The sequence below is a fragment of the Flavobacterium esculini genome, assembly GCF_048284325.1.
Classification (GTDB): Bacteria; Bacteroidota; Bacteroidia; order Flavobacteriales; family Flavobacteriaceae; genus Flavobacterium.
The window spans coordinates 115,343-173,013 of the sequence record NZ_JBLVPI010000008.1; the positions used below are offsets into that span (position 1 = coordinate 115,343).

Annotated in this window: 43 protein-coding genes, 1 tRNA gene and 1 pseudogene (2 of these 45 running past the window's edge); 18 read left to right on the top strand and 27 right to left on the bottom strand. The window is 33.4% G+C overall.

Translation table 11 applies throughout. The features are described from left to right. From ACNQGG_RS09045 to ACNQGG_RS09060, 4 genes are all read right to left on the bottom strand, one after another. Positions 1-1,415, bottom strand: partial view of an alpha/beta hydrolase family protein gene (locus ACNQGG_RS09045; protein WP_417963189.1) — the 5' portion only. It extends 1,225 nt beyond the left edge of the window; only the first 1,415 of its 2,640 coding nucleotides appear in the window; it begins with the start codon at positions 1,413-1,415; its stop codon lies off the left edge, out of view. A gap of 3 nt (positions 1,416-1,418) precedes the next feature. After that, positions 1,419-2,816, bottom strand: coding sequence for a RagB/SusD family nutrient uptake outer membrane protein (locus ACNQGG_RS09050; RefSeq protein ID WP_417963191.1), 1,398 nt, complete (start codon positions 2,814-2,816; stop codon positions 1,419-1,421). 16 nt (positions 2,817-2,832) lie between these two features. Beyond that, the gene (locus tag ACNQGG_RS09055) at positions 2,833-5,865 is read right to left on the bottom strand and encodes a SusC/RagA family TonB-linked outer membrane protein (RefSeq protein WP_417963194.1); all 3,033 of its coding nucleotides are present in this window, start codon (positions 5,863-5,865) and stop codon (positions 2,833-2,835) included. Between the two features lie 1,431 nt (positions 5,866-7,296). Further along, positions 7,297-9,063: an ATP-dependent nuclease gene (locus tag ACNQGG_RS09060; protein WP_417963196.1), complete on the bottom strand. Its 1,767-nt coding sequence runs from the start codon at positions 9,061-9,063 to the stop codon at positions 7,297-7,299. 578 nt (positions 9,064-9,641) lie between these two features. Here ACNQGG_RS09060 and ACNQGG_RS09065 point away from each other — a divergent pair. The 7 genes from ACNQGG_RS09065 to ACNQGG_RS09095 all read left to right on the top strand — a co-directional run bounded on the left by ACNQGG_RS09065 (position 9,642) and on the right by ACNQGG_RS09095 (position 16,575). Then, positions 9,642-10,973, top strand: a complete 1,332-nt coding sequence (locus ACNQGG_RS09065; RefSeq protein ID WP_417963198.1) for a hypothetical protein — start codon at positions 9,642-9,644, stop codon at positions 10,971-10,973. A 194-nt stretch (positions 10,974-11,167) separates the two neighbouring features. Further along, the gene (locus ACNQGG_RS09070; RefSeq protein WP_417963200.1) at positions 11,168-11,782 is read left to right on the top strand and encodes a hypothetical protein; all 615 of its coding nucleotides are present in this window, start codon (positions 11,168-11,170) and stop codon (positions 11,780-11,782) included. Positions 11,783-12,125: 343 nt separating this feature from the next. Beyond that, the gene (locus ACNQGG_RS09075) at positions 12,126-12,923 is read left to right on the top strand and encodes a hypothetical protein (protein WP_417963202.1); all 798 of its coding nucleotides are present in this window, start codon (positions 12,126-12,128) and stop codon (positions 12,921-12,923) included. Between the two features lie 158 nt (positions 12,924-13,081). After that, positions 13,082-13,903 carry a hypothetical protein gene (locus ACNQGG_RS09080; RefSeq protein WP_417963204.1) on the top strand — a complete coding sequence of 274 codons (822 nt, stop codon included), beginning with the start codon at positions 13,082-13,084 and terminating at the stop codon, positions 13,901-13,903. A 177-nt stretch (positions 13,904-14,080) separates the two neighbouring features. Next, positions 14,081-14,809 (top strand): hypothetical protein, encoded by a 729-nt coding sequence (locus tag ACNQGG_RS09085; RefSeq protein ID WP_417963206.1) that lies wholly within the window; start codon positions 14,081-14,083, stop codon positions 14,807-14,809. A gap of 169 nt (positions 14,810-14,978) precedes the next feature. Beyond that, the gene (locus ACNQGG_RS09090; protein WP_417963208.1) at positions 14,979-15,815 is read left to right on the top strand and encodes a tetratricopeptide repeat protein; all 837 of its coding nucleotides are present in this window, start codon (positions 14,979-14,981) and stop codon (positions 15,813-15,815) included. A 232-nt stretch (positions 15,816-16,047) separates the two neighbouring features. After that, positions 16,048-16,575, top strand: coding sequence for a hypothetical protein (locus ACNQGG_RS09095; protein ID WP_417963210.1), 528 nt, complete (start codon positions 16,048-16,050; stop codon positions 16,573-16,575). Between the two features lie 82 nt (positions 16,576-16,657). Here the strand turns inward: ACNQGG_RS09095 and ACNQGG_RS09100 are convergent, their stop codons facing one another. Then, positions 16,658-16,921 (bottom strand): hypothetical protein, encoded by a 264-nt coding sequence (locus tag ACNQGG_RS09100; protein WP_417963211.1) that lies wholly within the window; start codon positions 16,919-16,921, stop codon positions 16,658-16,660. Positions 16,922-17,044: 123 nt separating this feature from the next. Further along, positions 17,045-17,431 (bottom strand): annotated as a pseudogene (locus tag ACNQGG_RS09105) (site-specific integrase); the annotation flags it as partial. 741 nt (positions 17,432-18,172) lie between these two features. Here ACNQGG_RS09105 and ACNQGG_RS09110 point away from each other — a divergent pair. After that, positions 18,173-20,335: a TonB-dependent receptor gene (locus ACNQGG_RS09110; protein ID WP_417963213.1), complete on the top strand. Its 2,163-nt coding sequence runs from the start codon at positions 18,173-18,175 to the stop codon at positions 20,333-20,335. 482 nt (positions 20,336-20,817) lie between these two features. Here the strand turns inward: ACNQGG_RS09110 and ACNQGG_RS09115 are convergent, their stop codons facing one another. The 4 genes from ACNQGG_RS09115 to ACNQGG_RS09130 all read right to left on the bottom strand — a co-directional run bounded on the left by ACNQGG_RS09115 (position 20,818) and on the right by ACNQGG_RS09130 (position 24,522). Continuing rightward, entirely contained in the window at positions 20,818-21,180 is a 363-nt protein-coding gene (locus ACNQGG_RS09115; RefSeq protein WP_417963215.1) for a hypothetical protein, read from the bottom strand. 556 nt (positions 21,181-21,736) lie between these two features. Next, positions 21,737-22,255 (bottom strand): hypothetical protein, encoded by a 519-nt coding sequence (locus tag ACNQGG_RS09120; RefSeq protein ID WP_417963217.1) that lies wholly within the window; start codon positions 22,253-22,255, stop codon positions 21,737-21,739. Positions 22,256-22,628: 373 nt separating this feature from the next. Further along, positions 22,629-23,348: a hypothetical protein gene (locus ACNQGG_RS09125; RefSeq protein ID WP_417963219.1), complete on the bottom strand. Its 720-nt coding sequence runs from the start codon at positions 23,346-23,348 to the stop codon at positions 22,629-22,631. A gap of 142 nt (positions 23,349-23,490) precedes the next feature. Next, complete coding sequence (locus ACNQGG_RS09130; RefSeq protein ID WP_417963221.1) at positions 23,491-24,522, bottom strand: hypothetical protein; 1,032 nt, start codon at positions 24,520-24,522, stop codon at positions 23,491-23,493. 168 nt (positions 24,523-24,690) lie between these two features. On the opposite strand from ACNQGG_RS09130, the gene ACNQGG_RS09135 reads away from it, so the two are divergent. Genes ACNQGG_RS09135 through ACNQGG_RS09145 form a run of 3 tightly spaced genes read left to right on the top strand, consistent with a single transcriptional unit; the run spans position 24,691 to position 28,701 of the window. Beyond that, positions 24,691-25,212, top strand: a complete 522-nt coding sequence (locus tag ACNQGG_RS09135) for an RNA polymerase sigma factor (RefSeq protein WP_417963223.1) — start codon at positions 24,691-24,693, stop codon at positions 25,210-25,212. 45 nt (positions 25,213-25,257) lie between these two features. Next, the gene (locus tag ACNQGG_RS09140) at positions 25,258-26,157 is read left to right on the top strand and encodes a FecR family protein (protein ID WP_417963225.1); all 900 of its coding nucleotides are present in this window, start codon (positions 25,258-25,260) and stop codon (positions 26,155-26,157) included. 54 nt (positions 26,158-26,211) lie between these two features. Beyond that, positions 26,212-28,701, top strand: a complete 2,490-nt coding sequence (locus ACNQGG_RS09145) for a TonB-dependent receptor (protein WP_417963226.1) — start codon at positions 26,212-26,214, stop codon at positions 28,699-28,701. Positions 28,702-28,783: 82 nt separating this feature from the next. Here ACNQGG_RS09145 and ACNQGG_RS09150 read toward each other — a convergent pair whose 3' ends face one another. The 14 genes from ACNQGG_RS09150 to ACNQGG_RS09215 all read right to left on the bottom strand — a co-directional run bounded on the left by ACNQGG_RS09150 (position 28,784) and on the right by ACNQGG_RS09215 (position 43,485). After that, positions 28,784-30,046 carry a site-specific integrase gene (locus ACNQGG_RS09150; RefSeq protein ID WP_417963228.1) on the bottom strand — a complete coding sequence of 421 codons (1,263 nt, stop codon included), beginning with the start codon at positions 30,044-30,046 and terminating at the stop codon, positions 28,784-28,786. Positions 30,047-30,315: 269 nt separating this feature from the next. After that, positions 30,316-30,403, bottom strand: a tRNA-Ser gene (locus ACNQGG_RS09155). A 167-nt stretch (positions 30,404-30,570) separates the two neighbouring features. Further along, positions 30,571-31,704, bottom strand: coding sequence for a 3,4-dihydroxy-2-butanone-4-phosphate synthase (ribB, locus tag ACNQGG_RS09160; RefSeq protein ID WP_416850590.1), 1,134 nt, complete (start codon positions 31,702-31,704; stop codon positions 30,571-30,573). Between the two features lie 9 nt (positions 31,705-31,713). Beyond that, entirely contained in the window at positions 31,714-33,147 is a 1,434-nt protein-coding gene (locus ACNQGG_RS09165; protein WP_417963230.1) for an LptF/LptG family permease, read from the bottom strand. Positions 33,148-33,154: 7 nt separating this feature from the next. Further along, the gene (lolA1, locus tag ACNQGG_RS09170; protein WP_470303307.1) at positions 33,155-33,799 is read right to left on the bottom strand and encodes an outer membrane lipoprotein periplasmic chaperone LolA1; all 645 of its coding nucleotides are present in this window, start codon (positions 33,797-33,799) and stop codon (positions 33,155-33,157) included. 49 nt (positions 33,800-33,848) lie between these two features. Continuing rightward, entirely contained in the window at positions 33,849-36,299 is a 2,451-nt protein-coding gene (locus tag ACNQGG_RS09175; RefSeq protein WP_417963234.1) for a DNA translocase FtsK, read from the bottom strand. 19 nt (positions 36,300-36,318) lie between these two features. Further along, positions 36,319-36,693, bottom strand: coding sequence for a diacylglycerol kinase family protein (locus tag ACNQGG_RS09180; RefSeq protein WP_417963236.1), 375 nt, complete (start codon positions 36,691-36,693; stop codon positions 36,319-36,321). A 10-nt stretch (positions 36,694-36,703) separates the two neighbouring features. Further along, complete coding sequence (tpx, locus tag ACNQGG_RS09185; RefSeq protein ID WP_417963238.1) at positions 36,704-37,201, bottom strand: thiol peroxidase; 498 nt, start codon at positions 37,199-37,201, stop codon at positions 36,704-36,706. Positions 37,202-37,391: 190 nt separating this feature from the next. Further along, positions 37,392-37,649 carry a DUF6952 family protein gene (locus tag ACNQGG_RS09190; RefSeq protein ID WP_417963240.1) on the bottom strand — a complete coding sequence of 86 codons (258 nt, stop codon included), beginning with the start codon at positions 37,647-37,649 and terminating at the stop codon, positions 37,392-37,394. 80 nt (positions 37,650-37,729) lie between these two features. Then, the gene (locus ACNQGG_RS09195; RefSeq protein WP_417963242.1) at positions 37,730-38,038 is read right to left on the bottom strand and encodes a thioredoxin family protein; all 309 of its coding nucleotides are present in this window, start codon (positions 38,036-38,038) and stop codon (positions 37,730-37,732) included. Between the two features lie 83 nt (positions 38,039-38,121). Then, positions 38,122-38,760 (bottom strand): peroxiredoxin, encoded by a 639-nt coding sequence (locus tag ACNQGG_RS09200; protein WP_417963244.1) that lies wholly within the window; start codon positions 38,758-38,760, stop codon positions 38,122-38,124. Positions 38,761-38,901: 141 nt separating this feature from the next. Then, the gene (locus ACNQGG_RS09205; protein ID WP_417963246.1) at positions 38,902-40,512 is read right to left on the bottom strand and encodes a glycoside hydrolase family 3 protein; all 1,611 of its coding nucleotides are present in this window, start codon (positions 40,510-40,512) and stop codon (positions 38,902-38,904) included. 144 nt (positions 40,513-40,656) lie between these two features. After that, entirely contained in the window at positions 40,657-41,925 is a 1,269-nt protein-coding gene (locus ACNQGG_RS09210; protein ID WP_417963248.1) for an MFS transporter, read from the bottom strand. A gap of 27 nt (positions 41,926-41,952) precedes the next feature. Next, positions 41,953-43,485 carry a glycoside hydrolase family 10-like protein gene (locus ACNQGG_RS09215; protein WP_417963250.1) on the bottom strand — a complete coding sequence of 511 codons (1,533 nt, stop codon included), beginning with the start codon at positions 43,483-43,485 and terminating at the stop codon, positions 41,953-41,955. A gap of 231 nt (positions 43,486-43,716) precedes the next feature. Here ACNQGG_RS09215 and ACNQGG_RS09220 point away from each other — a divergent pair, with 231 nt between their 5' ends. Both ACNQGG_RS09220 and ACNQGG_RS09225 read left to right on the top strand, forming a co-directional pair. Then, complete coding sequence (locus ACNQGG_RS09220) at positions 43,717-46,626, top strand: FAD-binding and (Fe-S)-binding domain-containing protein (protein WP_417963252.1); 2,910 nt, start codon at positions 43,717-43,719, stop codon at positions 46,624-46,626. Positions 46,627-46,928: 302 nt separating this feature from the next. After that, positions 46,929-48,860, top strand: a complete 1,932-nt coding sequence (locus ACNQGG_RS09225) for an amino acid permease (protein ID WP_417963254.1) — start codon at positions 46,929-46,931, stop codon at positions 48,858-48,860. A gap of 123 nt (positions 48,861-48,983) precedes the next feature. Here the strand turns inward: ACNQGG_RS09225 and ACNQGG_RS09230 are convergent, their stop codons facing one another. Next, a complete protein-coding gene (locus ACNQGG_RS09230; protein ID WP_417963256.1) occupies positions 48,984-50,210 on the bottom strand; it encodes an aminotransferase class I/II-fold pyridoxal phosphate-dependent enzyme in 1,227 nt (408 codons plus the stop codon). A gap of 325 nt (positions 50,211-50,535) precedes the next feature. Between ACNQGG_RS09230 and ACNQGG_RS09235 the strand changes: the two genes are divergently transcribed. Both ACNQGG_RS09235 and lpdA read left to right on the top strand, forming a co-directional pair. Then, positions 50,536-50,994, top strand: a complete 459-nt coding sequence (locus ACNQGG_RS09235; protein WP_416858122.1) for an Lrp/AsnC family transcriptional regulator — start codon at positions 50,536-50,538, stop codon at positions 50,992-50,994. A gap of 152 nt (positions 50,995-51,146) precedes the next feature. Continuing rightward, positions 51,147-52,550, top strand: coding sequence for a dihydrolipoyl dehydrogenase (gene lpdA / locus ACNQGG_RS09240; protein WP_417963258.1), 1,404 nt, complete (start codon positions 51,147-51,149; stop codon positions 52,548-52,550). Between the two features lie 68 nt (positions 52,551-52,618). Here the strand turns inward: lpdA and ACNQGG_RS09245 are convergent, their stop codons facing one another. Then, a complete protein-coding gene (locus ACNQGG_RS09245; protein ID WP_417963260.1) occupies positions 52,619-52,996 on the bottom strand; it encodes a DoxX family membrane protein in 378 nt (125 codons plus the stop codon). A 385-nt stretch (positions 52,997-53,381) separates the two neighbouring features. Further along, positions 53,382-54,275 carry a DUF4349 domain-containing protein gene (locus ACNQGG_RS09250; RefSeq protein WP_417963262.1) on the bottom strand — a complete coding sequence of 298 codons (894 nt, stop codon included), beginning with the start codon at positions 54,273-54,275 and terminating at the stop codon, positions 53,382-53,384. Positions 54,276-54,495: 220 nt separating this feature from the next. On the opposite strand from ACNQGG_RS09250, the gene ACNQGG_RS09255 reads away from it, so the two are divergent. The 3 genes in view from ACNQGG_RS09255 to ACNQGG_RS09265 are tightly spaced (at most 27 nt apart) and all read left to right on the top strand, a layout consistent with a single transcriptional unit that may run on beyond the window. Next, on the top strand, positions 54,496-55,782 hold the full coding sequence (locus tag ACNQGG_RS09255; RefSeq protein ID WP_417963264.1) for an anthranilate synthase component I family protein: 1,287 nt from the start codon (positions 54,496-54,498) through the stop codon (positions 55,780-55,782). 27 nt (positions 55,783-55,809) lie between these two features. Then, positions 55,810-57,120 carry a tRNA lysidine(34) synthetase TilS gene (gene tilS, locus ACNQGG_RS09260; protein ID WP_417963266.1) on the top strand — a complete coding sequence of 437 codons (1,311 nt, stop codon included), beginning with the start codon at positions 55,810-55,812 and terminating at the stop codon, positions 57,118-57,120. Continuing rightward, a protein-coding gene (locus tag ACNQGG_RS09265; protein WP_417963268.1) for a protein-disulfide reductase DsbD family protein crosses the window boundary here: on the top strand, positions 57,120-57,671 show its beginning. 1,452 nt of this gene lie beyond the right edge of the window; only the first 552 of its 2,004 coding nucleotides appear in the window; it begins with the start codon at positions 57,120-57,122; its stop codon lies off the right edge, out of view. The genes tilS and ACNQGG_RS09265 overlap by 1 nt, the downstream gene beginning before the upstream one ends.

Sequence of the window (57,671 nt, forward strand, 5' to 3'; positions counted from 1 at the left end):
TCATACTGATCGTAAACAATCAGGTATTTTTCATCCGCTGACCATCCCGGGCTTCCATAAGGCGGGGCAGCGCCTGCGCAATCGTAATCCATTTCATATATGGGTATTCCCAAAGGCAATGTCAGGTTGATATGGCTATCCTCCTTACTATTGTAAATCCACCAATGCTGTTCTTTAAAATAGTTGATGAAATTTCCTGAGCCGGAACCCTTGATGAAATCAAATTTTCGGATTTGTTTTTCTATTATTTTTTTGCTTTTCCCCGTACTGACATCCGTTAGCACATAATCAACAGGACTGGCAATTTCATACTGTGGTTCATACTGCATCGGATTATGGTTTAAAGCATAATTTCCATCTGCCATTAATTGCGTTTTCGGAAATTCGTCGGATCCTATTTTGAAAAATTTGTTTTCATCAGGCCACCAAACCGCCATTTTAGAACTGTATTGCCATCCGTCGACACTCTTTTGATTAGGGTAGGTCCATGGTGTCGCCCCATCCCATATCTGAACAATTTCTTTGTCGTTGGTCTGTACTTTCGCAGCGGTTATATAAAAGAAAACCTTTTTACCGTCCGTTGCCATCTCCAAGGATTTTTTTGCTGGAGGCGTTACAATTCGCATCCCATTTAGGATGTCTTTATCTACCAAGGGATCCAAGTTATGCAATTTGGGAGTTGCATCCATGTGATTTAGGAAATACAGTTTGTGGTTGGTTCCTTGGTATTCATCCTGTGGGAGTTCCTGTAAAAAAGCCAGTGCATTTCCGTCTTTATTCCAGATTAAGTTTTTAAAGCGTTTCGCTGAACTCTGAATTATTTCCGAAGTGTGAAAGTTCTGGTCTAGCCAAATTAGCTTTACGGCATTTTCCTGTTTTGTTATGTATGCCCCGATTTTTCCATCCGCATTAAAACGATATTCTGAAATGTCTTTTGCGGTATAATGCATTCCTGTTTCCATATTCAGGATATCGAGTTCTTGTTCCGGTCCTGCTTTTTTAAGCAACGCCAGGTATTTTCCATTGGCAAGGAATTCATAGGAAACAACATCTGCAGTCCATTGGATTTTTCCGCTCTTTAAATTCAATATAAGAAGTCCTTTTTCCGGTTCGATTGCAGCCCACCATTTTCCATTGCGACTGAAACTTTCGTCTGCCGCTGAAGGGCAACTATATTTTTTATTACCCATGGTTTGCTGTACGAAAACGGTATCCTTACCAGAATCATAGGCAAGTTTGTAGCTTACCCATTTGCCATCAGTAGACAGTTTCTCTGCAGTTAGCGTACTCCATTGGCTATAATCTGCTGGCGTGACCTGTTTTTTTACTAGAGTCTGTCCACAAATGGATACAGACCCTAATAAAAAAAGAAATAATAGTAAACGGTCTTTTACAATTATTGTTAAGTTGCCCATAATTTAGTAGCCTGGGTTTTGAGGCTGGAGGTTGCTATTTACCAATAGTTCCGATTCTGGTAATGGTAGCAGTATATCGCTATTTTTCCATGCCGGTTTTATTGTGCTTAAAATAGCATTGGCCCTTCCAGTGCGTTTCAGGTCAAACCATCGGTGCCCGAATTCGGTGAACAATTCTATTCTTCGTTCTTGCAAGATGGCATGCAACAAACCTTCCGAAGTATTCACAATTATATTAGACAAGCCCGCTCTTTGACGGATTTTATTGATGTCGTCCCGTGCTTCGGCTAAGTTGTTTAAATGCGCCTTGGCTTCCGCCCGAATCAGGTATTGTTCCTCTAAACGGAAGATTATCGAATACTCCTGAGACGTTCCCGAATTGGTGTCCAGTTTGTATTTAAAAGGAAAGTAATAGGTGTCTGTTCCATCACTGATACTGCCCAGCCAATGATTTTTTCTTTCGTCTCCAGTTTCAAAGGCATCCAGCAGTTCCTGACTTGCCGCTTCAATGGAAGGTGGTGTACTATTAAAAATAAAGCTCCGGCCTTCGATTGTATTTAAACCCGCTACTCCTGGATGCAATTGCCAAATCGTGGCAGGACTGTCCTTTAAGAATACACGATCCAGATCTCCCTGCCATTGGTAAAGTGCAGTCTTGTTGATAACAGCACTGGCTTCCACTTCTGCTAACTGCCATTTTCCGGTATATAAATAGACCCTTGCGAGTAAGGCCACCGCCGTATATTTATTGGGCCGTATTCGTTGTGCTGAAGTATAGGTTTCAGGCAATAGGTCTTTGGCTTCCAATAAATCGGCTATTATTTTTTCATAAACGACAGTTTCAGACTGCCGTGAAACCACAGTGTTCGTTTTGTAATCCGTAGTGGCGATGTATGGAATATCCCCAAACAAATTTACCAAGTAGAAGTGTATAAAAGCACGGATAAAAAGTGCCTCTCCCTTCAGGCGGTTTCGATTATCACCTGTAATTGCTGTTGAATTCTCCACGCCTTCCACGATGGCGTTAGCGGCGTATATCTGATTGTATCCGCTATTCCATATTACGGAAACCCCACTATTGGAAGACAGCACCGTGTGGTTATAAAAATATTGTAACGGTGCATCGCTAACTCCGTAATAGGTTAATTCATCCGCATAGTTTCCCATCAGACTGGAAATTCCGTCAGAATTCCCAGTAATCATACTGTAATCCCGCATTTGGGCATAGCAGTCGGAAAGGGCTGCCGTTGCTGTTTTTACATCTTGAAAAACGGCTGTTTTTATCAGCTGTGACTTTGGAAGATCCGTTTCAGTGAAACTATCACAGCTGTTAAGCCACAAGCACATCGTTACTATAAAGAGTAAAACTATTCCTATTTTTATTTGTTTGTAGTATTTCATGTTATTCAATTTTATGTTATAAACCCAATTGTATTCCTAAGGTAATCTGGCGTAAGGGTGGTATGAAAAAGGAAGATTGATTCTCAGGATCAGCTCCTTTGTAATGGGTAAAAGTCAACAGGTTTTGCGCCTGCAAGTAGAGTCTGGCGGTGCTGATTTGCGATCCTTTTGTCGGAATCGTGTACGATATGCTGATGCTTTTCAATCGGATGTACGAAGCATCACTGATTGTTGCACTACTATTGCTGTAGCGTGACCACGCATCAAGCGCCTCCCCATTTTCTCCTGTAGTATATAGCTGTGTTTCGGAAGCTGGACCATTCACTGGCCAATGGTTCCCGATTGCTACAGGCTGATTTACAATGTCTCCCGCCCAAGAGGTATTGTACAGATAATTTCTGGCTTTTTGTTTTACAAACTGAAATAAGAAATCCATGGCCCAGTTTTTATAGCTCCATTGGTTTGCAAAACCGCCATACCATTTGGGAGCGGTGTCTTCGATCCATTGCTGGTCATTGGGGCTGCTGATTTGTCCATCACCATTGTAATCCTCAAACGTATACAGCCCTGTTTGCGGATTGATTCCGGTATAGTGGTAGACTTTCTGAATGCTTATTGATTCCCCAATCACATACCTATTGGCATAAGGAGAACCTTCCAAATTAGGGAATTCCAGCAACTTGTTTTTAGGAATTGTTACGTTAAGATTTGTTGTCCAGTTGAAATTTTTACTGCGGAACTGCACGGTTCGCAATTCCAATTCCAATCCTTTATTTTGTACTGTTGCGTCGAGATTTGCCAGCAAGGAGGAAAATCCAGTGGTGCCTGCTAACGGAATACCCACCAATTGGTTGGAAGATCGGTTGCGATAATAGGCGGCAGTCAAGAAAATACGATCATTGAGAAAACCCAGTTCTATTGCTGCTTCTAATTTCTTATTGGTTTCCCAACCAAAATCAGGGTTGAAGAGACGAGACGGTTGTATCCCAATAACACCGTTGTAGTTGTTTCCTGTAACATCATAGGTATCCAAAAACTGGTAATCACCAATCTGGTCATTGCCACTAGTTCCAAAACTTGCACGCAATTTCCCGAAACTTAGGAAGGTATTATTATTGATAAATGCTTCCTTGGAGAATACCCAAGCCGCGCCAATCGCACCGAAATTAGCAAAGCGATTTCCTGGACCGAAACGGCTGGAGCCATCGCGTCGTCCTGTTGCATTGATAATGTATTTGCTTTTCCAATTGTAATTGATCCTGCCAAAAAAAGCTTGGTATTTGTATTCTGAAAACTGATTGCTGGCTATGTTTAAGCGTGATGCTGCGGCAAGATTGTAAATCAAACCGTTGCTGGGAAAACCAACCCCTGTTTGTGCTAATTGACTTGATTTTTGGTCCTGAAAAGTTGCTCCTGCCAGCACGTTTATTTCCCCGCTGCCTACTTTTTTTTGCCAGTTCAGTTGCGGTTCAATCGTCCAAGAATGGCTTGAAGCATTGTTGACATATAGTGTTGAGCGTTCACTTCCAAAGTTAAAGGCCGGATTGTACATCGTTGAAGGATTGATACGGCTTTCCTCTACGCGGTTGTCTGTATAGCCAAGGCTCGTTTTCAATTCTAAACCTTGTAAAAGCTGATAGGATAGAACCGTATTGGCAATAAGGGTTGCAGTGTTAGCGGTATATTTTCCATTTAAAGTGGCCAGTGGATTGCTCCACGTATTATTTTCCCAATTCAGGTTTCCGTTTGCATCATACAATGCTGGTGCATTGGGAGTGAGTACCGCGGCTTTATATGTGAAGTCTGACGGCGGAAGAATATTTTTATCGGCAGTATAATTAGCAGAAAAGTTTATTTTGAAACGCTTATCCTCAGTACTATGGGTCAGGCTGGTATGTGCCGCGCCTTTGCCATAATGGGCATCTCCCGGAAAAACTGTTGTTTCCTTATGCATGGTCCCGCTTACTAAGTATTGGGTTCCGGAACTGCCGCCTGAAATTGTGGCTTGTATGTTGTTGGTTTCTGCCGTGCCACCAATCAGTTCTTTTTGCCAGTTGGTATAGCGGTTTTGATCCCATTTGCCGTTGACATCGTAGGCATTTGCAGGATATGTCGAAATCTCATCGTTGGCGAAAGCCTCGCGTCGCATGGACAAATATTGTTCTGTATTCATGAGCTCCATCGTACGGGTCAGTTTTCCCAAACCGCTGTAGGTATTCAGGTTAAACCTCGTTTTGCCCTCTTTGCCTTTTTTAGTAGTAATCAGAACCACGCCATTTGCACCACGAGAGCCATAAATAGCTGTCGCATCGGCATCTTTTAGCACTTCGATGCTCTCCAAATCGGATGGGTTTATTCCATTTAAAGGGCTTGTAGTACCTGCAAGTATGCCTGAAGAAGCAGAGCTAAAGCCGAGGGATTGGGAACTGTAAGGTACACCATCGACTACATATAGGGGAGCATTTCCTTCGGTGCGGATACTGTTCATTCCCCTGATTTGTATGTCGAATCCACCACCAGGCGTGCCTGTGGCTTGTGTGATATTGACGCCAGTCATACGACCTTGCAGGGTCGCCAAGGGATTGTTGACGGGTTGTTTTTCGAAATCCTTGGAAGTGATTTTAGAAATGCTTCCGGTACGTTCGCTTTCTTTTACGGTATAATAACCTGTGTTGACACGTACTTCCTGCAGCATGGTTGCATCTTCCTGCAATTGTATGTTAATTGTTTTCTGTCCGTTTATGGGAACTATCTCTGTTTTGAAGCCCATAAAAGAGAAAACTAAGGTATCGTCAGGTGATGCGACTATACTATAATGCCCGTTGAAATCGGATATAGTTGCTGTTGGTTTTCCTTTTATGGAAATAGTAACTCCCAGTAAGGGGCTGCTGCCATCCGTGATAGTCCCGCTTATTTGAGTTTGTTGGGGTAGAGACTGCATTTGCCTCAGTACGGTTTTTGCTGGAGCTGGGGTGTAGGATAGCGAGAACCCAAAAAGAATCAGGTACCAAAAAGCCGAACCACCCTTGTAAAATGAAAATTTATTCATAATATTGGTATAGTTAAATGAAACGTTAGTTTTGTTAGCGATGGTCCTCTATACTTGTTTGGTCACGGGTTAGAGGGCCTTTTTTTATGCGTTTTTAATAACCTGTACTGAACTTTACTAATTCAAAACAAAGAACAAGACAGCACAGGCATTAAATAGGTAGTATTTCTTTTTTTATTTCATAGGCATGCAAAAGGTTAAACGGTTAAACATTAACTGTTACTGCGAGACTATGAATAATAATGAAGTACGCTAAGAATATGAAGTTGAGTATGCCTAAATAATGGACAAAAAAATGGCATGGAACTCAGCTTATTGACTTTGAGGTACTGGTATACCGAGCAACAATAAGTGAGCCCACGCCATGGGACGTGAGCATCTTACTTATCATCTCGTTGCAAAAATTACCAGTTTTCAAAGTCGAGATTCAAAGCGAATGCTTCAAATATTTTTTATGAGAAGAATCGCAAATGTATGTAATTGGAAACAAATATAACAAAATATTTCGATATGCGCATTTTAGTACGCACTATTTTTTATTGATTGACTTTTCTTTGTTATTATGATTGAAGCAAACAATATTATTTGTAATTATATTTACAGAAGCTGGATTGAATCTTATAAATCTCAGCGTTCTTTTGCATTAGATCATAACATTGAAGAGAGTATAGTTCGAAAGATTAAAAATACTGCAATAAAAGTAGAAGGCTCAAATTATAATATACCTGTAAATACTCTTAATAAAATATGTGAGGCTAGAAATATTAAGCTTTCCGAGTTTTTTAAATTAATAGATAAATAGAAAAAGGTGCTGATAAGCATGTTTTTTATTTTGTAGGGATATCGAATACTTATCAATTCGGGATTATTACTTATCAAAAACGGAGTTTTTGATTTCAAGCTAAAAGACGAATTCCTATACTTTCTATATTTGAGGTATGGAATGGTATAAAATAATAGGATTTATTGTGGTTTGGTTTTTAGGTCTTTACCTGAGAGGTAAGATTTATGAGTTTAGGAGGGGATATAATAAAAATGGTAGTTGGAAGAGTAGGAGGAAAGAGTAGAAAGATGCTGATGAGGTGTCTTTTTTGCTTTTAGAAAAAGGACTTCAAAATTATCATCTTTTAGGATACTGGAGCGCAGATGTTGTTGAGAATAATAGGAACCAATGGAATTTAAGAATAAGTGAAATTGGAAAAGAATTAATAAAATACATAACCGAATAAAAACTACTGGCAACAGCTAAGCTTCGTTGGGCTTGTAAAGCCAATAATGAAGCACCTATGTTGAACAGAGCCGGAGGAGTTTTAATAAGCTACGGGTTTTGATACCGGAATAATACTATATAGAAAAAGATGCTGTTAGGCATCTTTTTCTGTTTGCTAGCTTTTTTTCATAAAATATTTAAGTAAGTTAATATTTTAGAATTTAATTTGGACAAACTGCCAATAAATCAGCTTCTAATTGCTCAATTGTGCTCCATTCTGAACAATTTACTGGGATAGGTTCTGAATGATCAATTAGCGATTTGAACAATTGCTCCACAATCGCAAATTTATGTTCATCTGTTGAAATAGTTTGTAATGCATTGTATGGTTTATTCAACTTGATTTCTTCTCCAAAGTATGCTTCTTCAAAATTTGGAAGAGAGGCAAGTAGTCGTACCTTAGTCCCTTCTGGGCTTTCAGCTACTGAATTTAAAATATTTGGATTGTTCCCCCATGCTGGACTTTTTTTAATTCCATCTTTTGCAAAAATCCGATCTGAATCATGTAAAACTGAATAATTTGCACCAAATTGATTTAAAATTTTTACAAGTGAAACAATTGTAGCTTTTCCTCGTGCTCGAATAATATGTACGTCTTTGTATAGCTCTGGTTTTTTATTTTTTATGTAGTTGAACGCGGTATACTCTGTATCACCTTCAACAATTATTACTTTACCACCGAAAAAGAATTCAGCAACATAAGGATCACATAGATTTAGTAATTTAAGATTTGCCATGTCATCTGCATCCAGTTTGGCCTTTTTGGGTCTAAAAACTGTAGTCCCTTTAATTTCTCCAGCAACATTCTTTTCAACACGTACGATACTTGTGTTATTACGGGAAAAATCAATAAAAACTGGAGAATGTGTCGTTATCATTACTTGCCAATTTCCGCCTGTTGGTAAACTATACAACACATTACATGCCTCACGTATGGCATTAGGATGTAAACAAATTTCAGGTTCATCCAATAATAGCAAATGAGGTCTGCTTGGTTTACCGTCTTCCCTAACTTTCTGGTTTATTTCAGAAACATATTTTAAAGCAGTCCATAATAATGTTCTTCTTGCACCGCTACCTTGTTTTTCAATCGAACTTTGAAACCCACCTTTCGGTCCCATGGTTAAATCTGCATCAGGTGATAGCATTTTTAAATCTACTTGTTCACTAACTTTTGCATCAAAATTAACTTCATAATTAGGAAACACTTCCGATATTAATTTTGACAACTCTGCATTTGCCTTGTCAATTTGTTCTCTAGATTCATCAACTATCCTACCTTGAAGCTGTCCCACCTTTTGCAATAGCTGTTGATATTCATTCTCATGTTCAGCATCAGCAGCCTGCAGGCTTTTAATTTTTTCTTGTATACCAGTTAAAATTATGCTTTTTATCACATTTGTTTGTGATTCAGGAGTATCAAATGCTTTAACAGAATGTGGCTCTGGTCTTCGTAAGTTAGCAATATTTGCAGGTCCAAAAGGGAAACTATTTTCATGCCAATCTGCAATAGTTACATCCCATCCTTGTCTATCGGGGAGGACACCGTCTTTTTTCCATGTCCATTTTTCCTTTACAAGCCACCCATCTTCAAATTCTTGAATCCATTGGGCTCCAACTCTTTCGTCATATATTACTGTGTGTAATTCAATCTGCGGAAGATTGTTTTCGTCATGTATTCTATTAGGAAAATCGTCAATGCTAAGTTTGGCAGCATTTGAACCATCAGACATTGCAATCTCATAAGCTCGGAGTAATGAGCTTTTCCCTACATTATTGGGGCCAACCAGTACAACGATTTCATCTAGATCGATTTCAACTCCCGTTGATCCAATACAACGAAAATTCTTTACAATCAATTTTGTCAGCCTTGGTCTAGGCATTGATAACATTATTTCTTCTTCTTCTCCAGTATTCTTTTTTGCCATGATAAATTATTTTAATCTAAAATACAAAAAATCTCACAAAGTTGGTTTGTGTAATCGACAATGAGTATTTAAAACTGATTAAATACATAGATGTTTGATTTTTTTGCCCATCTGGCTCGATTGCATCGAGTACCATTTTATATTAGAAAGATAAAACAGAGCGTTTATAACGCGGATATCTAAAAAAAAACTGCTCTTCAGCAAAATACAACTAAACTTCCGTTTCTACTCGCCCTTATAGTTACCACTCCCAGTGGGAGCTTATATACGAGGGAAAATATATGATTTTAGGAGGGATTATTTTTATAATGATAGCTGGAAGGATAGACACAAGAAATGAATAATTCGTTTTGAGATAAATAATTAAGGAGATGCTGTGAAATTGGCATCTTTTTTATATGCATTCTTTTTTCTGATAATCTGGAAAACTGTAAAAAAATATAGAAATGGTTTTGTATGTTTGATATAGCGCAGTAAAAAGCTATAATTTGTTACAAAGCCAATCTAATTCAGGTGGATTGTAGGCGTTTTATTGTTGGTGTAAACAAATTGCCAGTAATTTTAAAAACCGAAACCGAATGTTTGGAATTAGTACTAAAGTAAATGATCATTCACTATATATGCTTAATGATATGGTTGAAAATCAAGTTTTAAATGCAAAAAGAGAACTTTCAGAATTGCCTTTAGAAAATGAAGGAAGAAGAAACTTCTTAACTGCTCAAATAAATTACTACGAGTCTGAACTAGAAAAATTTAAAACTGACGTAGAAAATCAACTATCTGAAAAATTTCAATTTTCAGTTGAAGAACTTTATGCAATGTATGGGCAATATGAGAATAAGTACATTACAATTGAATTTCATAAATTTTCCGAATCAGCAACTAAATTTGGAAGGAATATATCTGGTGTAGCCATTTACTATAAAAAAGAACGTGAAGCATTGGAAAAAGCCATTTCAGAAGAAAATGTACCAAGAACAAACGGAATGGTAAAAATAAATTGCTCAAATGATGAAAATTTAAGCAATGGGCAAAAAGCTGACTTGATTGAAAATGGATTTAAATCGGGAGATATTTATGAAATTTTAGTTTCAAATTTACCAAGTAATAAATCTTATAATCAATTAGGAATAAAGAATATTCCAAATACCATAACTGTTAATTTTGATCCAACTGACTTTGACCCAAACAGAGCTTATTTATGGCTTTACAGTAAAAGAATAAAAAACGGGGATATTCTAATTGATGAGGAATGGGCTAAATTTTGCGGTTTATCACTTTATTTGGAGCCTGGTTCAGAGAAATTTGATTTAATACAACAACATGCTTTTACTGTAGATGGTCAAAAAAAATCTTTAGTGCGCTTTTACGAGCTTGAAGCTAAACTGTATGCAACTGATATTTCTGGAGAAGAGATTTTAGAGTTCAACAATTTTCTCAAAGAAAGAAGAATTGAAAGAACAGAAGCAATTAAAAATGAAATCAAAAGTTCAACTAATAAAAAATTAGAACAATTTGAGGAAGAATATCCTGAAATTTATTCAGAATTACAAAAGTCAATAGTTCAATTTGAAAATGAAAGTCTTGAATATCACGAAATGGCAACTCCAATTTATTGGGATTATGAAGGTTATTTGCATATTTATTTAAGACATTGTGATGAGTTAGGAATAGAAGGCCATTTTGAGAATAAAACTAAATTTCAATACAATCAGAAAGACATAAAAAGAATTTTAAAGATTGCAATTGAAAAATTAAAGCCTCAAATAAATGAAAAGCTAAAAAATAGCAAAGAATTTAGAGTTTACGGAGATAGAACATTATATTTTAATGGAAATCATTATTCTTTGCATATATTAAGTAATGGAAGAGTCTCAACATTTCATCCAATGGAGAATCCAACAGAATAAAAAACTACTGTCAACAGCTAAGGTGCTTCGTTGCATTATGCAGCACGAACAACGAAGCATCTGTGTTGAACGGAACCGGAGGTAGTTTAAAAAGAGAAATAATTATAGTTTAAATCATATATTTTTACTTTCTAATTAGTAAAAATAAAGTTCGTTTGGCGGTAATTTTGAGAAGAACTTAACATTAATCATTTATGCATAAAGCCTTAGTAATTGTTTTTGGAATTGTATTTTCTATAATATGTTCTGGTCAAGAAATTGAATCTAAAAAATATCACTTTGAAAAGTTAAATTTGGATTTGAAAAAAGATTATAATAACGCTAAATTCATTCTTGATTATTATTTTACTGATGGTATTTCTATTGGTGATAGATATTTTTATGAAATAATAGTTACTGATTCTATAATTACTTTAACTTTCGATTCTCCTGATTTTGGAAGTTATGATTATGTAAAATATGTGAAGCGGATTCATTTGGAGCCTGAAGAAATTGACACCCTTAAAATGGTAGTTAAAAAAGCAAAACTTAAGCAGACACATCAGGGAATAGCACATTGGGATGGTTCAATGTACACAAGAGAATTATTAATTCTTAAATTGGACAATCTTTATATCGCGGGTGGACAAACGTATGGACCTATTGGAACTTATGCTGACGATGAACCTGAAGATAAAGTGGAAAAAGAAATTGAGAAAGATAAAAGAGATTCATCGAGCATTAGTGGTGATTATGATTCTATAATAAATCTTCTTAAAAAATATTTCACGAACATTGAGGAATTGTGTAAAGCAGCTTACAAATATTAAAACTACAGTCAACAACTAAGGCCGGACTTGCAAAGCCAAAAATGAAGCTGTGTTGAACGGAACTTGAGGTAGTTTTGAAAAGTACTGTTTTTAAGCTGCGGGATTTGAAGACTGAAATAATACTAAGTAGGAAAGGTACACCATGGTATCTTTTTTTATTTAGATTTTATTTTGTTTCTGATAATGTGGAAAACCGTAAAGTATTGTGAAAATGGTTTTGTAAGTTTGGTACAGCGCAGTGGAAAGCCATTTTTCGACATAAAGCCAATCTAATTTGGGGAGATTACAGCCACTATATGGCTAGTGGAAATAAGTTGGCGGCAATTATAAAAAAACCTACGAAATGGAAGAACTAAAAAGACCCGAAAATATAAACGTAGAAGTTTTTTTCAACGAATATGTAGAATATTTTGGGGGACAAGTAATTTCTAATAATAAACAAAATTTAGTTGACAGACCAAATGCAGATTATTTATTTAAAAATGAAAATGTTATTGCGGAATTAAAATGTTTTCAAAAAGATTTATTCCATAATGAAGAAGACATTCCAAGAATTTTCAATTTTTTAGATAAATGGGAAGAAAAAAAACTAATAAAACAAGGAGATAAAATTAAAATCTTACTTGGTTCAAAGCAACTTCCAAAAGAATGCTATAATGATTTACTTATTGCTTGTTCAAAAACTATTGACAGAGTTTTACACAAAGCAAATAAACAAATTCAAGAATCAAAAAGAACATTTTCAATTCCCAATGCAAAAGGATTAGTACTGTTGTGTAATGACGGAAACTATTTTGTTGAAAACAACGTGTTTCTTGGGCTCATTGCAAATCTGATGGGAAGAAAATATATGGAATCTGGCATTGATGGTTTCGTTTATTTCACACTTAATCAAGTTTCAAGAATCCCTAATAGCGAATTGGATTGGCACATATGGACACCTTTATACAGAGTTGAAAATGATGAAGTTCTTGGGGATTTTGTCAATAAACTTGGCTTTAAATTCCAAAATGAGTTTTATACTATGAAAACAGGTATTGTACCCGTTGACAAAATAATAACTGATGACTTTGAAAAAGGAATGAATACAATTAAATCAATGAAACATATACCCAAAGATATCATATTCAAGAAGAAATAGCAGCCACCAACACACGTCTTTATCCATTTGCAAATTTAGTGGAATTACCGTTTTTAATCGTATTTTCGTTTAGTCGAAAATACTCGTTTTTATAAGTTGTAAAACGGCTAGAGACTCCAGATCGTTATTGGTAACCAAAACAAAAATTAACTCTAAATATGTTAACTAAACTATTAGTAATACAAAAAATTGAAGAAGATGGTAGTGTAAATATCTATCAAGCATATTCTGACAATTTCCAATGGACATTTGAAACTGACAGAAAATCAACTAATGAAGATAAAGATTACTTTCCTTTTACAATCTTAGGTGATGTAAATGTTGTAAAACGAAAACCTGGTCCTGAAACGAAAACCAAAATAGATGGAAATGCAATTAGTTTTATTGATGACTATGGAATTCCTGATGGAAGCGTAATAGCAATTTTATCTCCAAGTAATTTTATCCCAGATATTATTAAATTCAAAGACAAACCTTATATTCCAACAGGATTGGTTGGACAAATTGTTTCTTCACCTCCTGGACAAATACAAATAGTATACAATCATTCAGAAAAAAAATCAGCAATAATATTACATATTCATGAAAAACAATTTTTCGGGATTAAATGTGCTTTTAAAAAAGTTTCAGATGAAGGGTTCCCAGAAAATAATGATGTTTGGCAAGATGAATTATTCGATATAAGTATTTCTAGAGAATTATTAAATATAGATTCTATTAAAACTGAAGACTTAAAAGTTTTTAATGAAACGATAAACATAGTAGACTTATCCGAAGTAAACCAAATTTTAAATGAAGTCCTTGAAGCTTTAAAAAATAACGATAAAGCAAAAGCTCAAAGTACATTATCGAAATTTGGAAGATACTTAATGACCAGTACCCAAATTGGAGGTAATGTTAGTAAAATTATGGAAAGCTTAGATAATGGAGGTGCAATAAATAACTTTATCAAACAAGTAATTAAATACACTACTACATAAAATATTGGCAGCTACTACAACGGATTTGGGCATTAGACTTAATTGAAGTGTGGTTTTGTATTTGGGATGATTTGCTTCGCCTGCTCGCTATAGCTCGGGTGGCAAATCCGAAAATAGGGATTAATTTAATACCAAAACCGCTGTAGTAGACGGACATTATGAGCTATACTTTGAAAGATGAACTACGAACATACTAGCATATCACCGCCTGAAGACACATTTTTGTGGAGATATATAACGGTACAGAAATTTGAAGATTTAATTACTTCATCTGAACTTTATCTACATAGATTAGACAAGTTTATTGACCAATATGAAGGTGTAGTTACAGAATACACAAATGAAGTTATTGAAAATCTGTTTCTAGAATTTGAAAATGCGATTGAGATGCAAAATGAATTATACTTTTTATTATCAAGTTTAAGAAAAATAACGTTTATAAATTGTTGGCATATAAATCATAATGAAAACATAGAAATGTGGAAAACCTATGCAGATTTGAACAATGGAATTTTAATAAAAACTACAGAAGATAAACTAATTAACTCACTGACAGATCCAAAACTTGGCTCTTTTCATCTTCGTCCAATTAGATACGCTAAACGAGATTCACGAGAAATAGATTTGAGTTTTCCTTTAGAATTAATAAATTTTAAAGATGAAATATATAGTTTCGAAAATGAGTATCGCTTAAGCTTACAATATTATAAAGGTGAAATTGATCCAAAAGATGCTGATATTACTATTGTAAATGCTCCTGAAAAAGGAGTTAGGATTCCGATCAACTTAAAAACGCTAATAGATGAAATATTTGTATCACCTAATTGTGATCAAGAGTTTTTTGATAGAATTCAAGGCCTAGTTGAGAAACTAAATATTAAGATACGACGTTCGACCATAAGTTAGTAAAGCTCATTACAGCAGTCACGACTCATTGCTTGATTTTCTTAACTGGAACACTTTCGTCACGAAAAAATGATATCTTAGTGGAGAAATTGCAGTTCGCTTTTCCGCAACAAGGCGTGGCTGCGAACCGTTATGTACAAGTTTAATCCAAATTAGTTTTATAAAATATATGCTAAAAAAACTAGAAAGACCAATCATAAAAAGATTTAATGAAACTGATTGGGAGTTTATCAATCCAGAATCATATGATAATGAAATTGTCGCTGACGAATTTTGGAAAGCGGTAGAAATGTTGGACTATGAGGACCAGAGAGCTGAAGATGTTTTCAAAAAATTAATCGAAAAGCATCCATTTTATATTGATGCCTATGTCCATTTAAGTATTGCTTTTAGAAACCAGAAAAAGACATTTGAAAGTTTATTGACTGCAGAAAAAGCATATACTATTTCAAGAAAATGTCTTCCTAAAGAGTTCAATTCAAAAAAACATAAAATAATATGGTCTTGGCTAGAAAACAGACCATTTTTAAGAGCATATCTGAACTACGCTTTAGAAAATATTGAACACAAAAATTATGAAATTGCAATTTCGGTATTAAAAGATATTTTGAACTTTAATGAAAATGATAATCAAGGTGCAAGATACACTCTACTTGAAACATATTTAAAATTAAAGAACTTCGATGAAGCAAAAAAAATAATAAAGAAATATAAAGACGACTTTTCTATAAAGTTCAAATTTGGAGAAGTAGCTTTAGCTGTGTTAGATGGAAATACAAAAAAAGCAGATATTCTTTTAAAGGAAGCGATACAAACGAATAAATTTTTTATAGACGAAATAAAAAAAGAAAAGCATATTAAACCAGCACCTCATCGAATTCCAGGTGAACCATTTTTTGACGCAGGAATTCCTATTGGTTCTGTCCAACAAGCATATGAATATTGGAGCAGAAACAAAGATTTGTACAAAAGCAAAAAAATAATTGAGTATTTTAAGTACAAATAAAACCCACACAACAGCTAAGTTTTCGTTGTGTGAGTAGTACTAATAATGAAACTCGTATTGAAAGGAAGCGGAGGTAGTTTTAATAAGAAAGATAATTGTAGTTTAAATCATATATTTACTTCTAAATAACAAAATAAAGTTCGTTTGGAGGTTTTTCTTCCGAAGCTTCGGCAGAGCTGGAGTTGTGCATGATTATAACTGAAACTAGAATCTAAATTGAAAATTTTATAAAATGACAAATACAATGCAAAGAATATCTTTTATGTTAATTACATCTTTTATGTTTTATGGTTGTGCAGGAACAATAAACACAGTAAAATCACCAGAGTACAACACTAAAAATTATAAAAAAGCATATATAATTTCTACAGATAATTCTCAGTACATTCAATTTAAATTTGGTATCATAACTCCTTTCGCATACATAATACCATCAGATGATCCAGCAGTACAGCATGATATAATTGGCACCACAGCTGATGTAATAAAAAACGAGCTTGAAAAGAATGGTATTATAGCTGTAATTGGAAAAAAAGAAGATACTCCTGTTGGTTTTGATTTTATAGTTCAATATTATGATACATGGAGATGGGATTTTAAAAAAATACTCGATAAACTTGAAATTGTTTTTATCACATCTGAAGGCGATAAAGTTATTGCAAAATCAACGTATAATATTTATAAAAACAAGGAAATACATAATTTTCCAACACCCGAAAAGGAAGTTCCAAAAATGATAAAAGGAATGCTGTCGAAATAAAAACTGCACAAAATAGGTAGAGTTTAGTTGCTTGCGCAGGACGAAAAATGAAATTGGTGTTGAACGGTACCGATTACAAGTCCTATTTTTGTAAGTCGATCTCTTTTATCATCCGTTCGAGTTTTTCTCGCTGTTGTTTTGCTTTTTCATCATATGCCTTTTGTCTTTTTTCGAAAATGGCTTGATTCATATGGAGTTCTTTTTCTATTCGAATAAGTTCTTTTTCAAAAGACAAAGTTTTATTATAACTATAAAGCAGGAGAGCCAATAACAATGCAATACTTAAGAAATAAAAACGATATTCCAATAGTAAATATTTTAGTGTTTCAATTGTTTTTGATAACATACTATTAAAAATTTAAGATGTTCTTGTGTAAAAATTCAGAAACTAACATAAATGTACTATAAATTACCTGATTTGAACTATTTACTCTAAACTCATTATGTGTCAAATTTAAGTAGAAATTCTCTAATTTGCATTTTTGATAGTTTTATCATTGTTCTGGTTTGACATTTTGTTTCGTAAAACCATCATATCCTCACTCACTTTTTTATCCAATATCTTAGCATAGTGTTGCGTGGTTCTTATGTTTTTATGTCCCAACATTTTGCTCACGCTTTCTATGGGAACACCATTTGTGAGTGTTACAGTGGTTGCAAAAGTATGTCGGGCAATGTGGAAGGTTAAATCTTTTTTAATACCGCAAACATCCGCTATTTCCTTTAGATAAGCATTCATTTTTTGATTGCTTAAAATGGGTAATAGTTTATCTTCATTTATGCATTGTGGGTGATTGGCATATTTCAGAATTAATTCTTCCGGAATAGGGAGGAGGGGAATGCGAGAAGCTGTTTTTTTGGCGGTGAGTAATACTTATCAATCAGGGATTAAAGCTTATCAAAAAAGGATTTTCTGATTTCGAGCTAAAAAGTAACTCTCTATATGTTCTATATTTGAGGTATGGGGATTTATTGTGGTTTGGTTTTTAGGTCTTCACTTGAAAGGGAAATTTTCTGAGCATTTGAGGAATTATAATAAAAATGATAGTTGGAAGAGTAGGAGGAAATATTGAAAGATGCTGAGAGGTGTGTTTTTGTTATGATTAGAAATCCTTTGTAATTTACAACTTAATCCTTCATTAATGAATTACAGTTAACTTGTCCACAAAACAGAATTATAGTTTGTACATTTGCGACAATGAAAGGATATATTAAAATAGTACTTCTAATTTTGATTTCGTGTTGCTATATCAATACCGTATTTGAATTTTCAGATACTGAGAAAAATTCTAATTTTGAAAATGAAAGTCACATCTACTTTCAGCAATGTGATAACCAAATCTTTGCATACAACGTAACGCAAAGCATTCCGTATTGTGACATTTATTGTGACACGCAAATTCAATTCCATTTAAGTACAATTCTACTTGCATCTAAATGCAATTCATTTTACAAAAAATCTTTCTTTCCAAAACGGGATAAGCTTTTTATTCTATATTCTTCTTTCTTGATTTGATGATTTCTGATTTAACTTTTTTGGCAATTGCTATGCAGTTGTCGGTTTCACTATTTCAGAACAATTCTATTTAAATCCAAAATGAAAAAAATAATATTCATTCTTTTGCTATTTCCATTTTTAGCAACAGCCCAAAACACTTTTAAAGCAATCATCAAAGATGAAAAAACAAAAAAAGCACTTGATAGCGTTTCTGTATTTCTAACCGGAAATCAAAACGGTTCCACTACTTCTGACGAAAAAGGATTTGTAGTAATTGAAAACATTCCCAGCGGTAAGCAAACAATTGTTTTCAGCTCTTTTGGTTACCGAAAAATGGAAAAAAATATTTTATTCCCTCAAAATGAAACTATTGAAATATTTTTAGAACCATCATCGGAAGAATTAGAAGAAGTTAAAGTTACTTCAACGAGAAGTAGTCGAACAATAAAAAACACTCCAACTCGAATCGAAGCGATTGCAGCGGGAGAATTAGAAGAAAAATCTTCAATGCAACCAGGGAATATAAAAATGTTGCTTACTGAAAGTACAGGAATTCAAACGCAACAAACTTCCCAAGTTTCGGGAAGTGCAAGCATTCGAATTCAAGGATTAGATGGGAAGTATACACAACTTTTACAAGACGGATTTCCTTTGTATTCGGGTTTCGCAAGTGGTTTGAGCATTTTACAAATTCCACCTTTGAATTTAAAACGCGTGGAAGTTATCAAAGGCTCCACTTCAACACTTTATGGAGGCGGAGCCATTGCGGGATTGATAAACTTAATTACAAAAGAACCGACCGACACAAGAGAAATTTCATTTTTGGCAAACATAAATCAAACACAAGCGTTGGATTTAAGTGGTTTTTATGCTGAAAAATACAAGAAATCAGGACTTACAATTTATGCTTCAAGTAATTCTCAAAAAGCAACCGATGTGAATAATGACGGTTTCTCGGATATACCAAAATTTGACAGATATACCATAAGCCCAAAGTTTTTTTATTATCCAAACGAGAAAACGACTTTTAGTTTTGGTGCAAACGCAGGATTTGAAAACCGAATTGGTGGGGATATGCAAGTAATAGAAAACAAATCAGATGCTACGCATATGTTCTTTGAGCGAAATAACAGTAATCGATATTCGACACAAGCAAAATTTGAAAAAACATTTGACAATAAAAATATATTGACCATTAAAAATAGCGTTGGATATTTTAACCGAAAAATAGAAAAACAAACTTATAATTTTGAAGGACAACAAATAGCCACTTTTACAGAAGCCAATTATCTAATCCCTAACGAAAAATCAGAATGGAATTTGGGAGCGAATTTAGTTTCGGACAATTTCAAACAAATGAATTTAATGGCTGACAAGTTAGATTATTACAATGCTGCCTTTGGTCTTTTTGCTCAAAACAATCTTAACATAACCGAAAAATTTATTTTAGAAAGCGGTTTGCGTTTAGACATTACAAACAGAAGCAATGTTTTCGTCTTGCCTCGTTTATCATTATTGTATAAAATCAACAAAAAATTATCTTCAAGATTTGGCGGTGGTTTAGGATACAAATCACCAACCATTTTCTCGGAAGAAACCGAAGAAAAAGCGTTTCAAAATATAAATTCACTTGATTTTTCAAAAGTTAATCCTGAAAAATCGTATGGATTAAATGCTGATGTCAATTACAAAACTACCATTTTTGAAGAGGTAAGTTTTGCCATAAATCAAATGTTTTTTTATACCATTATCAAAAACCCGTTGGTTCTTAATCCAGTCCCATCGACAGTAAATTATGCCTTTGAAAATGCCAACGGAAATATAGAAACTAAAGGATTTGAAACAAACGTAAAGCTTCGTTTTGAAGATATTTCCTGTTACATTGGTTATACCTATATTGACGCAAATAGAAATTTTAATAACACAACAACTATAAACCCTTTAACGGCAAAACATAGAATAAATGCAAACGTAATGTATGAATGGGAAGAGAAATTGAGAATCGCTTACGAAGTTTTTTATGTTGGAAACCAGTATTTGACAAACAACGAAAAAGTTAGGGATTATTGGGTTATGGGAGTTTCAGGAGAATACAAATTCAAGTATTTCAGCATATTTTTGAATCTTGAAAACTTTTTGGACAGCCGACAATCGAAATGGGAAAACATGTATTCGGGAACAATTCAAAATCCACAATTTAGAGAAGTTTACACGCCAACAGATGGATTTATATTGAATGGTGGAGTTAAAATTAGGTTGTAAAGGTTTGGATATAAGTACTACAAAACATTGGCAGCCGTTGCCGACTTCTCTAAAAATCTAAATCGACACTGAATACCATAAAAAACAACCTCGCTTAAGTCATTTTAAGCGAGGTTTGTTTTTATAAAAAAAAAATTAAACATTATGGTTGTGCTAGTTGTAATTGTTTGGCTTTTCAATGTGTTTGGACTTTTCAATAGCTTGATGGATGTACATGTATAAAAAAAAACATGTCACATTATTCAAATATCAGTTCTGAAATCGAACGGTCTTTAAAACAATAATCCTTAAAACTAACAATCATGAATTTAAAAAAGATCATTTGGAGTTTTTCAACTCGCTCAGATTTAATCCCATAAAAAAAGCGCAAAGGTTATCACCTTGCGCAGCTTATAGGGAAGTATATTTTTTGGAAAGTACAGCTTTTCAGAGTGCAGGTGAGATTCTCCAGCAAATATAATTATAAAAGGTAATTCCTTTAATTAAGGACGAATTAAAAATCGTACTGTTGTTTTATCATTAGCTTGATTATAAATATCAACTATTAGATAGGTGTTAGTAGTAACACCTGTAATCAAATACGCAAAATCATAGTCGGTTTTATTTTTTGCTGTCGTATCATCCGTTAAAAATGGAGTACTTGATCCCTCTTTTGTAATTATTACCTTAGAAAGCGCAATCTCAGATTGGATATGGCCGCTCACTGTAAATTCGCCTTGTGAATTAGCTTTACCCTCTGTTTGATTAAAAGTTATTGTTGGAAGTGCAGCATCATCCTTTGAGCATGAATTCAAAAATAATCCGCTCGCTAAAACAGATATTATAGTAATAAAAAAATATCTCATTCTCATAATTATTTGTATTTAAATTGTTGTAAATTAAGTGGCAAGGTAACTTTCTTTTCTTAAGCAATGTGTTAAAGTCTTAAAAACAATTACACAGAACGAAAATGCTTTGGGAATATACAGACAAATTTACTACCAATTGCCTCGGACTCTCTCATAAGAAAGATAAAGGAATTGAAAAAAAGTAAATATTATAAAGTGTTTCTAAACACTCTCTCGACTATTTAAAGCATTATCATAACGAAGCGAGGAACTTCTTTGCAGCAGAATTAATGATGTTAAAAGAGGTCACGGTAGAATGGCTTATTTAGAAGACTTGTGAGACACTAGCGAATAGAAGTATTTTAAAGATAGGAAAAAAGTTATTTCCAAAAAATATTTTTGAGCTTTTTAAATGAGCTCAAATATTTTTCAGAATAACTTTTCAACTTACACAGTTAGTAGGACGCTACCCTTTTTTAAATCCGTTTTAATTTAATTAGTCCTTGTCATCTAAGTCTGTTTCATTTTCAAGCAGATTCTGGTCTCCCTCTCTTTTATCATTTTTTATCAGGAATTAGTCTCTTTCATGCCCATCCCCATGTTTACTTCCATGACCCTCATCATTGTCATAATCATCATTGTCATATTCTCTTCGATCATCATATTCTCTTCGATCATCATATTCTCTTCGATTATTATTATTATTATTATTATTATAACTTATTGATCTTTGTGGTCTGCCATGATAACCTCTGTAATATCTCATTCTATCATTATCAAAATTTCTATAAGGTCTTGAACCATGATAATCATTCAAAACCACTTTGTATCCATTGTATAGATCATAATTTCTATATTCTCTAGGCAAATATCTTGATCGTATCCATCTTCCTCCACCAAAATAAATAAATTGAGTAGCTCTTATATCATAATAAGCTTCAACATCTGGCAAATAATAATAGTCTGCCTCCGCATATCCTTCAGGACCCCAAGATGGCGGTGAACCTATGTTTAAACTTACTGAAATTTGTGCATGAATTGAGTTGGATGCAAAAAGGATTATTCCTGCAGCGATTAATTTTAATGTTCTCATTTTTCAATATTTAATTTAATTATTAACTCTTTATGTAAATACTTTTTTTTTGCAAAGCCAACAACTATGCCAATGTAAATTAGTTAACATTTAATTAAGATTTTATTTAAAAAAAAAGAGAAGCCGAAGTAGGAGGGCACTGAAAAAGTCCCTATTTACAAAAATCATTAAAAAAAGCGATTAAATAAGGCTTTGATTCTATTTAATTGTCTTTTTTTAGTCAAATTCAATCTTCTTAGTTACAGGGGGGGGTATAATAACCAAAAGGAGCGAAACCATAGTTTTTTCGCTCCTTTTTAGTTATTTTCATTTTCCTTATTCGAGGGACTTTTCAGTGGCCTCCCGAAGTAGCTTCTCTTTTTTTAAATTTTAATTAATCCTTGTCATCCAAGTCACATTCATTTTCTAACAAATCTCTTATTTGCTCTCCAATGTCATGATGTCCATCATCGTTATCGGTACTAATTTCGATAACTCCATCTCCATCGGTATCTAGCAATAGGTTCTGATTAGCTAAAGTTGTTAATTTTACCATTAGAGCATCAAGTTGTATTTTAATATTAAGAGTTACGTCATTACTATTAACTGTAAAATCTTTAGTTGGATCATCAAAATCAAGTTCAAGTTCAGCATCTTTGCCACTCCAGATGATAAAGTTTTTACCGTTTATTGTCCCTTTAATTAAAAAAGTTTTACCTTCCATTTCGCCTGGCATAATACTTTTTTCAAACTTAAATTTAATTTCCTCATACTTGGCATTTGGAATATTAACAGAAGTAATAAATTGGCTCAAAGTTTTGTTTGGATCCAGGATATCTACTAAAAAGGGACCTACAAGTTTTACATCATCATCATAAATAGAATCTGTAAGATACTTGTCATCTTCTTCATCGAGTTCAAATTTTATCTTACCAATGTTTATTTTAAATTCCGTGAACACCACTGTTGATGCAGCAGTACGAGCAGTGGTAGAAGTTTTTCCTGTTGCAGAAACGGCTGAAGCTTTTAATGTCACATTTCCGCTTGTAGATGGATTATCCGTACAAGAACTTATCATAATGACAAGTAATGCTAAAATTGTTGTTTTTTTCATTTTTTCATTTTTTTAAAGGTTAAGTAAATATAATTAGGGGGTTAATAATTAATGTTCTTGGCAAACGATTTTAATAAATGCATTTATAAAAAATAGTTCTTTGAAATTTAAAGTAATTAATGGGGTTTATATTTAGTTTTAATTAGTTTTTAGTAAAATACACATAATCAGTTTCTCCATCGCTACTGCTTTTATTTTTCAGTCTAACATTCGTAGTTGTATATTCCTTAATTTTCCAATCGTCTTCCAATTCATCTAATTTACTGTCATCAAATTTTAGCAGAAATATATCTTGACCACTATTTACAAAAGTTGACCAAGTTCCGCCAATATTATTTGTTCCTTTTACAGCCACAACAGTCCCATTAGAATTGAAAGCAAAATTATAATCCTTGTAATTTGAAGTTTCATCAGTGTCGTCAAAATAGTAAGAAACATGCCATGTTCCCTCTGTCAAAATCGAAGTGAAATTCTGATTTCCTCCAGTGCCTGAATTAGTACCACAATCTTTAATCCCATCTTCAATACTGTTTTCAAAATTAGAGTTGTTTGTAATTACAACATTTTGACCATTCGGGTCTGTAATAGAAATTGGATAGCTGATAGAAATAAACACATTACTTTCTATATCTTCTAAAAAGTTATATAAATCGGTATCGTTTTGAATAGTAATAGTCTTTGCAATTTGATTATCTGCATTATAAATATTAATCTTTATTGGGTAATTTATATGTATACAGTCAATCTCATCAAACCCATCATCTTCATCACAATTATCAATAACATCATCTAATTGATCAGAATTTGTAATCAGTTGAGTTTTGAAATTTTGATATTGAATCGTTATTGGATAAACAAAGTTTACAATATCATCATCATTTGAAAAAGCATCTAATGCGTTTTGAACTGTTACATAATCATTTTGGTCAGATACTGTAATTTGTTTTCCATTTACAATAACAATAACTGGCAAATGAACATTAAAACAACTAGAATTATCCAAAACATTATCCTTAGACGTAGGGTTTTGTGACACCCTAGAAATCAAACCCGTAAGAGGAGAGACGGCCGTTAAGTTTTGAGTAGCATCTTGAATAACCAATGTTTCCTCATTTTGACAAGAAATAAATACTATTGCCGTAAAGCTCATTAATAAATATTTAATCGTTTTCATATTTGTTTTGTTTTGGAATTCATATATCTTCCTCGGTTTGTATTGAGCTTTCATTGTACTCATGTCATAAAAATTAGAGGATTTGATAATAAAACAGTTTAAATAAAGATTACCCTACCAAAATTTAAAAATAAATATACCTTTGTAAGGTAAAAATCCACGAAATAGATGGCAATAAATTCATTATCAGAAACTTGTGATAAAATTATTTTTTCTACATTTTTCAAAAGTCATGCAAAGTCGCTTCGCAATTTTCTTTTTTATAAATATGGAAATAAAGACCAAGCCGAAGATTTAGTACAAGAAGCATTTATTAAACTCTGGCAAAATTGCAGTGCAGTTCCTCTGGAAAAAGCTAAATCCTATATCTACACTATTGCCAACAATGGCTCTCTTAATGACATTGCACATCAAAAGGTGGTCTTGCAATATGAAAAGAATTTTTCTGGTTTTGATAAAACAAATGAAAATCCTGAATTCATATTGGAAGAAAAGCAATTCAAAAATAAATTATTAAAATCAATCGAAAATTTAAATGAAACACAACGAGTTGCATTTTTGATGCATCGAATTGATGGTAAGAAATATAGCGAAATTGCAGAAGAATTAAATATAAGTGTTAAAGCAGTTGAAAAGCGAATACATTTGGCTTTAGTTGAACTAAGAAAAGAAATTGATAGTATAAAGTAGGGTAAATTTGTTTTTACTTGTTTTAAACATAATAAGATTAATACAATGGAAGAGAATCACATTTTAGCAAAATGGTTAAACAACGATTTGACAGAAGCCGAATTAGCTGAATTTAAAGCTAATCCGGATTATGAAAAATATGAAAAAATTAAAAATTATACTTCTCATTTAGAAGTGCCCAATTTTAATGAAACGAAAGTTTTAGAGCATGTTATAAGTCATAAAAAAACAACACCTAAAGTTATTCCTCTATATAAAAATTGGTTATTTAAAGTGGCTGCCGTTTTAGTTATCGGGTTAGGAATTACATTTATGGTAGAAAACTTTGCCTCACAAAACCAATATGCACCTAATGGAAAAAGTGTTTCTTTTTCGTTGCCCGATAATTCCGAAGTAGTTTTGAATGCTGGTTCAGAAATTGAATATAGAAAATGGAATTGGGATAACAACAGAAACCTTGAATTACATGGTGAAGCTTATTTTAAAGTAGCAAAAGGCAAAAAATTTGTAGTTGCAACTGATCTTGGAAAGGTTGCTGTTCTTGGAACTCAATTTAATGTAAAAGTAAGAAAAAGTCGTTTTGATGTAACTTGTTTTGAAGGAAGGGTAAAAGTAAATTACAAAGAAAAAGAGGTGATTTTAACCCACGGGCAAAGTGTTACTTTTGAAAATGGAAAGCAGATAAATACAACCGTTAATGCTTCTAAACCAGAATGGCTAGAAAATACAATTGCTTTTAATAAAGAAAATTTACGCGACATATTAGATGAAATTCAAAGGCAGTACAACGTTTCTATTGAAGTAAAAGCAAAATATTCGGGTGAATTATTTACTGGTAAAATTCCTATTGACAATCTTGATGTTGCCCTTCAAATTATTGCGAAGACCTATCATTTAGAACCGAATAAAATTGCTCCAAACAAAATAATTTTTGAAGGAAAATAAATGTTTTTTAAACGTATTTATGTCTTATTTTTTTGCTGTGTTTTTGCCTTGAGTATGACAGCTCAAGACAGAAGCAAAACAATTGCATTAAAAGATATTCTGCAATCCATAGAAAAACAACATCATATTTATTTTAATTATATTGATAATGAAATAGTTGTTTTTAAAATTGTACCTCCAAAAAAATCTTTGTCCTTGAATAAGAAGATTAGTTATCTTCAAAAAAAAACCAATCTATTCTTTGAAAATATAGACAATAAATTCATTACTATTTTTAGCAATAATGCATTTGACACAAAAATTATTTGTGGATATGTATTTTCGAAAGAAGATAATTCTCCACTGGAAAATGTGAATATTAAGTTTGTAAATGGTGCCGGTACTTCAACTAATAAAAAAGGATATTTTGAACTAAAAAAAGAAAAATCAACGGATTTATTGGTTAGTTGTATTGGCTTTGCCACTAAAAAAATTTCTATGGCAGATTTACAAAATAAAAATTCCCAAAAAATTTATATTGAAGTTGAAGTTTTTGGATTAAAGAATATAATAGCGAATCATTTTTTAACTTCTGGAATTTCAAAAAAAAATGATGGAACATTTGAAATAAAGCCAAAGAAACTAGGAATCTTGCCTGGTTTAATTGAACCCGATGTTTTACAAACCATGTTGCAAATTCCCGGTATTTATAGTGCCGATGAAAGTATTGCGAGTATTAATGTGAGAGGCGGCACCCATGATCAAAATTTATTTTTGTGGAATGGAATAAAAATGTACCAAACTGGACATTTTTTTGGATTAATTTCAGCGTTCAATCCTAATTTAGCCCATACTATCTCTATAACTAAAAACGGAAGTTCTGCTTTTTTTGGAGAAGGTGTATCGAGTGTTGTTGATATTTCCTCTAACCCCAATAAAATTGAAAAAAACAGTTTTAGTGCAGGAATAAATATGATTAATGCTGATATTTATTCAAAGTTTAATATCACCAAAAAAGGTTTCTTGGAAATTGCCGGAAGAAAATCCATAACCGATTTAGTAAAAACGCCTACCTATAAAGAATATTATAATAAAGCTTTTCAAAACACAAGTATTACTAATTTTTCCAATAATCAAAATATCGATTATTCAAGTGACGAGAAATTTAATTTTTACGATATTACGGCTAAATATTCTCAAAAAATTGGACGTAAAGACCATCTCATTTTAGATTTTATAACTATAAATGATCAACTTAAAGTTTTTCAGACAACCAGAATTAATACTATAATTCAGTCGGAAAATAATATTTTATATCAAAAAAATTACGGAGGTAATCTTTCGTGGAAACGAAACTGGAATGCAAAAAATAGTAGTAATTTCAATGTTTACACTTCGTCCTACGAACTTAATGCCGAAAAAAAACAAATACAGGATAATCAAACTGTAAGACAGGAAAATAAAGTGTTAGACAATGGTTTTAAGCTTGAGAATAGTCATATAATCACTTCAAAATTTACTTTTAATAATGGATATCAATTAAGCGAAATTGGTACTATAAATTTAGATGAAGTAAATAGTCCAATATTTTACAGAAGAATTAAAGAAGTTCTGCGAACTCATGCGTTCATAGTTGAAGGAAAATATAACGATACCTTATCCAAAATATATTTTAATGTAGGATTGCGATTAAACTATATAGAACAATTTAAAAAACACCTTTTTGAACCAAGATTACAGTTTAATTATGCTATCACAAAACATTTTAATTTAGAAGTATTAGGTGAATTCAAAAGTCAAAATTGTTATCAGGTTATTGATCTACAGAAAGATTATTTTGGAATTGAAAAAAGACGGTGGATATTGGCAAACAACACGACTATTCCTATTCAAAAAAGTAAACAAGCATCAATTAGTTTTTCTTATGCCAAAAATAATTGGTTGTTTACTTTAGAAAATTTTTATAAAAAAGTAACTGGAATTAATAGCTCAAGTCAAGGATTTCAAAACCAATTAGAATTTGTAAAAATTAATGGTGATTATAGAGTCTTAGGAATTGAAATGCTAGTTCAAAAAAAAATAAATCATTTCATTACCTGGTTGAGTTATACTTATAATGAAAATAATTATCACTTTCCAAATTTAGAACAACCTGTATTTCCAAACAACTTTAAATTAGATCATATTGTCTCTTGGGCTGGGATCTATCAAAGAAAAAATCTAAAAATAGCATTGGGTTCAAAATGGTATTCTGGAAAACCCGAAACAACTCCTATAAGTTCAGCGATAAATTATAGTAATTCCTCAAATCCAAAAATTGATTACAATACCCCTAACAATAAAGTCCTAGATAACTTTTTTCAAGTTAATTTTTCGACAACATACAAATGGGAAAGCTTAGATCAAATTCAATATAAATTGGGGTTCTCTTTATTGAATGTATTGAATCGAAAAAATGAAATCAATGAATATTATAGAATAAATACAGTTACCAATTCTATTGAAGATGTAAAAACTTTTTCACTTCGACGAACTCCAAATTTAAGTTTTAGAATAACTTATTAAACCTACATTGCTTGTAAGAACATTAATCCCTACCAAATTGAAAGAAGGCGCCATTGTTAAACTTGGATTACTAGGAACTAACTTATGCATTCCATGAATTAGTTCTATCCGAGACATTTCTATCCTGTTTAAAATTGCCCAATTTGGATTTTAATAATTCCATATCCTCACTCACTTTTTTGTCCAATATTTTAGCATAGTGTTGTGTGGTTCTTATGTTTTTATGCCCCAACATTTTGCTAACGCTTTCTATGGGAACACCATTTGTGAGTGTTACTGTCGTCGCAAAAGTATGTCTTGCAATGTGGAAGGTTAAATCTTTTTTAATACCGCAAACATCCGCTATTTCCTTTAAGTAGCTATTCGTTTTTTGATTGCTCAAAATAGGTAACAGTTTATCTTCATTTATGCATTGTGGGTGATTGGCATATTTCAGGATTAATTCTTCTGGAATAGGGAGAAGGGGGATTCTTGAAGCTGTTTCAGTTTTTTGACGATGTGTAAATATCCATTTTCCGCCATCAATACCCAAGCTGATATTTGATACCGTTAAGTTTTTGACATCGATGTAAGCCAAACCTGTAAAGCAGCTGAAAATGAAAATATCTTTTACCTGGTTTAGTCTTTCGGTTGCAAATACTTTAGAATAGATGTCCTGAACTTCTTCTTGTGTCAGATAATCTCTTTCGACTTCACGAATTTTTGATTTATAGTTTGTAAATGGATCTTTATCTAACCACCCATTTGAAATACAGATTTTAATTATTTTCTTGAAGTTCTTAATGTATTTGACTGCTGTGTTGTTGGCGCATTTGCGGACACTTCTCAGATAGAATTCATATTCTGTTATGAAAGGATGGTCTATTTTATTGATTTCAATATCGGATACGTTGTATTTCCACTGCAAGAAGTCTTTGGTGTGCTTAAGTGAGGTTTTGTATCGCTCTAGTGTTCCAGGTGCGTATTCAAGCCCTATAAGCTCTTCTACTTTCCGGTTGTGTTCTTCGAAAATAGGGATGAACATATGTTGATGTTCTTTGATGCCGAGAAGTCTATTTTTAAAAACTTCAATTGTAAGGAGTTCGTTCCGGTGTATTAATTCCATTTGGATGTCGAATATTTTTGATTTCAGTAAATCAAGGTATTCATTTAATGAACGAGCATTCTCTGTATTGCCCTTCATTTTTGACAGCTCAGGTGACCATTTAGTAGAATCTATAAATTTTTTGGTACTGAACTCCATTCGATTTCCATCAACAGTTAGTCTTACATAGATAGGAAGTAGACCTGCAGCATTAGCTTTTGTACTCTTCGCATAAAAGTGCAATGTGATTTTAGTTTTCATAGTGGTGACCTTTTAATTATTATTCAATTTAGATTTCTAAAGAATATCAAACAAGATGTTTAAATAATGGACTAGTGTTAAACTAGCCATTGAACAGGTTGTTTGAAAGGTTTAAGTCGATTTAGCGAGACCTGATTTTAGAATTATAGTAGGGTCTCGATTTTATCTCGTTAAGAATGAGATTAGATGAATAATTTGAATATGTAGTAAAAGCAAAAACCCCGTAAATCATAAGATTTACGGGGTTTTGATACCATTTGTTTTTCTACTGGCGGAGAAAGAGGGATTCGAACCCCCGGACCTGTTACAGTCAACAGTTTTCAAGACTGCCGCATTCGACCGCTCTGCCATTTCTCCAGTATGTCGCTTTCATTACCTGATTGCGAGTGCAAATATAAGAACCTTTTTTGGTTATGCAAATCTATTTTTATAAAAAAAGCATCTATTTTTACTGCTAATTTTTAAATGTTTCATTTTCTATGCTTTAGACGAAACTTATTTTTGAAAAAAAATAAAATATTGGTTTAATACTTTACATATTCTGTTATTTCTAGCCCATAACCAATCATTCCAACGCGTTTAGTCCCCTCAGTATTGGATACCAATCTTATTTTTGAGATATCAATATCATGTAATATTTGAGCACCAATACCAAAATCCTTACTGTCGATAACAATTTTTGGTGCTTTCATCACCCCTTCACTTTGTAATAATTTAAGTTCGGTTATGCGACTCAGTAAATTAACCGATTGCATATCCTGATTGATGAAAATAACGGCACCTTTTCCTTGCTCATTAATTACTTTGAACATGTCATCCAGTTGTTGGTCTGCGTTATTGGTTAATGTACCTAACAAATCATTATTTACCTGTGAGGAATTGATTCTGGTTAAAATAGACTCGCCCAAATTCCACGTTCCTTTTGTTAAAGCAATATGTATTTGTTTATTGGTGGTTTGCTGGTAAGCACGTAATCTGAAAGTACCAAAACGGGTTTCTAAATCAAAATCTTCTTTTTTTACAATAAGACTGTCATGTTGCATTCTGTAAGCCACTAAATCTTCGATAGAAACTAATTTTAAATCGAACTTTTTAGCCACTTTTACCAATTGTGGTAAACGCGCCATCGAACCATCCTCGTTCATGATTTCTACAATTACTCCGGCAGATTTAAAACCAGCCAGTCGTGCAAAATCAATTGCGGCTTCTGTATGCCCTGTTCTTCTTAAAACACCTCCTTGTTTAGCAATAAGAGGAAAGATGTGTCCTGGTCGTGCTAAATCATGTGGTTTTGTTTTGGAATCAACTAAAGATAAAATAGTTTTTGCTCTATCTCCCGCGGATATTCCTGTAGTTACCCCATTTCCTCTTAAATCTACTGAGACTGTAAAAGCAGTTTCCATTGGATCCGTATTGTTACTGACCATTACATGCAGGCCTAATTCTTTACAACGGCTTTCTGTTAATGGAGCACATATTAATCCGCGACCATGAGTAGCCATGAAGTTAATCATTTCTGGTGTTACTTTTTCGGCTGCAGCCAAGAAATCACCTTCGTTTTCTCTATCTTCATCATCAACAACAATTATAATTTTTCCTTGTCGGATATCTTCAATTGCTTCTTCTATAGTGTTGAGGTGTATTTTATTTGTAACCATGATTGGTATTTAATTTGGTGTTGGAAATATTTTTTTATATATTTTTTGGAATGGTGCTAAAATAACATCCATGTTTATTAATCCAATATCGTTTGTGGCCCTGTACGTTAATAAAATAGCCAATGGAGATAAAATTATTGAAGATAACCAAGCGCCCATAAATGGTGTCAGCCCGTTTTCCTGTGAAATTCTTTTACCAAAAGTATTTATAAAATGGAACGTTATGAAAATTAAAACGGCAAAAATAATAGGAAGGCCAAGTCCGCCTTTTCTGATAATAGCCCCTAAAGGTGCTCCTATAAAAAACATCAAAAAACACGCATATGCAATTACAAATTTATCGTAAAATGCCAGTAAATGATTGTTGATATTTTTTCGTTTCGCTTTAAATTCCGTTTCACTGGCATCAATTGAATATTTTGTACTTGCCATATTGCTGATTGCAAAGTCTAAAATTTTAGATTTCTCGTCATTTTTATATAATGCCAATATGTTGTTTGGAAGAATTTTACTTTTTTTGAGTGGTTTTATTTTATTATCTCTCGGAATTGCAATTCGCTGATTCATGTTTTCTGAAAACGAAATGATATCTGTTTTTAAATTCTTATGTAGTGAATCCAGCGTATAGTTTAATTCGCTTACGGTAAGCATCGTGTTGGTATTTGCAATGCTTTGATCATTTACATCAACTTTATTCAATTTTGATAAATCGATATTGATGATGTATTTTTTGAATGAACTTTTAGCAAACGGCATTTTATTTCTGTCTTCATATTTTTTGGGAACGATATCTTCGTAATAGTACCCATTATTCAGTACTAATTGCAGAATGCTGGATTTCTCGCTGCTTATCAATTCTCCGTTTTTGGCTTTGATAACCGTTTTACTGCCGTCACCAAGATTTGATTTTTTGTGGATTGTGATTCCGGTAAGGAAATTTCCATTCTCTCCGGATTTTTTATTCACTTTGATATTATAAAAACCAACATCACTAAACTGACCTTCGGCGATAGCTAGTGCAGGTTTAGCTTGTGCGATGTTTTTTCTGAAATTGATGAATTTATATTCAGCAAAAGGAATTACATTATTAGCAAAAAGAAAGGCTACAAATCCCAAAATAACAATAAAAAAAGTTAAGCTTTTTAGGGCTCTTTTTAGAGAAACACCTGCTGATTTCATAGCAGCTAATTCATAATTTTCTGACAAATCCCCAAAAGTCATTATCGATGCCAATAATACAGACAATGGTAAAACCAAAGGAATTATTCGTGGCATTGAAAAACCCAAGAACTTGATAATCATTAGTAAATCCAAGTCTTTACCCGCTAATTCGGATATGAATAACCAAACAGTTTGAAGTATAAAAATGAAAAAGAGTATTACAAATACAGTCGTAAATGTAGTCAGGAATGTTTTTAATAAGTATTTGTCAAGAATTTTCACCTAAGAATTAATCTAATTTATTGATGTAGTAATTTGGATATTTACTTTCGGTAAAGGTAAATTGATTTTTTGACAAAGGTTGGTTGGTTTTAAAAGAATTAACGGTTAAAGTAGTTTTTGTGCCTTTTTTGCCCATTTCAATTAAGTTGTAGATGTGTTTGGTCTGTACATCAATGCCTAATAGTATTTCTTTTCTTTGATCTTTTGCATTGGTAGGAACCAATTTAATATACTGGATTTTTCGTCCTTTCACATCCTGCAAAATATCCATGTTGTATCTGTAACCAGAATTGAAAAAAGTCAATAACTTAGAAGGAGTAATGGCATTGTCGTCTTTGTCAGTTACTTTAGAAATAGTGATTTCTTCATCTTCAGGAACAATGGTGTAACTTTTTTTTCCGTCAAAAATTTTAGTGACTCCCATGAAATTCAATACAAATTGATTGCCTTTCATGATTACATTTCCTTTGCTGTCCTGATTGATATTTTCTTTGGCATTATTCAAAGAATACTTAAAATCAATAACAATATTATTATAACTTCTAACTTTTGCTGTAACTTGATCTAAAAGATCTTTCGCTTTTTTATCTTGGGCTTGTATTGAAAAACTAAAAAATAGTAAAACTGCAATTTGAAAAAATCTTTTACTCATCTCTTTTAACTTGTTTTTTTTGAATTCTTGAATCTTTGATTCCATGGTGTTAGTTGTTTTGTTCATTGTTGAAAAATTGATCAAGAGAACTCATGTCCAGAATATTTACACTGCGTGCTTTGCTTCCTTCAAATGGACCTACAATCCCGGCAGCTTCAAGTTGATCGATTAATCGACCCGCTCTGTTGTAGCCTAATTTTAGTTTTCTTTGTAACAATGAAGCCGAACCTTGTTGTGCGTTTACTATTATTTCGGCAGCTTCTCTAAACAAAGTATCTCTGTCGGAAATATCCATATCAAGATTAATGCCACTTTCCTCTCCTACAAATTCTGGGAGTAAATAAGCGGTTGCATATGCTTTTTGAGATCCAATAAATTCAGTGATTTTTTCTACTTCTGGTGTGTCAATGAAAGCACATTGTACCCGAACAACGTCATTTCCGTTGGTGTAAAGCATATCGCCTCGTCCTATTAACTGATCGGCACCTTGAGTGTCAAGAATGGTTCGGGAATCAATCTTGGAGGTAACTCTAAAAGCAATTCTCGCAGGGAAATTGGCTTTTATCAAACCTGTAATTACATTGACAGAAGGCCTTTGCGTGGCTATGATTAAGTGAATGCCAATGGCTCGTGCTAATTGTGCTAAACGCGCAATAGGAACTTCAACTTCTTTTCCTGCAGTCATGATTAAATCGGCAAACTCATCGACTACAAGAACAATATAAGGTAAAAATCGGTGTCCATTTTCTGGATTCAATTTTCTAGCCTTAAATTTATCGTTGTATTCTTTTATGTTTCGAACCATCGCGTCTTTCAATAAAGAATAACGGTTGTCCATTTCTACACAAAGTGAATTCAAAGTATTGACCACTTTTGCATTATCGGTAATAATAGCGTCATCCATATCTGGGAGTTTCGCTAAATAGTGTCTTTCAATTTTATTAAATAGTGTAAGCTCTACTTTTTTTGGATCTACCAAAACAAATTTAACTTCGGCTGGGTGTTTTTTGTACAAAAGGGAAGTCAAAACAGCATTTAATCCTACAGACTTTCCTTGGCCGGTAGCTCCCGCCATCAATAAGTGAGGCATTTTGGCTAAATCTACCACAAAAGTTTCATTCGAAATTGTTTTTCCAAGAGCGATAGGCAATTCCATTTCCGCTTCCTGAAATTTGGCTGAGCCAATAACACTTTTCATCGAAACCATCGTAGGATTCTTATTAGGAACTTCAATTCCTATAGTTCCTTTCCCAGGAATAGGGGCAATGATACGAATTCCTAATGCCGAAAGAGACAAAGCGATATCATCTTCTAAGCTTTTAATTTTTGAAATTCGAATACCCGCTTCCGGTACAATTTCATATAAAGTAACTGAGGGTCCAACAGTCGCTTTTATCTGAGCAATTTCAATTTTGTAATTGCGCAGCGTATCCACAATCCTGTTTTTATTCTCTTCTAATTCTTCCTGGTTGATAGTAATTCCACCAGTTGAATATTCTTTTAATAAGTCTATCGTAGGAAATTTATAATTGGATAAATCTAAAGTTGGATCGAATAATCCAAAATCAGCCACTAATCGCGAGGCTAAATTTTCCTCAATAATATCTTCTTCCGGAGCAGTTTCTATAACAAAAGTATCAATAGGATTCGAAATAATTTCTGGAGATACTATTGGTGTAACTTGCATAGCAAGTGGTTTTACAATGGGATCTCTGTTAATATCCGATGAATTGCTTATGGTTGGTTTCAACGCCTCTTTGTTAATTTCGAATTGAGAACCATTTGTTTTTAAATGAATTTCATCAATTTCCTCTTCTACAACAGCAAATTCTTCTAAATTATACCCGCTACTTTTTGCGCCATTTAGTGGAATAGTGGCTAAATCTGCTTTGATTTCTTTTTTTGTATTGTCAAAAAACGACTGAATGTTTTCAGGGGAGATTTTGATTTTGAAGATTATATAAAGAATTAATCCAAACAACAATAGTAGTAAAGTTCCTGTTTTTCCAATATAATCCTGCAAAAATAAATTCAATTCAAATCCAATTGTTCCTCCTAATTCAGGTACTGAAGTAGCAAAAAAACCAAATAAAATGGCTGCAATAATAATTACGAATAAATCCCAAAACCAAATACTTTTTAATTTTTTTAAGGAAATACCTAAAACCATGTACATTCCTGTCAGGAAAAACAAGCGTACAAATATAAATGCGGCTAGTCCAAAACCTCTATAAACAAGTAAATCTGATAAAAAGGCACCAAATTTTCCTAACCAATTATGAACAACTTCAGTTCTGTCAGTCAATTCACCAGCAGCACTTTGATCTTGTTGTCCATAAATATAAAAGGAAATAAATGCAAATAATAAAGCAATTGAAAATAATACCAAAAGCGAACCAAAAACAATTTTGTGCTGTTTCGTTATTTTGATTGGATTATTTTCCTCCGTTTTAGAATCCTTTTTTTTATCTAAAGGTGCTGTTTTTATTGTTTTTGCCATTCTTGATTGTAATAATACCTTACAGAAGTATTGGTATATATATGATTAAACCGATTGCGATTGCCGTTAAAGCAGCAAAAAATACAGCTCCAGCAGCAATATCTTTGATAAATCCAATTCTTTCATGATAATTTGGATGAATAAAATCGGCTATTTTTTCAACAGCCGTATTTAGACCTTCAATACTCATAACTAGACCAATGGCCATCGTTTGAAAAAGCCATTGTGTGGAAGTTATTCCAAAATAGAATCCAGCAATAGTCATTAGTATTCCTAATGAAAATTGTACCATTATGCTGTGTTCTGTGGTAATTAATTTTACGGCACCTTTAAAAGCGTACGTGACACTTTTTAATCTTCCGGTAAAAAAAGTATTGTCTTTTTCAAATTCCATTCAGATACTATTAAAGTGCAGCTAATGCCGCTTCGTAATTTGGCTCATCTACAATTTCACCAACTTGCTCCGTATGCGTAATTATTCCGTTTTCATCCACTACAATGATAGCTCTGGAATGCAATCCGGCTAAAGGACCGTTTACAATTTCTAACCCATTGGTTTTACCAAAATCTCCCGCTTGGAAATCAGATAAATTAATAACATTTTCAAGTCCTTCAGCACCACAAAAACGGTTTTGCGCGAAAGGCAAATCTCTTGATATGCATAATACATTAGTGTTTTTCAATTTACTTGCACTTTCGTTAAATTTCCTAACTGATGCGGCACAGGTTCCAGTATCAATACTTGGGAAAATATTTAAAACTAATTTTTTTCCTGCAAAGTCACCTAATGTAGCTACAGAAAGATCGGTTTTAACTAATTTAAAATCACTCATTTTTGAGCCTACTGTTGGTAATTCCCCTGAGGTATTTATTGAATTTCCTTTTAATGTTACTGCAGCCATAATTTTTGTTTTTTAATGAGGTTCAAAAGTATGAAAATTATTTAAGATTTAAGGATGAAACTTCGGGATAAAGTTCAAGATTTTGAGCATTAAGTAAACCCACACCACCCAATGTCTTTTTTATAAAATACACAAAAAAACGCAGTCGTTTCGGACTGCGTTTTAAAAATATTGCATTAAAAATTCTTTTTTATTTATCGATAGAACTCAGAACACGTTTCATAAAACTGTTTAAAGCTTCTTTTTTATCAGTTCCCGTTTTTACCAGTTTGTTAACTTCTAAAGCGCCATACATATTTGAAATTAATTCACCAATTACATCTAATTCTTCATCTTTCAATGATGTAATTTCTGTCATTGCTTCTAGAACTTCAATTGTTTCTATGATGTAATCTTCATCATTTTCTTCTATAAACTGCGTTAAATGCTTGATTACCGGTAATTTCATCTTTATTTGTTTATTCGGTTATACGTTGATTTGTTTATTAGTCAGGTCAAAACGCTTTTTAACGATTCACCAATTCAACTTTAAACTATTTCGTTCACCAATTCAATTAATACTTCTTGTTTATTAGTTTGTGTTTCGTTTACTAATTTCCCATTTACAAAAGTGGCAAAAGTTGGTAAATTACTGACATTAGCTAATTTTCTTGATTCAGGAAAATTTTCAGCATCAACAAGAGCAAAAGTGATTGTTTCGTTTTCTGAAGCCAATTTTTTGAATTTAGGTTTCATGATACGGCAATTTCCACACCAAGAAGCCGAGAATTGAACTACAACTTTTTCGTCTTTTGCAATTAAATCCGCTAATATATCTTCGTTTAATTCGATCAACATAGTTTTTATTTTTAAAATTCAATAACAAAATCCAATGGCAATTTTAAAATATTGAAATTACCATTGCTATTGAAATTGTTTTATTAGTTTAGAGATAAGTATTCTGCAGTACTTTTTCTGTCAGCGCTCATGGCTTCTTTTCCAGCTTCCCAGTTTGCAGGACAAACTTCCCCTTTTTCTTGAATATGCGTATAAGCATCAACCATACGCAAATATTCATTTACATTACGACCTAATGGCATGTCGTTTACACTTTCGTGGAAAATTTTCCCTGTTTCGTCAATAAGGTAAGTAGCTCTGTACGTTACATTAGATCCTTCGATAATTATAGAATCTGTTTCTTCACTATAACTTGTTTCTTCAATGTCAAGAATTCCTAAAATGTTAGACAAGTTTCTGTTAGTATCAGCAAGAATTGGATAGGTAACGCCTTCGATTCCACCATTATTTTTTGGAGTGTTTAACCAAGCAAAATGTACTTCATTTGTATCACAAGAAGCCCCTATAATAATTGTATTTCTTTTTTCGAATTCTGGCAAAGCTGCTTGAAAAGCATGTAATTCAGTTGGACATACGAATGTAAAATCTTTCGGGTACCAAAATAAAAGTACTTTTTTGTTGTTTTTTGTAGCTTCTTCGAAAATGTTGATTTTTAAATTATCGCCCATTTCTGAAATAGCGTCTACTGCAATATTTGGGAATTTTTTACCTACTAATGACATTTTATTTACTTTTTAATTAATTTTTTTGACGGTGCAAAAGTAGTCTATAGTGACCGTTGAATGCAATACCAGTTGATTATAAAAAGTTATTTATAAATAGTTATTTCTTATATAGGTTTTTTATAAAATTAAAGCGGTTAATTACAGACCAGTAACCGCCACAGGTAGAGTTCCTTTGCAATGGGTATTTTCTAAAAGTTGTTCCGCTGCGGTTTCTTGAAATTCTGTAAAATCCTGATATATTTGAATGATTCCTAAAGCGTGTTTTAAATTTGGGATAACTTGAAGTGCATAAGGGTTCCCAAAAACATACAAAATACATTTTTTGGTTTGGAATAAAGTACCCAAAAACTGAAGTACCGAATCTTCCATGTCAAAATTGTTTAAAGGTTTTGCCTTTGGTACAAATAAAGAAATGACTAGTGTATCAAATTTATTTAATTTTTTTTCTAATTCATTTATAACAGCATCCCCGCCAGTTTCATAACTAAATTCGGGTGAAGGTAAAGCGGCAGATAAGTTCTTAAAAAATGAATTATCGGTGTTTTTATAAAAACTAATTTTGGCAAGATCTTCTCTGTTTTTAGCATCAAAAACGGTCACGGTATTGTGATTGTCTTTTATTTTTGTAATGCAGTTTTGAGCAATTTTCCGATTTAAAACGGAGGTAGTTTCAAAATCAAAATCACTTTTAGATAGTTTTGGTAAATTAAGTTTCCCGTCTACAATTCCTGCTTTTTGTTTGCATTTCCACAATCGGTTAAAACTGCCTTCAATTCGCTCCGGAGTCGCATTTTTTAGTATTTCCTGAATTCCTTCGGGTACGTTTTCGGCAAAACACAAAACATCATTTCCGGCATTGAAAGCTTCCCATTCCAGTTGTCCTTTTTTCTCATATAATTTGGAGACACTATGCATATTCAACGCATCCGAAATCACCAAACCGTCATATCCCAGTTGCTTTCGCAAAAGAGTTTCAATTACTGATTTAGATAACGTTGCCGATGTATCTTTTCCTTCATTCAAAGCGGGGACAGCCAGATGACCAATCATAATGGAATCAACATTGTTTTCGATCCCTTTTATAAATGGAACTAATTCATTTTCCAATAATTCCGCTACTGTTTCTTGTAAAACAGGTAATCCTAAATGCGAGTCGACATTCGTATTTCCATGTCCTGGGAAATGCTTGAGACAACCTAAAATGCCAACCTCGTTCATTCCTTTTAAATATTCGATGGCAAAATCAGCTACTTTTTCTTTATTCTCACCAAAAGAACGATATCCAATTACAGGATTATTAGGGTTGTTGTTGATATCCGCCAAGGGCGCTAAATTATAATGGATTCCAACTGATTTTAAGTCCAAACCTATTTGTTTTCCCACTTCGTAAACCAAATATTTTTCGCTTTTTGGTAACGCGCCCAGCGTAATGGCATACGGATATTGAGGCGTTTTTTCGACACGCATGGCTAATCCCCATTCAGCATCAATACTCATTAATAAAGGAATCGTAGCGCAATTTTGATACCTGACGATTAGCTCCTTCAAACGCTGAAAACTAGCGTCATTTAATACTACTTTTTTCTTAGTTTCATAATTGGTTGCTGCACTGGCTCTGCTATGAAAAAAAGTCAATCCACCAATATTGTGTTCCCGGATTAATCGTTCCATTGCCTGAATGTTTTCTTCGGTATCATTTATGAAAACGGCTGGAAAGAAAAATTGTCCTATTTTTTGTTCTAATGTCATTTTGAAATAGTGATAAGAGTAGTTTTTAACCATTTAAGGCATATAGGTTATTGTAGAGATTTTACTGGTTGGTTAAAATTAATTACTCTAAATAGTTTATGTATTCACTTATATGCCTTATATGTTAATGAAAATGATATGTTTTTATTCTTGCTCTGATTTCTTTCCAAAATCGGAAGGGAAAATTAAAAATCGGGAAAGGATTAATCCTGGTATGGTTGCTAAAAATACCCATATAAAGAAATTGCCATAACCCAAATATTCCTGAATAAATCCACTCAACATTCCTGGAAGCATCATTCCTAAAGCCATAAATCCAGTTGCGATAGAATAATGTGACGTTTTAGATTCGCCATCAGCAACATAAATTAAATACATCATGAAGGCAGCGAAACCAAAACCGTAGCCAAATTGTTCTGCAATTACAGTTGCATACACATAAAAAATGGATGCTGGATGAAAGTGGGATAGTAAAATGAATCCTATTATGGGTAAGTGCATGGCTAAAAACATAGGTAACATCCACTTGCCAAGACCTCCTTTTGAAATGGCTATTCCACCAAGAATTCCTCCGATTACCAGTGCTGTTACTCCAAAGGTACCATAAATAATACCTACATCTTCAGTGGTTAATCCCAAGCCACCTTTGATTTTTTCATCTATTAAAAATGGAGTTAACATTTTTAATAACTGGGATTCTCCTAATCTGAAAAGCAATATAAAAGCTAATATAATCCCGATTTGTTTCTTTTGAAAAAAGGTTTTAAAAACAACTCCGAAACTCTGTTTGTTTTTAGTTTCAGCGGTAACTTTAGTTTCTTCTACTTTTGGCGTGGTAAAAAAGTTATAGATGGTAAGAAAAGCCATGACCAAGGCTACAATTATCATGGTGTACGACCAAGCTTTACTTTTGTCTCCATATTTTTGTTCCAAAAAACCACCCAGAATTACGATTAATCCATTGGCGGTAAGCATAGAAAGTCTGTAAAATGTGCTTCGAATTCCTAAGAAAAAAGATTGTTGTTCTTTGGCTAAAGCCAACATATAAAATCCATCGCTCGCCACATCATTTGAAGCTGACGCAAATGCCGCAACCCAAAAAACAGCCAGACTCAGTACGAAAAAATTACTCATGGGGATGGTTAATCCTACAATCAAAAAAGCTATTGCGATAACCAATTGCATCGCCAGAAACCACTTTCTTTTGGTTGCATATAAATCGATAAAAGGGCTCCATAATGGCTTGATAACCCAAGGTAAATATAACAAACTAGTGTAAACTCCAATGTCTTCATTGTTGATGCCTAAACTTTTGTACATAATCACCGAAACAGAAATTATGATGGCATACGGAAAACCTGAGGCAAAATTTAATAATGGAATCCAAAACCAAGGGCTGTTGTCTTTTCTCATGTATAGCGGATTATTTTCAATTCAATTTTATAGTGTGAAACTAACTAAAGTGGGTTGGCTTTCATTACCATAAAAATCGATGAATGTAATGGCGCAGGTTGTGTTTTTGTCTAATTTATAGGTTGGAATCACAATTTCAACAGTATCGTTATTTTCTTTAAATGCTATTTTATCAATAATTTGACTTGGATCGTTGATGTCAATTTTCGAATTAAATTTAGCGCCATAAACCATAACATAACGTACTTTGCTGTACAATGGATATTTGACATTAAAGCTCGAAGAAATAGGATTTACCAAAATATTATTCGCTGTAGGTACAATTGCCATTTTTTTGATAGAATTTGGAACCACATTAGGAAGTGCGGGGTATTTGTATTGGTTTTCTATCAATAATTGCGCAACGTTTTGATTTCTGTTTAAAAAAGATTTGGCACTAAAAAAAGCATTTCCCTGAATGTTTTTGTAGGTTCTGGTAATATCTATTTGATTCGGAATTTCATTGGGATTACTCCATTTTTTATCGGAATCCGCATTGATTTTATAGGTTCCGTTTCCAATGTAAATAGCCGTATTCGTTGAGTTTTCAGACCACCAACGCAATAGTTTTGAATAGGAAGCTTTAGGATGATCCATACTCCAATACAATTGTGGAACGAGATAATCAATCCATTTGTTTTGCATCCATGCTATTGGATCTGCGAATAAATCATCGTAATTAGTTTGGCCAGACTCCGTTTCAGAACCTTTAGGATCCACAGATTTGTTTCTCCAAACTCCAAACGGGCTGATGCCAAATTGTACCCATGGTTTTATGTTTTTTATCGAAAGAGAAACACATTTTACAAAATTGTTAACGTTCGAACGTCTCCAATCTTCTATACTTAAACCATTTCCATATTTTTTGAAAGAATCGGTATCGTTAAACTGTTCTCCTTTTATTTTGTAAGGATAGAAATAATCATCAAAATGAATGGCATCGATGTCGTATTTTTCAACAACTTCTTCAACTATGGACAATAAATGGTTTTGAACTTCTGGCAGTGCTGGATTGTAATAATATTTTCCACCATATTTAATCATCCAATCCGGATGTTTGTAAAAATCATGTTGCGGATTTAAAATCGCAGTGTTCAAGTCCATTGTGGCACGATATGGATTTAACCAGGCGTGAAATTCAAACCCTCTGGCGTGCGTTTCGTTTATCATCCATGCCAATGTGTCGAAATAAGGTTTAGGCGCTTGTCCCTCTTTTCCGGTCAAAAAGCGAGACCATGGCGCTAGTTCCGTTGGGTAAAAGGCATCTCCAACACTTCTGATTTGTACAATTACTGCGTTATAATTTAATTTTTTATAAGCATCTAAAATTTCAATAAAATCTACTTTTTGCTTGTTTACGTTGTCCGTACTACTTTTTGGCCAGTCAATATTAACAACGGTGGCTATCCAAACTGCTCTAAATTCATTTTTCGGATTTGTAGCCATCATTTGTGCATTTCCATTCCAGGAAGAAAGTAAAAAGCACGAAATAAGCATCAGGGCCAGCTTGTAATTTTTCATTAGGGTCTTAATTTATAAAGTATTCAAAAATAGTTTTTTTAGTGAAATTTACCAGATAAAAGGGGGGATAAAATTCAACTTATTTTACTAGCTCAATTTCTTTGCCAAAATGGTTTTAAATTAAACTTTCTGTCAAAGAATAAAATTTTTTTAATTTATAATCGGCTATATATTTATATTTGTGAAATAATGCTGTTGTATCAGTATTTTACAAAACATAATGTATAAGCCATGTCACTTGAATTAGAACAATTATCCCAATCATTAGAAGGAGCACTTTTATATGATGATCTTCATAAAACGATATACGCTACTGATGCCTCCGCTTATAGAATTATGCCCCTTGCTGTGGCAATACCAAAATCAGAAGAAGATATTGTCAAAATTATTCGCTTTGCAGCAAAAAATAAGATTTCGATCACACCAAGAACTGCCGGTACGTCATTGGCAGGACAAACAGTAGGTAGTGGAATTATTGTTGATGTTTCGAAACATTTCACCAAGATTGTTGCTTTTGATCCCATAAAAAAAACGGTTACGGTGCAACCAGGAGTAATTCGGGATGAATTGAATTTGTTCTTGAAACCACATGGATTGTTTTTTGGACCCAATACTTCTACCTCAAGCCGGTGTATGATAGGAGGAATGGTGGGGAATAATTCGTCAGGAACCACCTCGATACGTTATGGCGTAACCCGAGACAAAATAGTGGAATTGAAAGCCGTTTTAAGTGATGGAAGTTCCGTTGTATTCGAGGATTTGACTTCGGAAGAATTCTTGGAAAAAACAAAAGGAGATGCGCTTGAAAATACCATCTACAAAACTATTTATGAGGAACTTTCGAATACAGAAAACCAAGAAGAAATTGTAAAGGAGTTTCCGAAGCCTGAAATTCATAGGCGAAATACGGGTTATGCAATAGATTTGTTATTAAAATCAGAATTATTTTCAGGAACAGAAAAAACGATAAACTTAGGGAAACTACTTTGCGGAAGCGAAGGAACTTTAGCATTTACTACAGAAATTACGTTGAAAGTGGATGATTTGCCACCAACAAATAATGTCATGGTGGTAGCGCATTTTCATACCATTCAAGAAAGTTTAGAAGCCGTAGTTACAGCTATGAAACATCATTTGTACACCTGTGAAATGATGGATGATACCATTCTGGATTGTACAAAAACGAACAGGGAACAAGCCAAAAACAGATTTTTCATTCAAGGGGACCCAAAGGCGGTAATCATGCTTGAAGTGGCCTCTCATCATAGTATGGAAGATGCGGAATCACAAGCCAATGCTTTGATTGCAGATCTTGAGAAGCATAATTTTGGGTATGCTTTACCCAAAATTTACGGATCAGACATTGATAAAATAAACGAGTTGAGAAAAGCGGGTCTTGGACTTTTAGGAAGTATTGTAGGAGATAATAAAGCGGCTGATTCTATTGAAGATACCGCTGTTGAGTTGAGTGATTTGCCAAATTATATTGCCGAGTTCTCAGCCATGATGCAGCGTCATGGTCAGAGTGCCATTTACTATGCACATGCCGGAGCCGGAGAAATTCACTTGCGACCTGTTTTAAATTTAAAAACAAAAGAAGGATTACACCAATTTAGAAACATCGCAACCGAAGTGGCTATTCTGGTAAAAAAATACAGAGGCTCATTGAGCGGGGAACATGGTGACGGAATAGTTCGTGGCGAGTTTTTACCTTTTATGATTGGAGACAAGAATTATGAATTATTAAAACGAGTAAAAAAAGCGTTTGACCCATATGCCATTTTAAACGTTGGGAAAATTGTAAATGCTTCCAAAATGGATGAAAATCTTCGGGTAGAAGCGGGAAGGGTAGAACCGGATATCAAAACGATTCAGGATTTTTCGGATAGTATGGGGATTTTGCGTGCTGCAGAAAAATGCAATGGTTCTGGCGATTGCAGAAAATTACCTTCAGCTGGGGGTACTTTATGTCCAAGTTATCGCGCCACACGAAACGAAAAAGACACGACTCGTGCCCGAGCCAATGCACTGAGAGAATATTTGACGCATTCAGAAAAAGACAATAAGTTCGACCACGAAGAATTATATAAAGTATTTGAATTGTGTGTAAGTTGTAAGGCTTGTGCAAGCGAATGTCCAAGCAATGTAGATGTAGCCGCTTTAAAATCGGAGTTTTTGTACCAATATCAAAAAGCAAACGGATTTTCTTTGCGAAATAAAATATTTGCGTTCAACTCTAAGTTAAATAGTTTAGGAAGCATTACTCCTTCGATTACAAATTTCATTGTTAATTTACCTCTTGTAAAAAAGAGCATGGGAATTGCTCCAAAAAGGGAAGTTCCTTTATTGGCTCTAACTTCTTTTAGAAAATGGTACAAAAAAAACAAATCAAAAGAACCATGCGATTCTTTTGTAAACGGAAAAGTATATCTGTTTTGTGATGAGTTTACCAATTTCTATGATGTTTCGGTTGGGATTGATGCCTATGAATTATTGACAAAAATAGGATATGAGGTTATTGTAGTGGATCATGAGGAAAGTGGAAGAGCTTTTATATCCAAAGGTTTTCTGGAAGAAGCTAAAGCAATTGCCAATAAAAACGTTGCAGTTTTTTCGACTCTTATTACCGCTGATTGTCCTTTAATAGGAATCGAACCATCGGCGATATTGACTTTCAGGGACGAATACATCCGATTGGCAGATAATAAAGTAAATGCCGAGAAACTATCGCAGCATGTATTCACCATTGAAGAGTTTTTTAAAAATGAGATTACAAAAGGGAAAATTCATTCCGAACAATTTTCTGATATGGAGAAAACAATAAAAATTCATGGACACTGCCATCAAAAGTCATTGAGTTCTATTGAAGCGACTTTTGCCATGCTAAATGTACCAAAAAACAGTTCGGTTACGATTTATAATTCTGGATGCTGTGGAATGGCAGGTTCTTTTGGATACGAAAAAGAGCATTATGACATCAGTATGCAAATGGGAGAAGATACTTTATTTCCAAAAATTAGAGCGACTGATGCTACTATAACTATTGCTGCTGCGGGAACAAGTTGTCGTCATCAAATTTTTGATGGAACCAATAGAAAAGCACTGCATCCTGTATCCGTTTTAAAGTCATATTTAAAATAGATTTGTACTTGTTTTGGAACATTAAATGTATAATATTTGTAAAAAATGAATTTTGGTTAAATATCGCGTCGTATGTTTGTTATTTCGTAAAAAACACCACTTTTAAATATTGATTTGATATTTTTAGATGGCTAAAAAAATGAAATATGGAATAGGAAGTGAAATTAAAAACAAAATAGTTTCCTTAAAATTTCTAATATTGAAATTGTTTTATATATTTGATTTTTTATAAAATTTACGTTATTTTCGGATTAAACCGTAAAATTTGCGACAGATTAATTTTTAACGATAAAATTTACAACATGGCATTAGGTGGTTTATTCAGAAAGAAAACAGTACAAGATATTCTAAAACAGGTCGAAAAAAATAATGCCGATGGCCATAATGCACTTGGAAAGCATTTAACCGCTCGTGATTTAACGGCCTTTGGAATTGCAGCAATTGTTGGAGCCGGTATTTTTAGTACCATAGGAAAAGCAAGTGCTGATGGAGGTCCTGCAGTTATCTTTCTTTTCTTGTTTACTGCCATAGCCTGTAGTTTTGCTGCTTTTGCTTATGCTGAATTTGCTTCGATGGTCCCTGTTTCCGGAAGTGCTTATACCTATTCTTATGTAGCTTTTGGAGAAATAATCGCTTGGATTATTGGTTGGGCATTAATAATGGAATATGCAGTAGGTAATATAACGGTAGCCATATCCTGGAGTGATTATTTTACCGGATTACTCGATAGTATGGGGATTCATCTTCCGCAATATGCCCAAATGGATTATTTATCGGCTTCTAATGGTTTTAAAGACGCAACTGCTTTGATGCAAGGAGGTAAAGCATTTGAAAATTTAAGTTTAGCAACACAAGCGGCTTATACAGCATGGACTACTTCACCAGTTATTGGTTCCTTTCACTTTGTGGCGGATTTACCGGCTTTATTAATTATTGTTTTAATAACAGCTTTGGTTTATCGCGGTATGAAAGAATCTCGTAATGCCAGTAATATAATGGTTGTTGTCAAATTATGTATCGTACTTTTAGTAATTGCTGTAGGAATTTTTTATGTAGATGTCGATAATTGGCACCCATTTGCGCCTAATGGAGTTTCAGGTGTTTTAAAAGGAGTTTCAGCTGTATTCTTTGCTTACATCGGGTTTGATGCAATTTCTACAACTGCCGAAGAATGTAAAGATCCACAACGTGATTTACCAAAAGGAATGATGTGGGCCATTATTATTTGTACTCTTTTATATATAGCAATCGCATTGGTTTTAACCGGAATGGTGAGTTATAACGAATTGAATGTAGGAGATCCATTAGCATTTGTATTTGATAAACTGCATTTAAAATGGATGTCGGGAATTATTGCCGTAAGTGCAGTAATTGCGATGGCAAGTGTTTTATTGGTATTTCAAATGGGGCAACCAAGAATCTGGATGAGTATGAGTCGGGATGGATTATTGCCAAAACGTTTTTCTACAGTGCATCCTAAATTCAAAACACCTTCTTATGCTACAATTGTTACCGGTTTTGTAGTGGCAATACCCGCTTTATTTTTGAATTTAACAATGGTTACGGATTTGTGCAGTATAGGAACTTTATTTGCCTTTGTTTTGGTATGTGCCGGAGTTTTGGCTTTGCAAAATAGAACCGATATTCCTCGAGGAAAATTCAAAACACCTTATATGAATTCAAAATTCATCATGCCTGTTCTGATTATTATAGGACTGATTTTTGCTTTTGGTTATAATAAAAAAAATACAATGGATTTCATTACTAATGAAACTCAAATCAATAGTTCGGCAGCTATTGTTACTTCATTGGATAAAAAGGAAACTCAAAAAGTATATGATTATTTAGTGCGTGTTGATGCTAAAAATGCTACAACAGGTACTCCGGATTTAGAATTTTTACTAAGTCAGTACCAACAGGACGATGCTAAATACGCTAGTGTCATTGCGAATTTACCCGTATCGGAATCTATTAAATATGAAAGTGGTTTTGGATTGTTCAAACATAAAATTCCGATGTGGATTTTTCTGATTGTTTTGCTTGGATTATCAGTTTGGTCATTCAAGGAAAACTTATCATTAATTCCATTACTAGGTTTAATCTGTTGCTTGTATATGATGGCAGAACTAAGTGTGTGGAACTGGATTTATTTCACGATTTGGCTGTTAATAGGTTTGGTGATTTATTTTAGCTTCAGCCGTAACAACAGTAAGTTGAATAGCATAGAAGCTTAGTTTTTAAAAATCTATATACCTAAACGTCTTTTAATTAAGGCGTTTTTTTTTGGTTTAAACCAAAAAAATCCGTTCGAAATTTACTTTCAAACGGATTCAACAAACTACAAAAACTAAAAAAAACTATTCCATCAAAACGGATTCTGATGTTAGTACATTCAATTCCATCATACATTTTTTCATCATCTGATATGTTCTTTCAATGTCATTATCTAAGCCTATAGAAAACCGAATCAAGCCATCAGTCAATCCCATTTCTATTTGTTCTTCCATAGGGATTTCGCTTGAAGTAGAAGTTCCCGGCGCACTAAATAAGGTTTTGTAAAATCCTAAACTCACTGCAAGATATCCCAGATTTTTTGCCTGCATCAATTCCATTAGTTCATTGGCTTTTGCCAAAGTTCCAACATCTAATGTCGTCATTCCGCCAAAACCATATTCCGGATTAATCATCGTTGCATACAATTCATGACTTGGGTGACTTTTCAATCCTGGATAAACTGTTTTTAATCCGTCTTTTTCAAAACGTTCAGCAAGATACATCGCATTGTAACTGTGTTGTTTCATTCGAATATGTAGCGTACGCAGGTTTTTCATCACACTCGCCGAACGCAAACTATCCATTGTTGGACCAAGTAACATGCTGGCACCACTATTCACATTTTTTAAACTATCAATAAATTCCTGAGAAGCACAGGTGACACCGCCCACAGTATCACTGCTTCCGTTGATGTATTTCGTTAAACTATGAATCACAATATCAGCCCCTAATTTTGCAGGAGAGACAGATAATGGCGAAAAAGTATTATCGACCACTAATTTCAAATTGTGTTTTTTTGCGATTTTTGCTAAACCAGCAATATCAGCCACTTCCAGTAAAGGATTACTCACCGTCTCGCAGTACAAAACTTTGGTTTCGGGAGTAATTGCAGCTTCTACAACATCTAGTTTCGTGATGTCAACAAAAGTGGTTTTGATGCCTAATCTAGGCGTAAAATTCTTCAAGAAAGCGTACGTTCCACCATAAATAGTTCTGCTGGAAACGATATGATCTCCCGAGCCGCACAATTGCAATAGCGTAGGCGTAATCGCTCCCATTCCTGAAGCTGAAACATTGGCTGTTTCCGTTCCTTCCATCGCTGCCAAGGCTTTGTCTAAATATAAATTGCTCGGTGAGGAATGACGGGAATACAAATAACAACCTTCCATATTACCTTCAAAAGTATCGAACATCGTTTTTGCCGATAAAAAAGTATAGGTAGATGAGTCAGAAATCGATGGATTCACACCACCAAATTCACCAAAGTATTGCAAATCTTGAATGTTGTCTGCGGGATTGAAATTTTTCATAATTATTTTTATTGTTATTTATGCTGAATTTATTTCAGTATTTGAAGCGATTCCTGCTATTCGCTATATCTTTCCAGTCCTGAACTTGTTTCAGGATCCTGAAACAAGTTCAGGACTGGAAAGGATGCCGCTGCTATCAGGGCTATGGGATTTCGTTCTGTATGAAATCTATTCAAAATAACAGTGTTCTAGATTAATAATCAATCCTATTGCCTATTATTGGATTTTAAAACTATAAACTATAAATAATGTAATTTAATTTTCTAAATTAGCTTCTCAAATTAGAATTTTATAGATTATTTATCCATTCCAATTTTACAATAAAATGACATTAGATTCAATAGATAAAAAGCTGCTTTTTTTATTACAATCCGATAGTAAGAAAACAACCAAAGAACTTTCCTTAAAACTCAATCTTTCGGTTACTGCCGTTTACGAACGCATTAAAAAATTGGAAAGGGAAGGAATTATCGATAAATACGTTGTGCTCGTCAATCGTTCGAAAGTCGAAAAAGGATTTGTTGTCTTCTGTCACCTCAAATTGATTCAACACACCAAAGAGTTTATTGCTAAATTTGAAAGTGAAGTGGTAAAGCTAAAAGAAGTGATGGAATGCCATCATGTGAGCGGTGATTACGATTATATCCTGAAAATAGTGGTAAAAAATATGGAAGCGTATCGGGAATTTTTAGTTACAAAACTCACCACATTGCAACATATAGGAAGTACGCACAGTACCTTTATGATTAGTGAAGTAAAAAGTACGACTGTTGTTGATATTTAGTATATATGCCAATTTAGCTAGGTATTCAACGGTATGTAAATAGTAATTGCTAAAAATTCATAACAAAAAACCTTGTAAATTAAACTTTAAACAAAACTTAATTCCTTAATTTTGTGCGACATTTTATAAAAACACAATAAAAAAAATATACTATGAGTTCATTTGACGTAGTCATTATAGGTTCTGGACCAGGCGGATATGTATCAGCAATTCGTTGTGCACAATTAGGTTTCAAAACAGCAATTATCGAAAAATATTCCACTCTTGGTGGAACTTGCCTGAATGTAGGTTGTATTCCTTCAAAAGCATTGCTTGCTTCTTCTCATCATTACAGTGAAATTGCTCATTTTGCAGAGCACGGAATTGAAGTTTCCGGAGAAGTAAAAGTGAACCTTGAAAAAATGATTGCGCGCAAACAAGCCGTTGTAGATCAAACTTCGGGTGGTGTGAACTTTTTAATGGACAAAAATAAAATTACAGTTCTGGAAGGATTGGGTTCATTTGTTGACGCTACTCATGTTGCCGTTGCAAAAGCAGATGGAACTTCGGAAACTATCGAAGCTAAAAATATTATTATCGCTACAGGTTCAAAACCATCTTCTTTACCATTTATCAAAATCGATAAAGAAAGAATCATCACTTCTACTGAAGCTTTGAAACTTAAAGAAGTTCCAAAACATTTGGTAATTATTGGTGGTGGAGTAATTGGGATTGAATTAGGGCAAGTGTATTTACGATTGGGAGCGCAAGTTTCTGTTGTAGAATATTTGGACCGAATCATTCCAGGAATGGATGCTTCCTTGTCTAAAGAATTGACTAAAGTATTAAAAAAACAAGGCATGAAATTCTACGTTTCACACAAAGTGAAATCAGTGGAAAGAAATGGCGAGGGTGTTGTTGTTCAAGCTGAAAATGCAAAAGGAGAAACAATAACTCTTGAAGGAGATTATTCATTAGTTTCTGTGGGACGTCGTCCATATACTGATGGATTGAATGCGGATAAAGCCGGAGTAAAAATAACGGATAGAGGAATGGTTGAAGTAAACGATCATTTGCAAACTAACATTCCTAATATCTATGCAATTGGTGATGTTGTTCGTGGAGCAATGCTAGCGCATAAAGCGGAAGAAGAAGGAGCAATGGTTGCTGAAATTTTAGCGGGTCAAAAACCACATATCGATTATAACTTGATTCCTGGTGTTGTTTACACTTGGCCAGAAGTGGCTGCTGTAGGACAGACGGAGGAGCAATTGAAAGCAGCTGGTGTGGATTTCAAATCAGGAAGTTTCCCTTTTAAAGCATTAGGTCGTGCTCGTGCTGGAGGTGATTTAGACGGATTTGTAAAAATTCTTGCTGACGCAAAAACGGATGAAGTTCTAGGAGTTCATATGATTGGAGCTCGTTGTGCTGATTTAATTGCTGAAGCCGTTACAGCAATGGAATTTAAAGCATCTGCTGAAGATATTTCAAGAATGTCTCATGCACATCCTACATTTGCAGAAGCAATAAAAGAAGCTGCATTAGCCGCTACTGATAACAGAGCGTTACATGTGTAATTAAAAAACATTTTTTATAAAATAAGAAACCCGCTATTTTAAGCGGGTTTCTTATTTTATATACTAAATTATTTAGCCACAAATACACTTTTATAATTTTCCCAGTGGCTAAAGATTAAAAAGATATTTCCAAAAAACACAAATAACGCAATTGGTAAATTTTCTGGTGTTAAGAAAAAATTGATCAATAGTATGTTTAAAGTAACAGGTAAAATGATAAGATTAGCCAAGGTCACATAGCGTCCGGTGATAAATGATAATCCACAAAGAAATTCCAAAGATTTTGCTAAAGGCAACAAATAAGTAGAAGCCATTAAACCAACGTTAAATGCCTTGAAGTTTCCAGTCGTTTCGGCCTCAGGAGATAAATGTAAGAAAAAACTAACTGAGGTGTAAAGGAAAAGGAGTCCAAGTAAAGATCGAATAATAATGATTGCAATTTTCATGATATATGGTTTTATAGGTTACATATTAAAAATTTACTATTGTTGGCATAGTACTTTCATTTCTAAACAAGATTTCACATTTGGTACTCCTCTAAATCAGCTGTACCTGCATATTCATCCATCATCTTGTCGTTTTATAAATAGCCAGTATCAATTGCATTTTTAACCATTTCATCTCCTTTTTCGCTGCTTTCAGTATCACTAGCAATCAGTTCTTCTTGTATTCTTAATCTGTAAATTTTTGATGGAATTTAAAATCAATTTCGAGTTTTAAGAACCATTATTTACAAATATTTCCTAATTCATCTAAATTAGTTTTCATTTTATGATATAAAGATAATTAATTTTTTAAAACGAAAACGATTGGTTTTTAACAGTTTTAATTTTATTTATGCAAATATTTCTTATAAACAATAAAACCAACGGTTCCTATTAACAGAATTGCCCAAAGATTGAAAATAAAAACAATTATTTCTTTAAGCATATACCAACCATTTTTCAGCGCATCCAGGATTTCGATTCCTATATTCGTTTGATAGTCACTTTTATCTTTAGTATTGGCAATTTTTTCCTGTTTTAGGGATTCAGGTTGATAGATTTCTAACTTTAATGTACTGAAATTTACTTGGTCTTGTAGGGATATGTTTTCGATTTTACTGGAATCATTTTGTTCCTGTTGATCTTCTAAATCACTTTCGGCGATAGTGATGTCATTCAGTTTTTTGCCTTTAGTATCAATGGCTTTTTCCAATCGTTTTCGATGATTTTCTTTTCTGGTTTGTATAAATTGGTTCTTTATCATTTGTATGGAAACATCATCTGCTTTTATCAGTCGATAGTCTAAAAAGGCAATTTGTTTCGCAATCACTTTTATTAGGGTATCGAGCTTGGTATTTGGAACTCGGATGATAATGTTGTTTTCTACTGAAAACTTTGTAGTTTCCAGAATGCTGTCTTGACTTATTTTGGTTTCTATTTGGTCTGAAATAGTACTTTGTAAATTAGTGTAGGTAACATATCCTCCAAATTTATTGGTTGCGTTTTCGATAGCATACGTCGATTGAGGTACATTTTTCACTTTAAATTTTAGGTCTGCTGTTCGAATAAATTTTCGATTGTCTCCTTTTTTATCGACTGCTGCTGATGATGAAACAGTAGCAGTTACTTCGGTTGACGTTTCGAGTGCTACATCTTCTGCTGGGGCTTCCCCTTTTTTACAGGAAAATAGTAATGCCATGATTACTAATGATATTACGCTTAATTTTACAATTGTTTTCATAGAGAATTGATTTTAAATATTGATTAAAAATGATTTACTTATTGCAGGTAAAGGAGTTATTTTATTAAAAAGGGATAAGTAATTTTTTATCAATAGTCGGATCAATTTAAGGTAGTAAAGTCATTCTGTTTTGTAATAAAAATCGTGCCATTAATTTTTGGTTACTGCTTCTTTGGTGGAATTTTTTTATTGTAATTTTGAATCCTAAAATAAATCGTTTTTGAGAGTTTCAATTTACAAGCAAATATCCAATCCGGCAGCCTTCAAACAGCAACTTTTACTTTGGTCGCAACAATTTCGTGAAGTCATTTTCATGGATAGTAATGATTATCCACAGGGATATTCCAGTTATGATTGCCTGCTTGCAACAGATGCTTTTACTTCCATAAAAACAGATTATCATGATGCTTTTGAAGATTTAAAACAATACCAGCAAATTACCAAAGACTGGCTTTTTGGTTATTTATCGTATGATTTAAAAAATGATGTGGAGCAATTGCAATCCAATAATTTTGATGGACTGGGTTTTCCGGATTTATTTTTCTTTCAACCGAAGAAATTATTTTTATTGAAAGGAAATCAACTCGAAATCCAATACCTCAATATGTGTGACGATGAAGTTGAGGAAGATTTTGAGGAAATAAGTGTTCAGTGTCCAGTATTTAGTGTTCAGGACTCACAAATAACGATTCAGCAGCGAATTCCAAAAGAGAATTATCTCGAAAAAGCATCCAAAATATTAGAACACATTCACCAGGGTGATATTTATGAAGCGAATTTTTGTATGGAGTTTTTTGCAGAAAATGCAACGATTGATCCAATTGAAAAATTTCTAAAGTTGAATGAAATTTCTCTTCCGCCATTTGCCGTTTTTTTTAAGAATAATAAGCACTTTTTGCTTTCAGCTTCTCCGGAACGCTATTTGAAAAAAGAAGGAGAATTGATTCTTTCGCAGCCAATTAAAGGGACTGCGAAACGATTTCTGGATCCTGCAGCAGATGAAAAATCGAGAACTCAATTGGCTTTAGACCCAAAAGAACGTTCTGAAAATATTATGATTACGGATTTAGTTCGTAATGATTTATCGCATACAGCTCAAAAAGGTTCTGTAACTGTAACAGAGTTATGCAAAATTTATTCTTTTTTGCAAGTGCACCAAATGATTTCTACAGTTACTTCAAAATTAGATTATCAATACACTGCTGTTGATGTAATAAAAACCACTTTCCCGATGGGAAGCATGACTGGAGCGCCAAAAATTTCGGCAATGAAAATCATCGAAAATCTGGAAGAAACAAAACGAGGACTGTACAGTGGGGCAGTAGGGTATTTTACACCAGATGGTAATTTTGATTTCAATGTGGTAATCCGAAGTATCTTGTACAATAAGGAAAAAAAATACGTTTCTTTTTCAGTGGGAAGCGCCATAACATCTCAATCGATTCCTGAAAAAGAGTATGAAGAGTGCTTGCTTAAAGCCAAAGCTATGCGAGAAGTTTTAAGTTAAATCAAAATGAATTAATTACTTTTGAATATGCTACAGAAATTCCAAAATCATCTTCTCCACAATTTTCAGTTTTTGAATGGAAAAAAACTGCTTCTTGCTACAAGTGGCGGTATTGACAGTATGGTTATGGTGCATTTATTTAAGAAATTAGAATATAAAATTGGAATCGCACATTGCAATTTTCAACTCCGCGAAATGGAAAGTTTCGGTGATCAGGATTTTATTCAGGAATATGCTTCTGCCAATGGGATTCAGGTATTTATAACACAATTTGATACCAGAGCTTTTGCGGAAGATTATAAGCTTTCTACTCAAGTTGCTGCTCGCGAGTTGCGTTACAACTGGTTTTATGAATTATTGGAAACTGAAAAATTTGACTATATTCTCACCGCACATCATGCTGATGATAACATAGAAACCTTTCTCATCAATCTTACACGAGGGACAGGATTAGAAGGTTTAACTGGAATTCCGGAACAAAATGAAAAAGTGATTCGGCCATTTTTATTGTTTTCCCGAGAAGAAATTGAAGCGTATGCTAAAGAAAATACGATTCAATGGCGAGAAGACAGTAGTAATGCATCCGATAAATACCTTCGAAATAAAATTCGCCATCATGTAGTTCCGATGTTAAAGGAATTGAACCCAAATTTCCTTTCTTCTTTCCATAAAACGGAAACGTATTTGCAAGAAGCGCAAGCTATGGTTGAAGACGCATCAATTATCGTTTATCAACAAGTGGCAAAGCAGGACGATAAAAACATCCATTTTGATTTGAATAAATTGAAGAAATTGTCAAATTACAAATCGTATTTGTACCAATGGCTGAAAGAATTTGGATTTTCGGCTTGGGATGATATTTATGATTTGGTCGAAAGTCAATCAGGTAAGCAGGTTTTTTCTCCTGAGTTTCGATTGTTGAAAGACAGAGATTCGTTAATCCTAAGTCCGATAAATTTCGTAAATGAAAAGAAGGAGTTTTTAATCGAAGAAAATCAGGAAGAAGTTAATATTCCCTTAAAACTTTCCTTTTGTAAAGTAGCCGACATAAGTATCGTTTCAAATAAAACTATCTTTGTTGACGCCAATAAATTACGATTTCCATTGGTTTTACGGCATTGGAATGAAGGAGATGTTTTTCAGCCTTTTGGAATGGACGGCAAATCTAAAAAAGTGAGTAAGTTTTTTAAGGATGAAAAATTATCATTGATTGACAAAGAAAATACTTGGCTTTTATGTTCCAAAACTGAAATTGTTTGGATTGTTGGGATTCGTCAGGATAATCGTTTTAGAATAGAAAACGAAACACAAAATATACTTAAAATAGAATTAGAATAATGAGAAAATTACTATTTATACTTTTTGCTTTTTTGGCTTTTGCCAAAGTAAATGCGCAAATTCTTGATCCTGCAAAATGGACTACAAAAATTGAAAAAAAATCAGAGAACACGTATTTGTTAACTTTTAATGCAGTTATTGAAAAAGACTGGCATTTGTATTCTCAATTTACACCGGATGGTGGACCCTTACCATTAGAGGTGATTTTTAAAAATCAAAAAGGAAATTTTACTTTAGTTGGCAAAGCCAAAGAAAGTAAAACTACAACTGCTTTCAATGATGTTTTTGGAGTGAATGAAACCTTTTTTCATGATAAAGCTCAAATCCAACAAGAAATTAAAATCATAAACCTGAAGATTACCAAGATTGAAGCCGAGTTGAATTATCAGGTTTGTAAAGAAGTTTGTATAAATTTAGAGAAAAAATTTACTTTTACAATTCCATTTAATTCAAATATTGCGAAGGTAGTTATCCTTAAAGCGGATACCATAAGAGTGGACGCACTAGTTTCAAAACCGGAAGCAAAAGAAATCAATCTTCCTGCAAAAACA

Bases quoted from the DNA above. Each gene is read 5' to 3' on its own strand.
- tpx (WP_417963238.1), bottom strand. From the start codon at position 37,201: ATGGCTGCAGTAACATTAAAAGGAAATTCAATAAATACCTCAGGGGAA.
- ACNQGG_RS09095 (WP_417963210.1), top strand. From the start codon at position 16,048: ATGACAAATACAATGCAAAGAATATCTTTTATGTTAATTACATCTTTT.
- tilS (WP_417963266.1), top strand. From the start codon at position 55,810: ATGCTACAGAAATTCCAAAATCATCTTCTCCACAATTTTCAGTTTTTG.
- ACNQGG_RS09205 (WP_417963246.1), bottom strand. From the start codon at position 40,512: ATGACATTAGAACAAAAAATAGGACAATTTTTCTTTCCAGCCGTTTTC.
- ACNQGG_RS09250 (WP_417963262.1), bottom strand. From the start codon at position 54,275: ATGAAAACAATTGTAAAATTAAGCGTAATATCATTAGTAATCATGGCA.
- ACNQGG_RS09145 (WP_417963226.1), top strand. From the start codon at position 26,212: ATGACAGCTCAAGACAGAAGCAAAACAATTGCATTAAAAGATATTCTG.
- ACNQGG_RS09140 (WP_417963225.1), top strand. From the start codon at position 25,258: ATGGAAGAGAATCACATTTTAGCAAAATGGTTAAACAACGATTTGACA.
- ACNQGG_RS09090 (WP_417963208.1), top strand. From the start codon at position 14,979: ATGCTAAAAAAACTAGAAAGACCAATCATAAAAAGATTTAATGAAACT.
- ACNQGG_RS09120 (WP_417963217.1), bottom strand. From the start codon at position 22,255: ATGAGAACATTAAAATTAATCGCTGCAGGAATAATCCTTTTTGCATCC.
- ACNQGG_RS09180 (WP_417963236.1), bottom strand. From the start codon at position 36,693: ATGGAATTTGAAAAAGACAATACTTTTTTTACCGGAAGATTAAAAAGT.
- ACNQGG_RS09055 (WP_417963194.1), bottom strand. From the start codon at position 5,865: ATGAATAAATTTTCATTTTACAAGGGTGGTTCGGCTTTTTGGTACCTG.
- ACNQGG_RS09235 (WP_416858122.1), top strand. From the start codon at position 50,536: ATGACATTAGATTCAATAGATAAAAAGCTGCTTTTTTTATTACAATCC.
- ACNQGG_RS09075 (WP_417963202.1), top strand. From the start codon at position 12,126: ATGGAAGAACTAAAAAGACCCGAAAATATAAACGTAGAAGTTTTTTTC.
- ACNQGG_RS09135 (WP_417963223.1), top strand. From the start codon at position 24,691: ATGGCAATAAATTCATTATCAGAAACTTGTGATAAAATTATTTTTTCT.
- ACNQGG_RS09225 (WP_417963254.1), top strand. From the start codon at position 46,929: ATGGCATTAGGTGGTTTATTCAGAAAGAAAACAGTACAAGATATTCTA.
- ACNQGG_RS09200 (WP_417963244.1), bottom strand. From the start codon at position 38,760: ATGTCATTAGTAGGTAAAAAATTCCCAAATATTGCAGTAGACGCTATT.
- ACNQGG_RS09050 (WP_417963191.1), bottom strand. From the start codon at position 2,816: ATGAAATACTACAAACAAATAAAAATAGGAATAGTTTTACTCTTTATA.
- ACNQGG_RS09220 (WP_417963252.1), top strand. From the start codon at position 43,717: ATGTCACTTGAATTAGAACAATTATCCCAATCATTAGAAGGAGCACTT.
- ACNQGG_RS09230 (WP_417963256.1), bottom strand. From the start codon at position 50,210: ATGAAAAATTTCAATCCCGCAGACAACATTCAAGATTTGCAATACTTT.
- ACNQGG_RS09130 (WP_417963221.1), bottom strand. From the start codon at position 24,522: ATGAAAACGATTAAATATTTATTAATGAGCTTTACGGCAATAGTATTT.
- ribB (WP_416850590.1), bottom strand. From the start codon at position 31,704: ATGGTTACAAATAAAATACACCTCAACACTATAGAAGAAGCAATTGAA.
- ACNQGG_RS09150 (WP_417963228.1), bottom strand. From the start codon at position 30,046: ATGAAAACTAAAATCACATTGCACTTTTATGCGAAGAGTACAAAAGCT.
- ACNQGG_RS09195 (WP_417963242.1), bottom strand. From the start codon at position 38,038: ATGTTGATCGAATTAAACGAAGATATATTAGCGGATTTAATTGCAAAA.
- ACNQGG_RS09100 (WP_417963211.1), bottom strand. From the start codon at position 16,921: ATGTTATCAAAAACAATTGAAACACTAAAATATTTACTATTGGAATAT.
- ACNQGG_RS09110 (WP_417963213.1), top strand. From the start codon at position 18,173: ATGAAAAAAATAATATTCATTCTTTTGCTATTTCCATTTTTAGCAACA.
- ACNQGG_RS09070 (WP_417963200.1), top strand. From the start codon at position 11,168: ATGCATAAAGCCTTAGTAATTGTTTTTGGAATTGTATTTTCTATAATA.
- ACNQGG_RS09060 (WP_417963196.1), bottom strand. From the start codon at position 9,063: ATGGCAAAAAAGAATACTGGAGAAGAAGAAGAAATAATGTTATCAATG.
- ACNQGG_RS09215 (WP_417963250.1), bottom strand. From the start codon at position 43,485: ATGAAAAATTACAAGCTGGCCCTGATGCTTATTTCGTGCTTTTTACTT.
- ACNQGG_RS09210 (WP_417963248.1), bottom strand. From the start codon at position 41,925: ATGAGAAAAGACAACAGCCCTTGGTTTTGGATTCCATTATTAAATTTT.
- ACNQGG_RS09065 (WP_417963198.1), top strand. From the start codon at position 9,642: ATGTTTGGAATTAGTACTAAAGTAAATGATCATTCACTATATATGCTT.
- lpdA (WP_417963258.1), top strand. From the start codon at position 51,147: ATGAGTTCATTTGACGTAGTCATTATAGGTTCTGGACCAGGCGGATAT.
- ACNQGG_RS09115 (WP_417963215.1), bottom strand. From the start codon at position 21,180: ATGAGATATTTTTTTATTACTATAATATCTGTTTTAGCGAGCGGATTA.
- ACNQGG_RS09175 (WP_417963234.1), bottom strand. From the start codon at position 36,299: ATGGCAAAAACAATAAAAACAGCACCTTTAGATAAAAAAAAGGATTCT.
- lolA1 (WP_470303307.1), bottom strand. From the start codon at position 33,799: ATGAGTAAAAGATTTTTTCAAATTGCAGTTTTACTATTTTTTAGTTTT.
- ACNQGG_RS09125 (WP_417963219.1), bottom strand. From the start codon at position 23,348: ATGAAAAAAACAACAATTTTAGCATTACTTGTCATTATGATAAGTTCT.
- ACNQGG_RS09085 (WP_417963206.1), top strand. From the start codon at position 14,081: ATGAACTACGAACATACTAGCATATCACCGCCTGAAGACACATTTTTG.
- ACNQGG_RS09245 (WP_417963260.1), bottom strand. From the start codon at position 52,996: ATGAAAATTGCAATCATTATTATTCGATCTTTACTTGGACTCCTTTTC.
- ACNQGG_RS09190 (WP_417963240.1), bottom strand. From the start codon at position 37,649: ATGAAATTACCGGTAATCAAGCATTTAACGCAGTTTATAGAAGAAAAT.
- ACNQGG_RS09080 (WP_417963204.1), top strand. From the start codon at position 13,082: ATGTTAACTAAACTATTAGTAATACAAAAAATTGAAGAAGATGGTAGT.